At 68.4% G+C, this 55,032-nt stretch carries 54 protein-coding genes (1 of these 54 only partly in view); 31 read left to right on the top strand and 23 right to left on the bottom strand.

Annotated elements, in window-relative coordinates:
* A complete protein-coding gene (locus tag ACT54R_RS08485; RefSeq protein ID WP_168462244.1) occupies window positions 1-639 on the bottom strand; it encodes a GyrI-like domain-containing protein in 639 nt (212 codons plus the stop codon).
* Between the two features lie 165 nt (window positions 640-804).
* On the opposite strand from ACT54R_RS08485, the gene dapF reads away from it, so the two are divergent.
* The 5 genes from dapF (at window position 805) to ACT54R_RS08460 (ending at window position 5,707) form a co-directional block, all read left to right on the top strand.
* The gene (dapF, locus tag ACT54R_RS08480; RefSeq protein WP_476325342.1) at window positions 805-1,662 is read left to right on the top strand and encodes a diaminopimelate epimerase; all 858 of its coding nucleotides are present in this window, start codon (window positions 805-807) and stop codon (window positions 1,660-1,662) included.
* Window positions 1,662-2,948, top strand: coding sequence for a tRNA (N(6)-L-threonylcarbamoyladenosine(37)-C(2))-methylthiotransferase MtaB (gene mtaB, locus ACT54R_RS08475; protein WP_476325340.1), 1,287 nt, complete (start codon window positions 1,662-1,664; stop codon window positions 2,946-2,948). The genes dapF and mtaB overlap by 1 nt, the downstream gene beginning before the upstream one ends.
* 22 nt (window positions 2,949-2,970) lie before the next feature.
* Window positions 2,971-4,296 (top strand): signal recognition particle-docking protein FtsY, encoded by a 1,326-nt coding sequence (gene ftsY / locus ACT54R_RS08470; protein WP_476325338.1) that lies wholly within the window; start codon window positions 2,971-2,973, stop codon window positions 4,294-4,296.
* A 131-nt stretch (window positions 4,297-4,427) separates the two neighbouring features.
* The gene (locus tag ACT54R_RS08465; protein WP_476325336.1) at window positions 4,428-4,787 is read left to right on the top strand and encodes a hypothetical protein; all 360 of its coding nucleotides are present in this window, start codon (window positions 4,428-4,430) and stop codon (window positions 4,785-4,787) included.
* Complete coding sequence (locus ACT54R_RS08460) at window positions 4,784-5,707, top strand: SH3 domain-containing protein (protein WP_476325334.1); 924 nt, start codon at window positions 4,784-4,786, stop codon at window positions 5,705-5,707. The genes ACT54R_RS08465 and ACT54R_RS08460 overlap by 4 nt, the downstream gene beginning before the upstream one ends.
* A 4-nt stretch (window positions 5,708-5,711) precedes the next feature.
* On the opposite strand, the gene ACT54R_RS08455 is transcribed toward ACT54R_RS08460, so the two are convergent.
* The 4 genes from ACT54R_RS08455 to ACT54R_RS08440 are packed head-to-tail and all read right to left on the bottom strand — an operon-like array spanning window position 5,712 to window position 9,081.
* Window positions 5,712-6,578: an SAM-dependent methyltransferase gene (locus ACT54R_RS08455; RefSeq protein ID WP_476325332.1), complete on the bottom strand. Its 867-nt coding sequence runs from the start codon at window positions 6,576-6,578 to the stop codon at window positions 5,712-5,714.
* Window positions 6,575-7,633 carry a glycosyltransferase family 4 protein gene (locus ACT54R_RS08450; protein ID WP_476325330.1) on the bottom strand — a complete coding sequence of 353 codons (1,059 nt, stop codon included), beginning with the start codon at window positions 7,631-7,633 and terminating at the stop codon, window positions 6,575-6,577. The genes ACT54R_RS08455 and ACT54R_RS08450 overlap by 4 nt, the downstream gene beginning before the upstream one ends.
* A complete protein-coding gene (locus tag ACT54R_RS08445; protein WP_476325328.1) occupies window positions 7,630-8,040 on the bottom strand; it encodes a 6-pyruvoyl trahydropterin synthase family protein in 411 nt (136 codons plus the stop codon). The genes ACT54R_RS08450 and ACT54R_RS08445 overlap by 4 nt, the downstream gene beginning before the upstream one ends.
* Window positions 8,041-8,070: 30 nt before the next feature.
* Window positions 8,071-9,081 (bottom strand): zinc-dependent alcohol dehydrogenase, encoded by a 1,011-nt coding sequence (locus ACT54R_RS08440; RefSeq protein ID WP_476325326.1) that lies wholly within the window; start codon window positions 9,079-9,081, stop codon window positions 8,071-8,073.
* A gap of 65 nt (window positions 9,082-9,146) precedes the next feature.
* On the opposite strand from ACT54R_RS08440, the gene mdoH reads away from it, so the two are divergent.
* A complete protein-coding gene (gene mdoH, locus ACT54R_RS08435) occupies window positions 9,147-10,997 on the top strand; it encodes a glucans biosynthesis glucosyltransferase MdoH (protein WP_476325324.1) in 1,851 nt (616 codons plus the stop codon).
* Window positions 10,998-11,066: 69 nt separating this feature from the next.
* Here mdoH and ACT54R_RS08430 read toward each other — a convergent pair whose 3' ends face one another.
* Together ACT54R_RS08430 and ACT54R_RS08425 are read right to left on the bottom strand one after the other, a co-directional pair.
* Window positions 11,067-13,616 (bottom strand): carbohydrate-binding family V/XII, encoded by a 2,550-nt coding sequence (locus ACT54R_RS08430; protein WP_476325322.1) that lies wholly within the window; start codon window positions 13,614-13,616, stop codon window positions 11,067-11,069.
* A 122-nt stretch (window positions 13,617-13,738) separates the two neighbouring features.
* Entirely contained in the window at window positions 13,739-14,020 is a 282-nt protein-coding gene (locus ACT54R_RS08425; protein ID WP_476325320.1) for a hypothetical protein, read from the bottom strand.
* A gap of 408 nt (window positions 14,021-14,428) precedes the next feature.
* On the opposite strand from ACT54R_RS08425, the gene aqpZ reads away from it, so the two are divergent.
* On the top strand, window positions 14,429-15,118 hold the full coding sequence (gene aqpZ, locus ACT54R_RS08420; RefSeq protein WP_476325318.1) for an aquaporin Z: 690 nt from the start codon (window positions 14,429-14,431) through the stop codon (window positions 15,116-15,118).
* 101 nt (window positions 15,119-15,219) lie between these two features.
* Here aqpZ and ACT54R_RS08415 read toward each other — a convergent pair whose 3' ends face one another.
* Entirely contained in the window at window positions 15,220-16,725 is a 1,506-nt protein-coding gene (locus tag ACT54R_RS08415) for a catalase (RefSeq protein ID WP_476325316.1), read from the bottom strand.
* Between the two features lie 123 nt (window positions 16,726-16,848).
* Here ACT54R_RS08415 and ACT54R_RS08410 point away from each other — a divergent pair, with 123 nt between their 5' ends.
* From ACT54R_RS08410 to purN, 3 genes are read left to right on the top strand one after another with little or no spacing between them, the layout of a single operon-like run.
* Window positions 16,849-17,778: a hydrogen peroxide-inducible genes activator gene (locus tag ACT54R_RS08410; RefSeq protein WP_476325314.1), complete on the top strand. Its 930-nt coding sequence runs from the start codon at window positions 16,849-16,851 to the stop codon at window positions 17,776-17,778.
* Window positions 17,779-17,819: 41 nt separating this feature from the next.
* Complete coding sequence (purM, locus tag ACT54R_RS08405; RefSeq protein ID WP_476325312.1) at window positions 17,820-18,893, top strand: phosphoribosylformylglycinamidine cyclo-ligase; 1,074 nt, start codon at window positions 17,820-17,822, stop codon at window positions 18,891-18,893.
* The gene (purN, locus tag ACT54R_RS08400; protein WP_168462260.1) at window positions 18,890-19,549 is read left to right on the top strand and encodes a phosphoribosylglycinamide formyltransferase; all 660 of its coding nucleotides are present in this window, start codon (window positions 18,890-18,892) and stop codon (window positions 19,547-19,549) included. Before purM ends, purN begins: the two co-directional genes overlap by 4 nt.
* Window positions 19,550-19,748: 199 nt before the next feature.
* Here purN and ACT54R_RS08395 read toward each other — a convergent pair whose 3' ends face one another.
* From ACT54R_RS08395 to ACT54R_RS08375, 5 genes are all read right to left on the bottom strand, one after another.
* Window positions 19,749-21,869 carry a molybdopterin oxidoreductase family protein gene (locus ACT54R_RS08395; protein WP_476325309.1) on the bottom strand — a complete coding sequence of 707 codons (2,121 nt, stop codon included), beginning with the start codon at window positions 21,867-21,869 and terminating at the stop codon, window positions 19,749-19,751.
* A gap of 67 nt (window positions 21,870-21,936) precedes the next feature.
* Entirely contained in the window at window positions 21,937-22,680 is a 744-nt protein-coding gene (locus tag ACT54R_RS08390) for a TerC family protein (RefSeq protein WP_476325307.1), read from the bottom strand.
* 168 nt (window positions 22,681-22,848) lie between these two features.
* Window positions 22,849-23,556 carry a TerC family protein gene (locus ACT54R_RS08385; RefSeq protein ID WP_476325305.1) on the bottom strand — a complete coding sequence of 236 codons (708 nt, stop codon included), beginning with the start codon at window positions 23,554-23,556 and terminating at the stop codon, window positions 22,849-22,851.
* 180 nt (window positions 23,557-23,736) lie between these two features.
* Window positions 23,737-24,159: a nucleoside-diphosphate kinase gene (ndk, locus tag ACT54R_RS08380; RefSeq protein WP_168462265.1), complete on the bottom strand. Its 423-nt coding sequence runs from the start codon at window positions 24,157-24,159 to the stop codon at window positions 23,737-23,739.
* A gap of 115 nt (window positions 24,160-24,274) precedes the next feature.
* Entirely contained in the window at window positions 24,275-24,934 is a 660-nt protein-coding gene (locus ACT54R_RS08375) for a TetR/AcrR family transcriptional regulator (RefSeq protein ID WP_476325303.1), read from the bottom strand.
* 90 nt (window positions 24,935-25,024) lie between these two features.
* On the opposite strand from ACT54R_RS08375, the gene ACT54R_RS08370 reads away from it, so the two are divergent.
* From ACT54R_RS08370 to ACT54R_RS08360, 3 genes are all read left to right on the top strand, one after another.
* Entirely contained in the window at window positions 25,025-26,011 is a 987-nt protein-coding gene (locus ACT54R_RS08370) for an aldo/keto reductase (protein WP_476325301.1), read from the top strand.
* A gap of 171 nt (window positions 26,012-26,182) precedes the next feature.
* The gene (locus tag ACT54R_RS08365; protein ID WP_476325299.1) at window positions 26,183-27,205 is read left to right on the top strand and encodes a sulfate ABC transporter substrate-binding protein; all 1,023 of its coding nucleotides are present in this window, start codon (window positions 26,183-26,185) and stop codon (window positions 27,203-27,205) included.
* A 194-nt stretch (window positions 27,206-27,399) separates the two neighbouring features.
* On the top strand, window positions 27,400-27,753 hold the full coding sequence (locus ACT54R_RS08360) for a (2Fe-2S) ferredoxin domain-containing protein (RefSeq protein WP_168462269.1): 354 nt from the start codon (window positions 27,400-27,402) through the stop codon (window positions 27,751-27,753).
* 39 nt (window positions 27,754-27,792) lie between these two features.
* On the opposite strand, the gene ACT54R_RS08355 is transcribed toward ACT54R_RS08360, so the two are convergent.
* The 3 genes from ACT54R_RS08355 to ACT54R_RS08345 are packed head-to-tail and all read right to left on the bottom strand — an operon-like array spanning window position 27,793 to window position 30,876.
* Entirely contained in the window at window positions 27,793-28,902 is a 1,110-nt protein-coding gene (locus tag ACT54R_RS08355) for a histidine kinase dimerization/phosphoacceptor domain -containing protein (protein ID WP_476325297.1), read from the bottom strand.
* 11 nt (window positions 28,903-28,913) lie between these two features.
* Entirely contained in the window at window positions 28,914-29,351 is a 438-nt protein-coding gene (locus ACT54R_RS08350) for a response regulator (protein ID WP_168462271.1), read from the bottom strand.
* Window positions 29,344-30,876: a sensor histidine kinase gene (locus tag ACT54R_RS08345; RefSeq protein ID WP_476325294.1), complete on the bottom strand. Its 1,533-nt coding sequence runs from the start codon at window positions 30,874-30,876 to the stop codon at window positions 29,344-29,346. Before ACT54R_RS08345 ends, ACT54R_RS08350 begins: the two co-directional genes overlap by 8 nt.
* A 272-nt stretch (window positions 30,877-31,148) precedes the next feature.
* Here ACT54R_RS08345 and ACT54R_RS08340 point away from each other — a divergent pair, with 272 nt between their 5' ends.
* Window positions 31,149-32,552: a glutamine synthetase family protein gene (locus ACT54R_RS08340; protein ID WP_168462272.1), complete on the top strand. Its 1,404-nt coding sequence runs from the start codon at window positions 31,149-31,151 to the stop codon at window positions 32,550-32,552.
* A gap of 107 nt (window positions 32,553-32,659) precedes the next feature.
* A complete protein-coding gene (locus ACT54R_RS08335) occupies window positions 32,660-33,766 on the top strand; it encodes a polyamine ABC transporter substrate-binding protein (protein WP_476325292.1) in 1,107 nt (368 codons plus the stop codon).
* Between the two features lie 87 nt (window positions 33,767-33,853).
* On the opposite strand, the gene ACT54R_RS08330 is transcribed toward ACT54R_RS08335, so the two are convergent.
* The gene (locus ACT54R_RS08330; RefSeq protein WP_476325290.1) at window positions 33,854-34,999 is read right to left on the bottom strand and encodes a DegT/DnrJ/EryC1/StrS family aminotransferase; all 1,146 of its coding nucleotides are present in this window, start codon (window positions 34,997-34,999) and stop codon (window positions 33,854-33,856) included.
* A gap of 97 nt (window positions 35,000-35,096) precedes the next feature.
* Window positions 35,097-36,095 (bottom strand): Gfo/Idh/MocA family protein, encoded by a 999-nt coding sequence (locus ACT54R_RS08325; RefSeq protein ID WP_168462275.1) that lies wholly within the window; start codon window positions 36,093-36,095, stop codon window positions 35,097-35,099.
* Window positions 36,096-36,302: 207 nt separating this feature from the next.
* Here ACT54R_RS08325 and panD point away from each other — a divergent pair, with 207 nt between their 5' ends.
* A complete protein-coding gene (gene panD, locus ACT54R_RS08320) occupies window positions 36,303-36,752 on the top strand; it encodes an aspartate 1-decarboxylase (protein WP_476325287.1) in 450 nt (149 codons plus the stop codon).
* Between the two features lie 65 nt (window positions 36,753-36,817).
* Here panD and ACT54R_RS08315 read toward each other — a convergent pair whose 3' ends face one another.
* Entirely contained in the window at window positions 36,818-37,513 is a 696-nt protein-coding gene (locus ACT54R_RS08315; protein WP_476325285.1) for an outer membrane protein, read from the bottom strand.
* A 246-nt stretch (window positions 37,514-37,759) separates the two neighbouring features.
* Window positions 37,760-38,365 carry an outer membrane protein gene (locus tag ACT54R_RS08310; protein WP_476325283.1) on the bottom strand — a complete coding sequence of 202 codons (606 nt, stop codon included), beginning with the start codon at window positions 38,363-38,365 and terminating at the stop codon, window positions 37,760-37,762.
* Between the two features lie 276 nt (window positions 38,366-38,641).
* Between ACT54R_RS08310 and uvrC the strand changes: the two genes are divergently transcribed.
* From uvrC to ACT54R_RS08275, 7 genes are all read left to right on the top strand, one after another.
* On the top strand, window positions 38,642-40,915 hold the full coding sequence (uvrC, locus tag ACT54R_RS08305) for an excinuclease ABC subunit UvrC (protein WP_476325281.1): 2,274 nt from the start codon (window positions 38,642-38,644) through the stop codon (window positions 40,913-40,915).
* Between the two features lie 100 nt (window positions 40,916-41,015).
* Entirely contained in the window at window positions 41,016-41,657 is a 642-nt protein-coding gene (gene pgsA / locus ACT54R_RS08300; RefSeq protein ID WP_394029589.1) for a CDP-diacylglycerol--glycerol-3-phosphate 3-phosphatidyltransferase, read from the top strand.
* Window positions 41,654-41,905: a molybdopterin converting factor subunit 1 gene (gene moaD, locus ACT54R_RS08295; RefSeq protein WP_168462280.1), complete on the top strand. Its 252-nt coding sequence runs from the start codon at window positions 41,654-41,656 to the stop codon at window positions 41,903-41,905. Before pgsA ends, moaD begins: the two co-directional genes overlap by 4 nt.
* Before the next feature lie 5 nt (window positions 41,906-41,910).
* A complete protein-coding gene (locus tag ACT54R_RS08290; RefSeq protein WP_476325279.1) occupies window positions 41,911-42,381 on the top strand; it encodes a molybdenum cofactor biosynthesis protein MoaE in 471 nt (156 codons plus the stop codon).
* A gap of 143 nt (window positions 42,382-42,524) precedes the next feature.
* On the top strand, window positions 42,525-43,292 hold the full coding sequence (locus ACT54R_RS08285) for a glucose 1-dehydrogenase (RefSeq protein WP_476325277.1): 768 nt from the start codon (window positions 42,525-42,527) through the stop codon (window positions 43,290-43,292).
* An 88-nt stretch (window positions 43,293-43,380) separates the two neighbouring features.
* Window positions 43,381-44,094 carry a CoA transferase subunit A gene (locus ACT54R_RS08280; protein WP_476325275.1) on the top strand — a complete coding sequence of 238 codons (714 nt, stop codon included), beginning with the start codon at window positions 43,381-43,383 and terminating at the stop codon, window positions 44,092-44,094.
* Entirely contained in the window at window positions 44,094-44,738 is a 645-nt protein-coding gene (locus ACT54R_RS08275; RefSeq protein WP_476325273.1) for a CoA transferase subunit B, read from the top strand. The genes ACT54R_RS08280 and ACT54R_RS08275 overlap by 1 nt, the downstream gene beginning before the upstream one ends.
* 53 nt (window positions 44,739-44,791) lie before the next feature.
* On the opposite strand, the gene ACT54R_RS08270 is transcribed toward ACT54R_RS08275, so the two are convergent.
* Together ACT54R_RS08270 and ACT54R_RS08265 are read right to left on the bottom strand one after the other, a co-directional pair.
* On the bottom strand, window positions 44,792-45,640 hold the full coding sequence (locus tag ACT54R_RS08270) for a ChbG/HpnK family deacetylase (RefSeq protein WP_476325271.1): 849 nt from the start codon (window positions 45,638-45,640) through the stop codon (window positions 44,792-44,794).
* Entirely contained in the window at window positions 45,637-46,683 is a 1,047-nt protein-coding gene (locus ACT54R_RS08265) for a glycosyltransferase family 2 protein (protein WP_476325269.1), read from the bottom strand. The genes ACT54R_RS08270 and ACT54R_RS08265 overlap by 4 nt, the downstream gene beginning before the upstream one ends.
* A 342-nt stretch (window positions 46,684-47,025) precedes the next feature.
* On the opposite strand from ACT54R_RS08265, the gene ACT54R_RS08260 reads away from it, so the two are divergent.
* Window positions 47,026-47,856, top strand: coding sequence for a universal stress protein (locus tag ACT54R_RS08260; RefSeq protein WP_168462286.1), 831 nt, complete (start codon window positions 47,026-47,028; stop codon window positions 47,854-47,856).
* Between the two features lie 82 nt (window positions 47,857-47,938).
* Here the strand turns inward: ACT54R_RS08260 and ACT54R_RS08255 are convergent, their stop codons facing one another.
* The gene (locus ACT54R_RS08255) at window positions 47,939-48,643 is read right to left on the bottom strand and encodes a DUF1013 domain-containing protein (protein WP_476325267.1); all 705 of its coding nucleotides are present in this window, start codon (window positions 48,641-48,643) and stop codon (window positions 47,939-47,941) included.
* 253 nt (window positions 48,644-48,896) lie between these two features.
* Here ACT54R_RS08255 and ispH point away from each other — a divergent pair, with 253 nt between their 5' ends.
* The 7 genes from ispH to ACT54R_RS08220 all read left to right on the top strand — a co-directional run.
* Window positions 48,897-49,901: a 4-hydroxy-3-methylbut-2-enyl diphosphate reductase gene (gene ispH / locus ACT54R_RS08250; RefSeq protein ID WP_476325265.1), complete on the top strand. Its 1,005-nt coding sequence runs from the start codon at window positions 48,897-48,899 to the stop codon at window positions 49,899-49,901.
* Window positions 49,902-49,904: 3 nt separating this feature from the next.
* Window positions 49,905-50,870, top strand: a complete 966-nt coding sequence (locus ACT54R_RS08245; RefSeq protein WP_476325263.1) for a homoserine kinase — start codon at window positions 49,905-49,907, stop codon at window positions 50,868-50,870.
* Window positions 50,867-51,322, top strand: coding sequence for a ribonuclease HI (gene rnhA, locus ACT54R_RS08240; RefSeq protein WP_168462290.1), 456 nt, complete (start codon window positions 50,867-50,869; stop codon window positions 51,320-51,322). Before ACT54R_RS08245 ends, rnhA begins: the two co-directional genes overlap by 4 nt.
* Window positions 51,323-51,365: 43 nt before the next feature.
* Window positions 51,366-51,959, top strand: coding sequence for a Uma2 family endonuclease (locus ACT54R_RS08235; protein ID WP_476325261.1), 594 nt, complete (start codon window positions 51,366-51,368; stop codon window positions 51,957-51,959).
* Between the two features lie 105 nt (window positions 51,960-52,064).
* Window positions 52,065-53,612: a murein biosynthesis integral membrane protein MurJ gene (gene murJ, locus ACT54R_RS08230; RefSeq protein WP_476325259.1), complete on the top strand. Its 1,548-nt coding sequence runs from the start codon at window positions 52,065-52,067 to the stop codon at window positions 53,610-53,612.
* 181 nt (window positions 53,613-53,793) lie between these two features.
* The gene (locus ACT54R_RS08225; protein WP_476325257.1) at window positions 53,794-55,011 is read left to right on the top strand and encodes an efflux RND transporter periplasmic adaptor subunit; all 1,218 of its coding nucleotides are present in this window, start codon (window positions 53,794-53,796) and stop codon (window positions 55,009-55,011) included.
* 12 nt (window positions 55,012-55,023) lie between these two features.
* Window positions 55,024-55,032 carry the 5' end (the start) of a multidrug efflux RND transporter permease subunit gene (locus tag ACT54R_RS08220; protein WP_168462293.1) on the top strand. Its footprint extends 3,171 nt past the window's final position, so only the first 9 of its 3,180 coding nucleotides appear in the window; its start codon is at window positions 55,024-55,026; its stop codon lies beyond the right edge, outside the window.

The raw sequence follows: 55,032 nt of genomic DNA, 5'->3' as shown, positions 1-55,032 counted from the left end.
TCAGGGCAGGGGCACCAGGATCTCGATCTCCAGGGCCTCCGGGGAGGCGGTGAGGAGGTCGGTGCGGTAGCGCTCGATATAGAGGTCGTTCTGCTCGACGTTCTTTTCGTCGAGATAGTTGGCGATCTGCTCGTAGGTGTTGTCCATGTCGCCGAACGAGCCGGTATGGACGAACCGCAGAACCTTGCCGGCGAAGGAGCCGCCCAGCTTCATGGGCTCCGCCGGCTTCTGGGTGGTGGTGCCCGAGAACGGGACCTGCACCTCATAGTCGAACCCGCGGTCGTCGCTGGTGGTGTACATGACGAACACCTCGCCCGCCCGCGTGAGCCCGAGCCGCTTCACCTCGGCATCGGCCTTGCGGACCGCCTCGACCAGCTTGTCATAGGCCTCTTCCCACGACGACGAGCCCGAAATCGTGAGCACCGGCACCGGCGCCAGCGTCAGTTCGTCCGGCGCGAAAGTGGAGGCGCCGGGGGTGACGGGCGTCGTTTCCACCTTCTTCGGGTCCACCACCGGCGGCGGGGTGAGCGTATCCGCCCCCTTTTGCGGGGCCTGTGCGGCCGCGGGAGCCACCAGCGCCATCATCAGCCCGAAAACCGCCGCCGCCCGTCCGAGCCTCGTCCCCCAAACGCCCGTCATCGTACATCCTCCCGCGGGCCGAAGGGCCGCGACGCACTCTGTCTAGCATGTTCTCATGCCGCAGTTCGGCGCCATTGCGGCGCCTTGCAGGCGGCGCGGGGGTGGTGTGATGGACACAACGGCGCCATATAGGGCAAAGACCTTGCAGGACAGCCCCGGACGCCCGTGAACCCGCTCAGCCACCGCCCCTTCGTGAAGATGAATGGTCTCGGCAACGAGATCCTCGTCCTCGACCTGCGCGCCGATCCGGTGGACGTGCCGCCCGCCGCCGCGCGGGCGCTGGCGCGGCCGTCCGTGCTGCCGTTCGATCAGGCCATGGTGCTTTATCCCCCGCGCCGGGCGGACACCGCCGCCTTCGTGCGCATCCTCAACAACGACGGCTCCATCTCCGCCGCCTGCGGCAACGGCACACGCTGCATTGCCGCGCTGGAGGCCGGGCGCACCGGCACGCCCCATGTCCTCTTCGAGAGCGAGGCGGGGCTGCTGGACTGCACCGTGCGGCCGGACGGCCAGGTGAAGGTGGACATGGGCGCCCCCCGCCTCGGCTGGCAGGACATTCCGCTGGCGGAGGATGTGGGCGACACGGCATCGGTCCTCGTCCCCGGCTTCGAGACTCTCGGGCCGGCGGTGATGGTGAGCATGGGCAATCCCCACGCCATCTTCTTCGTTCCCGATGCCGGTGCCATGGACGTGGAAGGCCTCGGCGCCGCGCTGGAGCACCATCCGCTCTTTCCCGAGCGCGCCAACATCTCCTTCGCCAGCCTCACCGCGCCGGACCGCATCCTGCTGCATGTGTGGGAGCGTGGCGCCGGACGCACGCGGGCCTGCGGCACCGCCGCCTGCGCAACCGGCGTCGCCGCCGTCCGCACGGGCCGCACCGGCCGCGCCGTCACGGTGACGCTGCCGGGCGGGCCGCTGGAGATCGAGTGGCGCGAGAGCGATGGCCATGTGCTGATGACCGGTCCGGTCGAGCACGAATTCGCCGGCACCCTCACCCCCGCCATGCTGGGGGAGGCCGCCTGATGGCGGAGGGGCCGGGCGTGGAGCGGGCTTTGGAGGTGGTCAATTTCGGCTGCCGCCTCAATGCGCTGGAAGGCGACGGCATCGCCCGCGCCGCCGCAACCGCGGGGCTCGATCGCGCTTTTGTGGTGAACACCTGCGCAGTGACGGCCGAGGCCGTGCGGCAGGCGCGCCAGGCCATCCGCCGCGCCCGGCGGCGTGATCCGTCCCTGCGCATCATCGTCACCGGCTGCGCAGCCCAGACCGAGCCCGCCACCTTCGCCGCCATGGACGAGGTGGATCTGATTCTCGGCAACGCCGAGAAGGTTTCCGCCGCGAGCTGGGCCGGCGCCCGTACCGCCCTCGATTTCGGCGTCTCGGCCGAACAGAAGGTGCAGGTTCAGGACATCTCCGCCGTCCGCGAGGCGACGCCCCATCTCGCTGACCGCTTCGAGGGGCACACCCGCGCCTTCGTTGAGGTGCAGAACGGATGCGACCACCGCTGCACCTTCTGCATCATCCCGTTCGGCCGCGGACCCTCGCGCAGCGTGCCCATGGGCGCCGTGGTGGCGCAGGTGGCGCGGCTGGTGGAGAGCGGCCACGGCGAGGTGGTGCTCACCGGCGTCGATCTCACCGCCTATGGCGCCGACCTTCCGGGCACGCCGACCCTCGGACGGCTGGTGCGGGCGGTGCTCGCCGGCGTGCCGGAGCTGAAGCGGCTGCGCCTCTCTTCCATCGACGCCGTGGAGGCAGATGCCGAGCTGATACGCGCCCTTGCCGAGGAGGCGCGGCTGATGCCGCATCTGCACCTCTCGCTCCAGTCCGGCGATGACATCATCCTGAAGCGCATGAAGCGTCGCCACAGCCGGGCCGAGGCGCTCGCCTTCATCGCGGCGCTGCGGCGGGCACGGCCGGACGTGGTGCTGGGCGCGGACATCATCGTCGGCTTTCCCACCGAGACCGAGGCGCAGGCCCGTGCCACGCGCGACTTCGCCGAGGAAGCCGGCCTCGCCTTCCTTCACGCCTTCCCCTATTCCGCCCGGCCGGGCACGGCGGCAGCCCGCATGCCGCAACTCGCCCCGGCGCTCGTCGCCGAGCGCGCGGCGCGGCTGCGCGAGACCGGGGCGGGGCTGCTGCGCCGACATCTGTCCGCCGAAGTCGGCCGGCGCCGCACGGTGCTGGTGGAAGCCGGCGGGCGCGGACACACCGAACATTTCACCCCGGTGCGCCTCTCCGGCGCGGCGGTGCGCGGCAGCCTCGCCGATCTCAGGATCGCCGGGCACGACGGCGCGCGCCTCATCGCGGCGTGACGCATTTTCAGGGATCTTCGGCATGAGCCAGCAGGACGGCGGAAACGACAAGAAGAAGCGCGGCTTCTGGGGCTGGCTCACCGGCGAGCCGGCGGCCGAAACGCCGGTTCCGCCGCCGCCGGATGCGCCTGTTCCCGATTCGGCTGACCCCGAGCCCGCGCCTGCCGCACCGGAGACGCCGCTGCCGACCTCGGTGGAGAGCGCTGCGGCGGAGCCCGTAGCCGCGTTGCCCGTCGAAACACCTGCGCTTGAGCCCGCCGAACCCGAGCCGACGGTCGCGCCCGCGCCGCTGGCCGCTGTCGAGCCGGAGCCTGTCCCCGAGCCGGTCGAAGCCCCCGCTCCTGAGCCGATACCGGCCATTGCTCACGAAGCCCCCGCGCCCGATCTTCCTCCGCCGGCGGAGGAACCCGCCGCGCCGGCCCCGGAGCCGCGCAAGGGCTTCTGGAGCCGCCTCGCCTCGGGCCTGGCGCGCACCGCCTCCAGCCTCGGGCAGGGCATCACCGACCTCGTGTCCAAGCGCAAGCTGGATGCGGCGACGCTGGAGGAGCTGGAAGAGGTGCTGATCCGCGCCGACCTCGGTGTGGAGACCTCCATGCGCATCGTCGAGGAGGTGGGGCGCGGCCGGCACGACAAGATGATCTCGGCCGAGGAGGTGAAGAGCCTTATCGCTGCCGAGGTGGAGCGCATCCTCGCGCCGGTGGCGACGCCGCTGGTGGTGGACACCGCGCACAAGCCCTTCATCCTGCTGATGGTGGGCGTCAACGGTTCGGGCAAGACCACCACCATCGGCAAGCTCGCCTCCCAGTGGCGCGCCGAAGGCCGCAAGGTGGTGCTCGCCGCCGGCGACACCTTCCGCGCCGCCGCCATCGAGCAACTGAAGGTGTGGGGCCAGCGCACCGGCGCCACCGTCATCGCCCGCGAGCAGGGGGCCGATGCGGCGGGCGTCGCCCACGACGCCATCACCGAGGCGCGGGTCCAGAACGCCGATATCCTCATGATCGACACCGCCGGCCGCCTGCAGAACCGCGCCGAGCTGATGGCCGAGCTGGAAAAGGTCGTCCGGGTCATCCGGAAGCAGGAGCCGACCGCCCCCCACGCCGTGCTCCTCGTGCTCGACGCCACGGTGGGCCAGAACGCGCTCTCGCAGGTGGAGGCGTTCGCGCGCATCGCGGGCGTGACCGGCCTCGTCATGACCAAGCTCGACGGCACGGCGCGGGGCGGCATCCTTGTGGCCATCGCGGCGAAGCACAAGCTGCCCATCCACCTCATCGGCGTGGGGGAGGGGCAGGACGACCTCCAGCCCTTCGCGGCGCGTGATTTTGCGCGGGCCATCGCCGGGCTGGAATGAGGTCTTTTTCGCCCGCGCGGTAGCGGTTTGCCGCGCTGCTGCCGTTTCGGCACGCGGCGGTTGAAAATCCCCGCATCCTCGGGAAATGTCGGCCTTGAGCGCTGCAATGCGCCCTACCGAGGATCGCCGCAATGACCCTTCCCACTCGCCGCCTGTTCTCCCTGTCGCTGGTCGCTGGCAGCCTTCTGGTCCTTGCCGGAGCGGCCTCGGGGGCGGAGACGACGCCGCTCTTCAAGATCGTCACGGTGAAGGACGAGATCGTCGTCGGCCTCGCGCCGCAGGACGTGACTGCGCTCGGCGGCAGCGATGTCACCGCCATCGGCAAGGCGCTGAAGGGGAAGGGCGAGGTGACGCTCTGGCGCTATGCGGTGCGCAAGGGGCCCGACGGGGCGCTGGAGCAGGCGCCGGTGGCGCGTGTCAGCATCCTCGGCAACGATAGCCTGCGGATCGAGCCCTACACGACCCCGCTGAAGATCATCGCGCCCCAATGAAGCGCTTTCTCCTCCTTGCGCTTGCCTTGGGCGTGCCGGCCGGCGAGGCCCGCGCGGACGACGCGGCCTGGGTCGCTGCCGCCACGGCGCAACTGCCGAAGACGCTCGTCCCCGGCCGCGTGCTGCGCACGGGCGAACTGGGGCAGACGGCGCTGATCGCGGTCTTTCCTGCCGGCGCAGACGATCCCAGAACGCCGGGCAGCGCCTTTGCACCCGGGCAGGTGCTGGAGGTGACGCTGGCGCCGGAGGGGGATGCCCGCCGCGTCGTCTCCGCCATCGTGCGCCCCCGCACGCCTCAGGACCCGGCGGGCGATGATCCCTTTGCGGAAGAGCAGGCGGACATTCTCGCCGGTCTGTCGAAGCAGAAGGCGGAGCCGGGCGTCGAGCCTTGCCGTCTCAAGGCATGGTCCATCGACACCAGCCGCAAGGGTCTTGCCGTGCGCGCCGCACCCTCGGCGACGGCGAAGGTGGTCGGCACCCTCGCCCCGCCGCGCCATACGCCCGAGTCCGGACAGGGCGAGGACGACAGCTGGCACGTGGAATTCGAGATCACCGGCTACAAGGACGGCTGGTTCCGCATCCGCAATGCCACCCCGCCCGGTGCGCCCTACGACGATCCGCCGCCGCGCTCCTATCCGAAGACCTACAAGGGCGCCGGCTGGATTCCGGCGGACAAGGCCGGCGGCGCCTATGCCAACACGCAGATGCCGGTGATGCGCCTGCATCAGGCGCCGAGCGTCGATTCAAAGGACATCCCGCCCGGCGACGACGCGGCCGATCCCTCCGGAAATCTGCCCATCGATGGCACGCTGGAGCGCATCTATGCCTGCTCGGCCAACTGGGCTCTGACGAAGAGCCGGGACGGCAAGCGCGGCTGGTGGCGTGGCATCTGCTCCAATCAGGTTACGAACTGCAGCTGAGTTTTCAGCCGCGCGGCACCGCCAGCAGGTCCACATGGCCGATGATACAGCTCTGCGCCATCGCCCGCGCCTGATGCCAATCGGCTGCGACCTCAGCCGGGACGGGCCCGCTCTCCGCCGCCGCCTGCGCGGTGCCTTTAGCCAGCGCGGCGATCAGCTGCCGGTCGCCGGCGTCGAGCACCCACGGGCTATTCGCCGTCTCGGCGGCGTAGCCGACGGCGGCAAGCGCTGCCGCGAGGATGCCCGCGGCGTCCGCGCCTGCGGCGGGGCCGAAGCCTTTGTCCGTTGATTGATGGGCGCGGAAGGCGTCTGCGATGGCGGCATCTGCCGGATGGGGTGGCGACCACGCATCCCGGCCGTCGCAGGTGAGCGCCGCATGGAGCACGACGCCGCTGCCGGCGAACGCTGCCGCAAAGCGCCGGCACCAGTCCGCCGACACGAGGTCGTAGAACGCTGAAGCGGTGACGAGATGGGGCCGGAAGGCGAGCGGTGCGGCCGGGTCGGCGGCGATGTCGCGCAGGGCAAATTCCACCGTCACCTCCTTGCCCGTGAGGTCGAGCACCAACCGGCTGCCGTCCTCCCGCCAGCCGTCCGCGAAGCCGCGGAAGGCGATCCGGGCGGCCTCGGCGAGGGTGTCGTCGTGGTCAACCAACACCCAGTGCTGGCGTGGTCCGAGCTTCGGCGCGAGGGCCCGCAGATTCGAGCCGGAGCCGGCACCGAGATCGACGATGCGCTGCTCCGGGACGTGGGCCAGCCGGGCGGCCAGCTGCGCCTCCAGCGCCGCCGCGCGGGCACGGTGGTCGGCGGGCTCCCGCAAGGCGAGCCATCCGGCGGAGAAGGTGGCGGCGGGCGCGGGCGCAAGCTCGGTCAACGTCCAGCGACCTCCGTCAGCACCCGGCCGATGGCGGCCACGGTGTCGGGCCAGTCGGGCAAGGCGGTGCCGGCGGCGAAGGCGGCATCGGCCATGGCCCGCCGCCGCGCGGGATCGACGAGAACCGCGCGCAGCGCGGCGGCGAGGGCATCCACGTCGCCGGGCGGCACCTTGAGGCCGGCTCCGTCCGGAACGGTCTCGCCCGCCGCGCCGCCGGTGGTGCAGATCACGGGCAGGCCGCGCCGCAGCGCCTCGGCCAACACCATGCCGTAGCCCTCGTAGAAGGAGGGGTGGACGAAGATGTCGGCGGCGGCATAGGCCGCATCCAGCGCCGGCACGTCGAGTGTGCCGGCGAGGCGGATGCGGGGCCCCAGTCCGGCCGCACGCGCGGCGATCTCCCGCGCCGTCTCGGGCTCCAGATCGGGGCTGCCGACGATGGTCAGCGTCCAGTCGAGATCCTCCAGGCCGGCGAGGGCGTCGAGCAGCACCCCATAGCCCTTGCGGGGCGTCAGCGACCCCACCGCGATGAGCCGGGGCGGGTGGCCATCCGCCGGAACGCGGTGGGCGGGGGCGGTGCCGGGCAGGGCGAGGGTGATCTTCTCAGGCGGCACGCCATAGCGCTCCACCAGCATCCGCCGCGTCTCGGGACTGATGGCGATGACGGCGGCGGCGGCGGCGAGCGCCTCCGTCTCGCTCTCCAGCAGGCGGGTCGCGGCCTCCTCAGACAGGCCGGTCTCCAACGCAAGGGGATGATGCACCAGTGCGACCACAGGCCGTCCGAGCTGCCGCAGGCCCTCGCCCGGCAGGACGCCGAGGGCGAGGCCATCCGCCAGTAGCACGGTGCCGGCCGGCGTCGCGGCAAGAGCGGCAAGGGCCGCATCGGTTTCTTCGGCCGTGGGAAAAGGGAAGCCGCCCTCGAGCGAGAGCGGCATCGCATCGAAGCCCTGCGCCGTGAGCCCGGCGAGGATGCGCCGGTCATAGGCATAGCCACCGCTGGTCGTATTGATGTCGCCGGGATGGACCAGGGCCACCGCCGGCCGCGCGTGACCGGTCACGCGGCGGCTCCGATGTCGGCCTCGTACCAGGCGCGGGCGACGTGGGATTCGTGCAGCGAGACGCGGATGCGCACGATGCCGTCGCCGCCGGCGCCGAGATCGCCGGAGCGGGCAGCGGCGGCCATATGGTCGAACACGTGGCGGGCAAGCACCTCGGTGGTGGTGTTGCGGCCGGCGAAGGCGGGCACCTCGTCGAGATTCCTGTAGTTGAGCGGTCCGAGCACGGCCTTCAGCGCGTCATGGGCGCGGGCGATGTCCACCACCACGCCCTCCTCGGTCAGGTCCTCGCGATAGAAGGCCACATCCACCACGAAGGTCGCCCCGTGCAGCGCCTGCGCCGGGCCGAACAGGTCGCCCCGGAAGGAGTGGGCGATCATGATGTGGTCCCGCACTTCTACCGCATACATAGAATGTCCTTTCTGTCCGGTGGTCCGGCCTCAGCCGTAGTTGACGACGGTGGCGATCCCTTCCGCACCGGCTGCGAGGATACGCGGCATTCGGGCCGGCAGATCATTGAAGGCGACCTCCTCGGTGATGAGCGCGTCCAGCCGGTCGTCGGCGAGGAGGTCCAGCGCCTTGAGGAGGCGGCGGCGGCGGCTCCAGCGCGGGCGGCGGGCCGGGCTGACCGCGCCCACCTGCGAGGAGAGGATGGCGAGGCGCTTGTGGTGGAAGCCGCCCCCCAGCGCCACGTCCACCGGACGGTCGCCGTACCAGCTCATCTCGATCACCCGGCCCTCGTCGCCGCAGCAGGCGAGGCAGATGTTGAGGCCGGCCGAGGAGCCCGAGGTGTGGAAGACGAGATCGGCATCGAGATCGGCCGGCCCGGGGTCGGCGGGCAGGAAGCGCGCGCCGAATGTAGCGGCGACGGCGGCCCGGGCGGGGTCGGTGTCCACCACCGTCACCTCCGCGCCGGGCAGCCGGCCGCAGAGATAGGCGACGAGCAGCCCGACCAGCCCCGCGCCCACCACCACGATGCGGTCGCCGGGCCCGGCACCGCCGTCCCACACCGCATTGAGGGCCGTCTCCATGTTGGCGGCGAGGGTGGCGCGCCGCGCCGGCACGGCATCGGGCACCGGGGCCAGCATCTCGGTGAGCGCCACAAACCGCTCCTGATGGGGCGCGAGGGAGAAGACGCGGCGACCGACCAGTTCGGGCGGTCCCACCTCCACCTCGCCGACCGCGCAATAGCCGTACTTGACCGGGAAAGGGAATTCGCCCTCCTGCAACGGCGCGCGCATGCGCTTGCGGTGGACGGGATCGGTGAGCCCCGCCGCCACCAGCCGCTCGGTGCCGCGGCTGACCGCGGTGTAGAGGGTGCGCACCTGCGCCGTCGCCTCGTCCACGGCGGGCAGCACGCCCGGGCGCAGCTCACAGGCGCCGGGCGCGACGTACCAGAGGGCGCGCGCAAAGAGAGGTGCGTGGCAAGTTGACGCAGGTTGAACGGCCATGCTTTGGCTCTCGTATAGGCTTGGGGTTCCATCGCCGCGGGCCGCCGGCACCCAGGGAGCTATGCATGTCTTCAAGGTCCGGTCCACTGTCCACGCTTCCAGATAAACCCGCACCCGCGTCGGCGACGCTGACGCCGGCCTTGATCCAGCCGCTCTCAACGCTCCGGCGGCGCCGTCTGTTCATGCTGGCGGCAAATCTGGTCACGGTGGCCCTCGTCCTCGCCGGCATGGTGGCGCTGGGCGCTCATGACGGCTTCTCGCTGGTGGATGGGCTGCTGCTGGTCTGCGCCCTCGCCATCACGCCGTGGAACTCCATCGGCTTCTGGAATGCGGCGGTGGGTCTCTATTTGCTCCACGGCCGGCGCCGGGGCGTCGAGGCGGCGGCGCCCTTCCTTGCACCGCCCCTGCCCGAAGGGGCGATCAGTGCACGCACCGCCATTCTCCTCACCGTGCGGAACGAGGACCCGGCGCGGGCGCTGGCGCGGCTCAAGGCGGTGAAGGCCGACCTAGACCTCTCCGGCCATGGCGCCGCCTTCGACTTCCACATCCTCAGCGACACGTCCCGCCCCGAGATCGCAATCGCCGAGGAGGCACTTGTGGCGGCGTGGCGGGCGCAGGAGGGACCTGCCCGCATCTTCTACCGCCGCCGCGCGGACAATGCCGGCTTCAAGGCGGGCAATATCCGCGCCTTCTGCACGGACGCGGGTGATCGCTACGACTTCATGCTGCCGCTGGATGCCGACAGCCTGATGGGAGCGGACACCATCCTCTCCATGGTGCGCCTGATGGCGGCCTATCCGCGCCTCGGCATCCTGCAGAGCCTAGTCGTCGGTCTGCCGTCCCAGAGCGCGTTCGGACGCATCTTCCAGTTCGGCATGCGTCACGGCATGCGCAGCTACACCCTCGGCGCGAGCTGGTGGGCGGGGGATTGCGGCCCGTTCTGGGGGCACAATGCGGTGATCCGCGTCGCCCCCTTCCGCGATTCCTGCCACCTGCCGGAGCTGCCCGGCGGGGCCCCCTTCGGCGGACCGGTGCTCTCCCACGATCAGGTCGAAGCCGTGCTCATGCGCCGCGCCGGCTATGAGGTGCGCGTTCTGCCGGTGGAGAGCGAGAGCTATGAGGAGAACCCGCCCGCCGCCACCGATTTCGTCGGCCGCGACCTGCGCTGGTGCCTCGGCAATCTCCAGTATCTGCGCCTTCTGGCGGTGCCGGGCCTCGCGGCGAGCCTTCAGCCCATGAGCCGCTTCCAGCTCGTGTGGGCCATCCTGATGTTCGTGACGGTGCCCGCCCATCCCGCGCTTCTGGCGCTGCTGCCGCTGGCGGCGGCGGAGGCCGGGCCGGCCTATCCAAGCGGCCTCGCTCTCGCCCTCTACGGGGGGATGATGGCCATGGCGCTCCTGCCCAAGCTCGCCGGTGTCGCCGATGTGGTGCTGACGTCGGGCGGCGTCGCCCGCTACGGCGGGGCGCTGCGCTTTGCCGCGTCCGTGGCGGCGGAGCTGGTGTTCTCCTTCCTGCTCAGCGCCATCACCGCCATGGCCGTGACGCTGGAGATGGGGCGCCTGCTGCTGGGCCGGGTGCGCGCCTCCTGGGGCGCCAAGGTTTCTTGGCGGGCCCAGGCCCGCGACGGCCATGGGGTGGACGTCGCCCATGCGGCGCGGGCGTTCTGGCCGCAGACGGTGTTCGGGCTCGCGGTGCTCGTCGCGCTGCTGGCGTTGCAGCCGGTGCTTGCCCTGTGGGCGGCGCCGGTGCTGGCGGGCTATGTGCTCGCCATCCCTTTCACAATGGCCACCGCCGATCCGCGCCTCGGCCGGCTGTGCGTCCGCCTCGGCCTGTGCGCCGTGCCGGAAGAGTTTGCTCCGAGCCGGGTGCAGCGCCTGCTGGCGGGCGAGACGTTCGAGGCCCGCCGGGCGGCCTGACCATCTGACACTTGAAATGAAAAGGCCGGGCGTGAGCCCGGCCTTTCGTCTTGTCGCCTGCGAAGGAGATCAGCGGCGCCCGCCGCCGAACCCGCCACCGAAGCCGCGGCCACCGCCGCCCCAGCCGCCGCCACCGCCGAAGCGATCGCCACCGCCGAAGTCACCGCCGCGGTCACCGCCACCGAAGCCGCCGAAGCCGCGATCGAAGCCGCCCGAGCCGAAGCTGTCGCCCCGGCCGTAGGCGTCGCCGCCGAAGCCGTCGCCGCCGTAGCTCGACACGCGCTGGCTGCTGGTGGAGCGGGCCCGCTCCTCATTGTCGAGGCTGGAGGTGTCGCGGCTGGTGTTCTGCCAGCCGGAGTTGGTGTGCTGGCTCCAGCTGCCGTTGTCGTTGTGCTGGTAGACGTTGCCGTCGTGGTCCACGGCCACATGGCCGTTATCCCAGGCGACGGCATTGCCGGTCTTGGCATTGCCGGCGACGCCTCGGCTGTCGACGTTCACGTTGCCGTTCTTGTCCGTCACGCCGGTCTGGGAGGCGTGATAGGTGCCCGTGGTCGGGTTGGCGCCGGCGGATTCACGACCGGCGGCGGCATTGCCCGTATAGGCGTTGCCTTCCACCCCGGCACGGCTTTCGCCACGGGCGCCGGTGGTGGGGTTGTAGCGGCTGTTCTCCCGGCCGGCGGCATAGTTGCCGGAATAGGGATTGAACGCGGCGCCCGAGCGGCCGGCGAAGTTGGTGCCGTTGGCCGTGGTGCCATGCCAGTCGCGGCCCGACCAGTCCGTGCCATTCCAGGTGGTGCCCCACGCGTGATTGACGGTGGCGGCGCCGCCCCAGCGGCCGTAGAGGTTGGCCTGATTCAGGTTGGTGTAGCCCCAGTGGCCGCCCCAGGGTCCGTAGGGTCCATAGGGACCATAGGGATGCCAGTAGGGACCCCAGTAGGGGTACACCGCCGCGCCCCAGCCCCAGCCGGCGGCAAAGCCGAAGGCGAAGCCGGTATCGAGGCCCAGCGCGAAGCCGGCGCCGACGCCATAGGTGACGGGGCAGGAGTACCAGTCGGCGAAGCCGGCGTAGCCGACACAATTGTAGCCGGTGCCGTAGACCACCGTGCCGCCGGGGGCGACGACGACGCCCATGTAGCCGGGGGTATAGCCCACCACCACCGCGTCCGGCGTGGACCCGTAGATGCGCACGTAGGTGACGTAGTGCAGGGGCGAGGACACCGGGATGGTGTAGATCACGTCCGGCACCACATCGGCGACCCGCCACGGGCCGGCCGGATCGACCGCCACGAACCACGCGCCGTTGTTGACCGCATAGAAGCGGTCGGGCGCGAGGCGGATCACCGGCGTCGCGGTGTTCACCGCATAGGCGAGCGCAGTGCCGCTGATGGGCTCGAACTTCGGCGCGCCCTCAAAGGCGACCTTCAGTTCCACGCTGCGCTTCACCGTGGCGGTCTGCGGGATGGTGGCGGCGATTGCCGCTTCCTTGGCCTGCGGCGTGCCGGCCACCGAGACCAGCACGTTCGCCTTCGGATCGTTCGGCGAAATCTTCGAGAAGTCCCTGGGCAACGCGTTGCTGGCCACGAACGCCCACGGCCCCTTCAGGTCCGGCGCCTTGAACCAGCGGCCGGAGATCAGGACGTAATAGGTGTTGGAGGTGGTCTCCATGAACACCGCATGATCGGAATTGTTCATGGTGAGCAGGTTGGTGCCCGCCACGGGCAGCATCTGCGGCTGTCCATCGGTCTGGATCAGCTCGGTGGGCTTGGTGACGGCGATGATGGCCGGGGCCGGGTTGATCGGCTTCTTGTCGCTGCTGAGCAGCGGATCGGCCGGGCTCTCCGCACTGGCCGCCTTGCCGGCGGAGGCGAGGGCGTCCGAGACCTGGGGCGTGACGATCCAGGTGCCGCCGAGGTTCGGCGTCTCGTACCAGTGGCCGGCGGCTTCGAGGTGATAGGTGCCGGCCTCATCCTTCAGCAGCAGCGGCTGGGTGTTGATGACCCGCTGGAAGCCGCTCACGCCCTTGATCGGCCGCAGCACGGGCTCGCCGGAGATGGGGATGAGGATCGTGGTGGTGGTGGCGAACAGGATCTGCGGCGGGGTGTTGTCCACCGGCTGGGTCTGGACCTTGGCCAGTTCCTGGTTCACCGCATAGCTCGCCTGGAGCTGGTCGAGCGGAACCGTGATGCCGTCAGGCGGCAGGCGGGTCTGGAGCGCGGAGCGGATCTCGCTCGCCTTGGCCGGCTCGGTGGGCACCTGCACCCCTTCGATGGTGAAGGTGGCCAGGTGGACGAGGCCCGCCGGCTTGTCGATGGCGACGCGGGTGCTGAACTTCACCATGCCGTACGTCGGGGCGCCGGTCTTAACGCCGATGGCGACGGCGGCGCGGCCGGACATGGTGTCGCCGTTCCATGCGTCGATCTGCGGTTGATAGAGTTGCAGCACCTGGTTGTCCGGCAGGTCATAGACGCGCGGCCAGGTCGGAGGCGCGGAGGGCGAGGCCGCGGTCTGGCTCTGCGCCTGTGCTGTCGACGGGGGCTGCTGGGCGTCGGCCGTCGCGGTCCACAGCATCGCCGCTGCAACCAGCGCGGCAGCTGAGGCGCCGGTCCATAGTCGCATCATGAAGTCCCTCCCTCCCCGAAACGCCGGGGCGCGCACACCTAACATGTTCGCGGCCCAACGTCAGCGTGACCGGAAGGGCTCCCGTCCTGCGGCGCCCGACCGTGGCGCGAGGAGCATGAAGCTCAGATGGGACGCGCGCAGTTGCGCTGCCACGAGAGGCGGGGCCCCTCCCACGACATGCTGATGCTCTTGCGCGCGGGGCAGGCCCGCGTCGTGGCCTCCGCGCCGTCACGGTCCCAATAGTCGCGCCACTGGTAGGCGGCCGGGCGTGCGGCGGGCGTATCCACCTTCGCCAGGGCGGGGGCGGCATCGCTGGGGAAGGCGCGCACGAGGTCACCACCGCCCCAGGCGGCGATGGCGATGAAGGTGGTCGCGGCGGCCGCGAGCAGGGAGGAGGTCTTCATGGCACAGGTCTCGGTTCGTCGTCGCGTGGCCGGCTTAGAACGCCGGAGGGCGGCGCGTCGTCCCCTCAATGGAGGACGATTTCATCGCCCTTGTACGACGTTCACCCTGAACCCGTGCCGACACGGGCCTTTACATTCCGTTCATCTTTTCGCGAGCGCGGCAGGCGATGCTGCGCTGCCGCACGCCAAAAAGGTGGAGATGGGTGGCTTAGATTTGAGGTTGCAGTCTTGATCTCTGCCGTTGGCGGGAGTTGGCTTGAGCTGCGGTTGACCTTCGGGGGCGCCGCGAGGGAGCGGGTCCGCCCGGTCTCGTTCGGTCCGGACGGGGAATTCTGCTCCTGAACCTGATGGATGCGCGCCGGACCGCCCGGTCCCCCACCGGCCGGGGCGCGCAGGGGAGACTGGGCAATGAACAAATACGTCGCCGAGTTCATCGGAACAGCAGTTCTCGTCCTCTTCGGCTGCGGCTCGGCCGTGCTCACCGGCTACGGCTCTGCACCCATCGGAATGCTCGCCATCGCCTTCGCCTTCGGCCTCGCCGTGACCTCCATGGCCTACGGCATCGGCCATGTGTCGGGCTGCCACATCAATCCCGCCGTCACCGTCGGCGTCTGGGCCGCGGGACGCATTCCCACCTCCGAAGTGCCGAAATACTGGATTGCGCAGATTCTGGGCGGCATCGTCGGCGCCGCCATTCTGTTCATGATCGCCTCCGGCAAGCTGGCCGGCTTCGATGTGAAGACCGCCGGCCTCGGCCAGAACGGCTGGGGCGAGGGCTATATCGGCGGCTACGGCCTCGGCGCCGCGATCATCGCCGAGTTGGTCGGCACCTTCATTTTCCTCGTGGTGATCCTCGGCTCAACCTCCAAGGCCGGCATCACCCAGGCGGCGGGCCTCGCCATCGGCCTGTCGCTGGTGATGATCCACATCGTCTTCATCCCCGTCACCGGCGTGTCGGTGAACCCGGCCCGCTCCATCGGCCCCGCCCTGTTCGCGGGGGGCAAGGCCATCTCCCAGCTCTGGCTGTTCATCATCGTGCCGCTGGTGGGCGCCTATCTCGCCGGCCTCCTGTTCAAGCTGAAGGTGCTGGAGGACTGATCTTCCCTAAGGGACGGATAAAAGGGGGCGCGCCGGCAAGGCGCGCCCCCTTTCCGTTTGCCGGGTCAGGGCTCCCGGCAAACCCCCGCTCCGGGATCACGTCACTCGGCGGCGACAGGACCCGCCGGGTTCTTCTGCTGCTGCGCCGTCTCCGCCGCCTTGGCGCGGGTCTCCTGCTCCAGCGCCGCCTTCACGCCCGCCCCATACTCCGGGTGGACCTTGGTGAAGAGGGCGATCTGCCGGTCGGCGATCTCCTGCGGGATGCCGTACATGGCCGCCGCGAGGTTGCTGAAGAGCCGCTGGCGCTGGCCGGCGTCGAACAGCTCGAACAGCGCGCGCGGCTGGGAAAAGTCGTCATTGCCGATGCGGTGGCTGTAGCGCTCGGCGTCGCCCGAGATCTTCAGCGGCGGCTCGGCGTACTTGGCATCCTCGGCGGCGCCGTTGAACGAGTTGGGCTCGTAATAGGCGTCGGTATTCCCGGTCATCTGTGGGAAGAACCGCATGGCGCCGTCCTTGTGATAGTGGTGCACCGGGCACTTGGCGGCGTTCACCGGCAGGTGCTCGTAATGGGTGCCGAGGCGATAGCGGTGCGCGTCCGCGTAGGAGAAGATGCGGGCCTGCAGCATCTTGTCCGGCGAGAAGGAGATGCCGGGCACGATGTTGGACGGCGAGAAGGCCGCCTGCTCGATCTCGTTGAAATAGTTCTCCGGGTTGCGGTTCAGCTCCATGACGCCGATGTCGATGGGCGGATACTCGCCGTGCGGCCACACCTTGGTGAGGTCGAAGGGATTGTAGGAGGTCTTCTCCGCATCCAGCTCCGGCATCACCTGCACCTGCACCTTCCACTTGGGGAATTCGCCGCGCTCGATGGCGGTGAACAGGTCCTCCTGCGTGGATTCGCGGGTCCGGCCGACCACCTCGGTAGCCTCTCCATTGGTCCAGTGCTTGTGGCCCTGCAGGGTCTTGAAGTGGAACTTCACCCAGAAGCGCTCGCCCGCCTCGTTGATGAAGGAATAGGTGTGCGAGCCGTAGCCGTTCATGTTCCGGACGCCCACGGGCAGGCCGCGGTCGGAGAACAGGATCGTCACCTGGTGCAGGCTCTCCGGCGAGAGGGACCAGAAGTCCCACATGGCGGTGGGCGAACGCAGGTTGGTCTTGGGGTGGCGCTTCTGGGTGTGGATGAAGTCCGGGAACTTGTAGGGGTCGCGGACGAAGAACACGGGCGTGTTGTTGCCCACGAGGTCCCAGTTGCCCTCGGGCGTATAGAACTTGAGCGCGAAACCGCGCACGTCGCGCTCGGCATCCGCCGCGCCCAGCTCGCCGGCCACCGTGGAGAAGCGCGCGATCATGGGCGTCTGGGCGCCGGGCTGGAGCGCCTTGGCCTTGGTGTATTTCGAGATGTCGCCGGTGATGGTGAGGGTGCCGTGCGCGCCCCAGCCCTTGGCGTGGACCACGCGCTCGGGAATGCGCTCGCGGTTCTGGTGGGCGAGCTTCTCGATGAGCTGATAGTCCTGCATCAGCACCGGGCCGCGCGGCCCGGCGGTGAGCGAATTCTGGTTGTCGGAAATCGGGTTTCCGGCCGTGGTGGTGAGGGTGGGTCGCGTCATGAAGGGCTCCCTGCTTGGTTTCGCGCCGTGACGGCTGCGGATCAACCGGGGCGCAGCATGGCCGTGAGTTGGAATAAGGACAAATCAGATTGCATTGAGTTTTCGATAAGGTAATCTTATCGAGTGCTCTCCACCCGTCAGCTCCGCTACTTCGACGCCCTCGCCCGCCACCGCCATTTCGGCCGCGCGGCGGAGGAATGTGCCGTCACCCAGCCGGCTCTCTCCATGCAGATCCGCGAGATGGAGGAAGCCCTCGGCGTCCGCCTCGTGGAGCGGGGGCGGAGTGGCGTGCGGCTGACGCCGGTGGGCGAGGAGGCGGCGTCCCGCGCCCGCGGCGTGCTCGCCGCCCTTGCCGACATGGAACGCACCATCCGCGATCGCGGGCGGTTGCTGGAAGGGCGGATGCGGCTCGGCGTCATCCCCTCCATCGCGCCCTATCTCCTGCCCCGCCTGCTGCCGGAGATGGCGGCCCGCTGGCCGGGCGTCGAGATCGCGCTGCGCGAAAGCCAGACCGAGCAACTGGTGAACGACCTCGCCCATGGCGATCTCGACCTCGTCATCCTCTCCCTGCCGGTGGATCACCCGGCGCTGGAGGCAAAGGCGCTGTTCGAGGACCCGTTCCTGCTGGCCGTTCCCGAAGGCGCGGCGGACTTTCGGGGCGAGACCGCCGCCGCCGAGGACATCCTCGCCGCCGATCTCCTGCTGCTGGAGGACGGCCATTGCTTCCGCGATCAGGCGCTCAACGTCTGCCGCAAGGTGGATGCACGCCAGCTGCGCCGTTTCGGCGCCTCCAGCCTGTCGACGCTGGCCCAGCTCGTCGCCAACGGGCAGGGGGTGACGCTGCTGCCGCAGATGTTCGTCGCCTCCGAGGGCGGGCACATCCCCCGCGTGCGCCTGCTGCGCTTTCCCGATCCGGCGCCGTCGCGGACCATCGGCCTCGTCTGGCGGCGGACCCTGCCGTTCCGGGACGATGTGGAGCAGGTCGCCGCCATGGTGCGGGCCTGCCGCCCCGCTGTGCAAGACGGCGAAGAACGGCACTCTGCCTTGCTTTGACCCGCGTTCGCGGCTAAGCCCCGCGCAAAGACGGGGATCCTATGGCTCAGGACGGACTTTCCTACCGCGACGCGGGCGTGGACATCGATGCGGGCAACCGGCTCGTCGATCTCATCAAGCCGCTGGTGAAGGCCACCGCCCGGCCGGGGGCCGACGCGGACATCGGCGGCTTCGGCGGCGTGTTCGACCTGAAGGCGGCGGGATTTGCCGATCCCCTCCTCATCGCCACCACCGACGGGGTGGGCACCAAGCTCAAGATCGCCATCGATACCGGCGTCCATGACACCATCGGCATCGACCTCGTGGCCATGTGCGTCAACGATCTGGTCGTTCAGGGCGCCGAGCCGCTGCTGTTCCTCGATTATTTCGCCACCGGCCGCCTCGCGCCGGAGGTGGGCGCCCATATCGTCGCGGGCATCGCGCGGGCCTGCAAGGCTGCCGGATGCGCCCTCATCGGCGGCGAGACGGCCGAGATGCCGGGCATGTACCGCGACGGCGACTACGATCTCGCCGGCTTCTCCCTCGGCGCCGTCGAGCGCACCGAGCTGCTGCCGAAGAAGGACGTGGGGCCGGGCGACGTGATCCTCGGCCTCGCCTCGGACGGCGTGCATTCCAACGGCTATTCGCTGGTGCGCCGCATCGTCGAGCGCTCCGGCCTCGCCTGGACCGACGAGGCGCCCTTCCATAAGGGCAAGAACCTCGGCACCGCGCTGCTCACGCCCACCCGGCTCTATGTGAAGAGCGTGCTGTCGGTCATCCGCTCGACCGGCGCGGTGAAGGCGCTCGCCCATGTCACCGGCGGCGGCATCACCGAGAACCTGCCGCGCGTGCTGCCGGCGGGCACCATCGCCCGCATCGACCTCTCCAACCTCATCGTCCCTCCGGTCTTCCGCTGGCTCGCCAGCGTTGGCGCGGTGGTGCCGGAGGAGATGCTGCGCGCCTTCAACTGCGGCGTCGGCATGGCCGTGGTGGTGCCGGTGGAGCGCGAGGAGGAGGTGGCGGACGCCTTCGCCGCCGCGGGCGAGACGGTCATCCGCCTCGGCGTCATCGAGCCCGGCACCGGCGCGGCTCATGTGGTCTATGACGGGGCCGCCGACTTCGGGTTCGCGTCATGAGCGAGGCGGCGCCGAAACGCACCGCGATCCTGATCTCCGGCCGCGGCTCCAACATGGCGGCGCTGGTGAAGGCGGCCGAGGCGCCGGACTTCCCGGCCGAGATCGCGCTGGTCCTCTCCAACCGGGAGGATGCCGCCGGCCTCGACTTCGCCAAGGATCATGGCGTGCCGACCCTCGTGCTCTCGCACAAGGGCTATAGCGACCGCCTCGCCTTCGATGCGGCGCTGGACGCGTACCTCAAGGCCGAGGGCATCGAGATCGTCTGCCTCGCCGGCTTCATGCGCCTGCTCACCCCCTGGCTGGTGGAGCGCTGGCGCAACCGCATGATCAACGTCCATCCTTCGCTCCTGCCGAGCTTCAAGGGCCTGCACACCCATGAGCGGGCGCTGGAGGCCGGCGTGCGCCTGCACGGCTGCACGGTGCATTTCGTGCGCGCCGAGATGGACGAGGGGCCGATCATTCTCCAGGCCGCCGTGGGCGTGGAGGCCGATGACACGCCGGACGTCCTCGCCGCCCGCGTGCTGGCGCAGGAGCACGTGATCTATCCCAAGGGGCTGGAGCTTCTGGCCGCCGGCCGCCTGAAGGTCGCCGACGAACGGGTGGAGATCACTGGAGCCAAGGGCGGCCTGCCGCCGCTGGTTTCGCCGGGGGTGTGAGGGCAAGCCTCGTGCTCCGGACGCATTGAGCGTTAGCGGAATGCGAGCCGGAGCCCAGCGCAGAAGACCGCTGCAGGCGCTTCGTGAGGTGCGATACCTAGGTACTGCCCGCTGCGCGGAACTCTTGCGCTGGCCCCCGAATCAGCGCTCCGGCTGTGACGTCGCTTGTCCGGCGAACAGTCCGCCGGGCGTGGGAGCCTCACGACCCGATCTTCACCACCCGCACCTTGTTGTCGTGAAACGCGGCGCCGCCTACCGGCGCCACGGGGTCGGCCCCCGTCAGCGTGTTGATCCCCCGCCCGCCGCGATGGGCGCCGGCCGGATGGATCTGTTCCGAGACCACGACGCCGCGCCGGAGCCCGTCGAACAGCCGTACGCGCAGTTCCACCCGCCCGCGCGGGTTCTCCACGGCCACCAGTTCGTCTTCTGCAACACCCAGCGCAGTCGCATCCTCGGGATGGACCAGCAGCGAGGGCGCCCCCTCCTTCTCCTGCGAGGTGGGCGTCTCGGTGAAGGAGGAATTGAGGAAGTTGCGGGCCGGCGCCGTCACGAGGCGGAAGGGATGGTCCGCATCCGCCTCCTCGATGACCGCCCAATGGTCGGGTAGGGCCGGCATGTCCGCCACCGGGCCGAACTTGCCCGGCGCGGGGAAGGAGAGGTTGGCCCAGTCCACCGCGAAGTGGAAGCGCTTGTCGCGATGGGCGAAGCCGTCGAGGAAATGGGCGGCGCGGAACTCCTGCGCCACATCCATGAAGCGCGCCTCCTCCAGCGCCTCGACCGGGCCGCGGCCGCTCTCGCGCAGGGTCCAGTCGATCAGCTCGCGCGCGGTCATGGCGAAGCCGGGATGCTCGGCGCCGAGACGCGAGGCCAAAGCGCAGATCACGTCGTGGTTGGTGCGGCACTCGCCCGGCGGCTCGACGATCTTGGTGCCGATCTGGATGTGCGGATGCCCGCCCGCGCCATAGATGTCGTCATGCTCGGTGAACATGGTGGCGGGAAGAACGATGTCCGCCATCTTCGCGGTATCGGTCATGAACTGCTCGTGGACCGCAACGAACAGGTCGTCCCGCGCGAAGCCGCGCTTCACCTTCTCCTGCTCGGGGGCGACGGCGACCGGATTGGTGTTCTGGATGAACAGTGCCGCCACCTTGCCGCCACCCGCCAGCGCATCCTCCTCGCCCACCAGGATGGGGCCGATGCGGGACTGGTCGAGGGCGCGCACGGTGGGATCGAGATTGTCCAGCCCCTCGATCATCTTCTTGCGCCAGCCATAGGTGCCCGACATGGAATGGAGCGCGCCGCCGCCCAAGTGCTGCCAACTGCCGGCGACCACGGGGATGGACGCCACGGAGTGCATGTTCACCGCCCCGTTGCGGCTGCGGGAGAAGCCGTAGCCGATGCGGAAGTAAGAGGCCGGCGTTGTGCCCACGAGCCGCGCATAGGCCTCGATCTCCGCTACCGCCAGGCCGCAGAGCGCGGAGGCCCACTCCGGCGTGCGGGTGGAAAGGTGCGCCTCCAGCGCGGCGGCGTCGCGGGCGTAGCGCTCCAGATAGGCGCGGTCGGCGAGGCCGTCGCGGAAGAGGATATGCATCACCGCGCAGGCCAGCGCCCCATCGGTGCCGGGGCGGATGAGGAGAGGGATGTCCGCCTGCTCCATGGTGGGCGTGCGATAGACATCCACCACCGCGATCTTGGCACCGTGCTTCTTCCGGGCATGGATGGCATGCGTCATCACATTGACCTGCGTGGACACCGCATTGGTGCCCCAGAGCGTGATAAGGCCGGACGAGGCCATCTCGCGCGGGTCCACGCCGGCGATGCGGCCGGCGCCGGCCATGTAGCCGCTCCAGGCGGGATTGACGCAGATGGAGGAGAAGAAGCGCGAATAGCGCTTCACATGGGTCAGCCGGTTGATGCCGTCGCGCATCACGAGGCCCATGGTGCCGGCATAATAATAGGGCCAGACGGACTCCGCCCCGTGCTCCCGCTCGGCCTTCAGCAGACCGTCGGCGACGCGATCCAGCGCCTCGTCCCACGAAATGCGGGTGAACTGGCCGGAGCCCTTCGGGCCGGTGCGCAGCAGGGGATGGGTCAGGCGGTCCGGGTGGTTCGCCCGTTCGGCATAGCGCGCGACCTTCGCGCAGATGACGCCAGCGGTATAGGGCTGGTCCTTGGAGCCATGCACCCGGCCGATGCGGCCGTCGGCCATCACGTCCACCTTCAGGGCGCAGACGGACGGGCAGTCATGGGGACAGACGGACGGGTGGGTCGCAACCGGGCTGTGGGCGGTGTGCGAAACGGTCGGGGCATGGACGTTCATGGCCCCGAGACAATAAAGGGGGCGACGCGCGCCGTCGCCCCCTTTTCAGATAACGGCCGGGTGAGGCTCAGGCGCCGTGGCCGGCCTCGGCGGCCCGGTCGCGCCCACGATTGCGCAGCACGTAGCCGAGCCCCAGCACGAAGAGCGCGCCGATGGTGCTGGCCACATAATGGGGGAGCGCGGCCGGATGCAGTCCGTCCTCGGCCACCTTCACCAGCGCCGGGTTGAGGTGCTGCAGGTAGCTGAGCGCCATCACGTCGCCCACCAGCATCTCGCCGGCGATCCAGCCGAGCAGAGCCGCGCCGGCCCAGATGAGGATGGGGAAGCGGGTGAGCAGCGAGAGCAGCAGCTGCGAGCCGAAGATGATGAGCGGGATGGTGAGCAGCAGGCCGAACACGAACAATTCCCAGTGCCCGCGCGCCGCCGCGGCGATGGCCACCACATTGTCGAGGCTCATGACCGCATCGGCGATGGCGATGGTGCGCACCGCCTTCCACAGGCTGTCGGAAGCGGCGACCTCGTGGGAATCGCCGCCATTGTCGGTGACGAGCTTGATGGCGATCCAGAACAGCAGCAGACCGCCCACCACCTTCAGGAACGGCACGCCGAGAAGGTAGGACACCGCCAGCGCGAACAGGATGCGCAGGCCCACCGCCGCGCCAGCCCCGAGCAGGATGCCCCATTTGCGCTGCTTGGCCGGCAGAGAGCGACAGGCCAGCGCGATCACCACCGCATTGTCGCCGGACAGCAGCAGGTCGATCCAGATGATCTGCAGGAGGGCAACCCAGAAGGTCGGGGCGGTGAAATCCATCGTCCACTCCATGTGGTGAGGCTGGGGATGCGGGTAAGGTCGGATCAGGCTCCGGCACGCCGCAGTTATTATTACGTAGCGTCATGTTGATGACGCGCCGAAACTTCCGTTACGTCAATCAAGGGGCAGAAAAAAGGGGCCGATGCGGCCCCTTTCGTCTTGATCGTCTCAGGCTGGGAGGTCGTCGTGGGCGTGGGCGCGCCGACCCTTGTGCCAGCGCAGGGCCAGCGCGAGGCCGACCACAAGGGCGGCACCGGCGGCGGAGACGATGCGGTGGAGGTGATGCGTGGTTTCCTCGCCCAGCCGCTCGATGATGGCCACGTCGCCGAGGAGCATGTCGCCGGCCACCCAGCCCAGCAGGGCGGCGCCGGCCCAGACCAGCAGCGGGAAGCGATTGATGAGCGCCATCACCAGCGAGGAGCCGGCGATGATGAGCGGAATGGAGATGGCGAGGCCGAAAATAAGCAGGAACCAGTTGCCGTCGGCAATGGCGGCCACGGCCACCACATTGTCGAGGCTCATGACGATGTCCGCCACCGCCACCGTGCCCACGGCCTTCCACAGATTGTCGCTGGATTGAATGGCCTCTTCGCCGCCCTCGTCGGGACTGGCGAGATCCACCGCGATCCACATGAGCGCGAGCGAGCCCACGAGCTTCAGCCACGGCAGCGCCAGAAGCGTCGCGACGATGCCGGTGAACACGATGCGGAGGGCGACGGCCACGCCGGCGCCGAGGATGATCCCGGTACGGCGGACCTTCTCCGGCAACGAGCGGCAGGCGAGGGCGATCACCACCGCATTGTCACCGGACAACAGAACGTTGATCCAGATGATCTGCAGCAGTGCCAGCCAGAGCACTGGAGAGTCGAGCGACATAGTCCCTACCCCGGGCCATTTGAGCGTCAGCGTCACCGCGAGATTGTATTCTGCGTCTGGTGCGCCGTATTCTGGATTTTGACGCTACGTTAATGTGCCCAAGCGGAACCCTCAACAAAAACCGGATACCGCGGCGCACAAATTCGATCGCGCGCCGCAGTATCTTAATCCAATACCTGTTCAGCCGACAATTTCATTGCCGGAGAAGAACTGGGCGATCTCCGCCTTGGCATTGTCGGTGCTGTCGGAGCCGTGGGCGGAATTCGCCTCGATGGACTCGGCGAACAGCTTGCGGATGGTGCCCTCGGCGGCGTTCGCCGGGTTGGTGGCGCCCATCACGTCGCGGTACTTGGCGACGGCGTTCTCGCCTTCGAGCACCTGCACCACCACGGGGCCGGAGGTCATGAAGGCCACGAGGTCGCCGAAGAAGGGGCGCTCCTTGTGGACGGCGTAGAAGGTCTCGGCCTCCTCGCGCGTCATGCGGATGCGCTTCTGGGCCACGATCTTGAGGCCCGCGTTCTCGATGACGGCATTGATGGCGCCGGTGAGGTTCCGACGCGTGGCGTCGGGCTTGATGATCGAGAAGGTGCGCTCGATCGCCATGGGGGACCGTCCTGTCTGTTCTTGGAAGAGGAATGCCGCGAGCATCCCGCGGATGGCGCGGCTCTTAGCAGGGGGGCGGCCAAGGGGCAAGGCGAGGGGGCGAAATGCCCCGCCTTCAGCGGCCCTTCAGCACCCCGTCGATGGCCCGCTCCACGGCGGCGGAGGCATCGAAGGCCACCGGCACGCCGAGCACCCGCGGCCAGAACAGGGGCTCCTTGATGGCCCCGAGGAATTGGGCCGCCGCCAGCTGCGGATCGTCCGTCGCGAGGCGCCCCTCCGCCGCGAGGGCGGCGAAATAGGCGCCGAGGCCTTTCAGCGCCGGCTCCTTGCCGACGGCGAAATAGGCCTGCGACAGCTCGGGAAAGCGCGGTGCCTCGGCGATGACCAGACGCAGCAGCGGCACCACGTCCGGTCGCTCCCAATGCTCGGTCAGGCGCCCCACATAGGCGCGCAGCACGGCGCGCGGGTCGCCAGCCGTGTCCTCGGGTAGGATGGGCGCGCGGGTGAAGTGGGACCATGCGTCATCGATGACGGCGGCGAACAGCTCCGCCTTGCCGGGAAAGTGCTGGTAGAGCGTGCGCTTGGAGACGGGGGCGGCCGCCGCCACTGCATCCATGGATGTGCCCTCATAGCCACGCTCCAGAAACAGCCGGCGCGCAGCTGCGCGGATGCGCGGCACAGTCGTGCGGCGGTCGCGCCCGGGATTGCCATCAGCCTGCGCGGCATCGGTCGCGCGGCTGGACTGCGGGGGAGGGGAAGGGATGTCGCTTGACATAAGTACACTATACGGTGTAGTTTACATTCATGGCCAGCGCGGATCCGCCTGGCTGTACGTCCCCAAACTCCCCTTCATATGAGGTCCCCCATGGACCATCGCTCCCTCGGTCGCTCGGGCCTGTCCGTGTCCGCCATCGGTCTCGGCTGCATGGGCATGTCCGAATTCTACGGACCGAGCGACGACGAACAGTCGCTCGCGACCCTAGCAGCCGCTCTCGACCTCGGCATAAATTTCTTCGACACGGCCGACATGTACGGCGTCGGCCACAACGAGCGCCTGCTCGGCCGCTTCCTGAAAGGGCGCCGCGATCAGGTCATCCTTGCCACCAAGTTCGGCAATGTGCGGGGCCCGAATGGCGAGCGCCTCGGCATTTCCGGTACGCCGGACTATGTGCGCTCCGCCTGCGATGCCAGCCTGGAGCGGCTCGGCATCGATACCATCGATCTCTATTACCAGCACCGCGTGGATCCGAAGACGCCCATCGAGGAAACGGTGGGCGCCATGAAGGGGCTGGTGGAGGCCGGCAAGGTGCGTTTCCTCGGCCTCTCCGAATGCTCGGTGGCGACGCTGCGCAAGGCCCATGCGGTGCATCCCATCACCGCGGTGCAGATCGAGTATTCCCTGTGGAGCCGTGAGCCGGAAGACGAGATGCTGGCGGCCTGCCGCGAGTTGGGCGTCGCCTTCGTCGCCTATTCCCCCCTCGGCCGGTCCTTCCTGACCGGGGCGGTGAGCGGGCCGGAGAGCCTCGCCGCCGGAGACTTCCGGCGGGATAATCCCCGCTTCAGCGGCGATGCCCTCAAGACCAACCTCGCGCTGGTGGAAGCCCTGAAGGACTTCGCCGCATCAAAGGGCGCGACCAGCGCGCAGATCGCTCTCGCCTGGATTCTCGCCAAGGACGACAACATCGTCCCCATCCCCGGCACGCGGCGGCAGAAGTATCTGGAGGAGAATGTGGCGGCCACCCGCATCCACCTCTCGCCGGAGGAGGTCGCCGCGCTCGATGCGCTCTTCGTACCGGATGCGGTGGCCGGCACCCGCTATCAGGCGGCCGCCATGGCGCTGCTGAACCTCTGACCCGATCGCATCAAGGCCCGCGGCGCTGTCGCGGGTCTTTTCTTCCCAAACGTAAGTTTCGGTGGAGCGGGCCCCCTGCGTGGTTCACAGCCCCCATTTCACATGCTAGGAACGGTACATGTGAAAACCACATTTCAACTTATGTGAAATGTGAAATCGGGAGCAGGTTCCATGATTACCCGCCGCGCCCTCCTCGCCGCGACCCTTGCCGGCGCGGCCTTTGCCCCGCTTGGCGCCGTGCCGTCGCTGGCCCAGCAGGGGCCGAACACGCTGCTGAATGTCTCCTACGACATCTCCCGCGAGCTGTTCACGGCCATCAATGCGGAGTTCATCCCCTTCTGGAAGTCGAAGACCGGCCAGGAACTGACGGTCAACCAGAGCCACGCCGGCTCCTCCCGCCAGGCCCGCGCGGTCATCGAGGGGCTGGAGGCGGATGTGGTCACCTTCAACCAGGTGATCGACGTGGATACCCTCGCCAAGGCCGGCTATGTGGCGAAGGACTGGGCCAAGAAGTTCCCCAATTCGGCCTCGCCCTATTATTCCTTCCCGGCCTTCCTCGTGCGCGCCGGTAACCCGAAGAACATCAAGGACTGGTCCGACCTCGTCCGCGACGACGTGAAGGTCATCTTCCCGAACCCCAAGACCTCGGGCAACGCGCGCTACACCTATCTGGCCGCCTACGCCTATGCGCTGGAGCAGAACAACGGCGACGCCGCCAAGGCGGACGCCTTCGTGAAGAAGCTGCTTTCCAACGTGCCGGTGTTCGACACCGGCGGCCGCGCCGCCACCACCACCTTCGTGGAGCGCGACACCGGCGACGTGCTGGTGACTTTCGAGGCCGAGACACGCACCATCGAGGGGCTCTATCCCGACAAGAAGCTCCTCACCGTCGTGCCGTCCGTGAGCCTCCTCGCCGAGTTCCCGGTGGCGGTGGTGGACAAGGTGGTGGACAAGCGCGGCTCCCGCGCCTCGGCCACGGCCTATCTCGAATTCCTCTATTCCCCCGCCGGCCAGACGGTGGCGGCCAAGGCCTTCCATCGCGTGGTGGACCCCAAGGTGGCGGCTGAGTTCAAGGACCAGTTCCCGCCGATCCGCCTCGTGAAGGTGGAGGACGTGTTCGGCGGCTGGGAGAAGGTGCAGGCCACCCACTTCGCTTCCGGCGGCAAGCTGGACAGCCTGTTCGTGGGCAAATGACCTTGTGATGCGGCGGGCGCAGTCGCTGCGCCGTGTCGCATTCCCGCCAGTGTCGCGACCCGCGCCGGCGTCCCCTCGGGGCGCCGGCGTTTTCATTGGCCTATGGCTCTGGACTGAAACGGCTTTCGGCGAACGACGCGCGGCGGCATGCAATTTGAATGGCTTCAGGAAACCTCACCGAGCCGCGAGCCGTCATGTCCGAAGCCGCCGAAGCCGAAGTCCTCGAAATCCCGCAGGTCTACACCCACCACGTCTTCTGCTGCTTCACCCAGCGGCCGCCCATGCACCCGCGCGGTTCCTGCGGGGCCAACGGCGCGCAGCCCTTGTGGGAGCGTCTGGGCAAGAAGCTGGAGGCCTCCGGCCGCCGCGACATCGCCATGACCTCCTCCGGGTGCCTGAGCTTCTGTCAGGCCGGGCCCATCATGGTCGTCTATCCGCAGGGCATCTGGTACACGCCGAAGACCCCCGAGGACATCGACGAGATCGTCACCGAGCATCTGCTCGGCGGCAAGCCGGTGGAACGGCTCATCATCGTCCCGCGCATCTGAGCCAAGCCCGCGCGGCGCCGGGGAACCCGCGCCGACCTCTCACGCCTTGCCGGGACCGACGAGGCGGAAGGTGAGACGCACGCAGGTGCCGCGCGCGCGGGGGTCGAAGGTCGGCTCGCAACCGAGCTTCATGGACATGGCCTTGACGATGCGGTTGCCGAGGCCGGTGGACGTCGCCGGCTTTTCCGGCGAAATGCCGGCGCCGTCGTCCTCCACCGTGAAGTCGAGCCGTTCGCCCACGCGCCTGAGCATCACCCGCACCGGCCCCTCGCCGTCGGGATAGGCGTATTTCATGGCGTTGATGACGAGTTCGGTGGCGATGATGCCCAGGGCGACGCCGCGATCGGGATCGATGTGGATCGGGTCGGCATCATAGGTGAGAGTGATGCCGCCGTGCTCGCGGTGCGCCGACACCTGCAGGTCGTCCAGCAGCGAGCCGATATACTGGTCCAGCGCCACCGTCGCGATCTGGTCGGAGGTGTAGAGACGGCGGTGGACCTGCGCGACCGCCGAAACGCGGTTGCGGGCTGAATTCAGCGCTTCCTTCACCCGCGGATCGTCGGTGGCGCCGGCCTGCACGTTCAGCAGCGAGACGATGATCTGCAGCGAATTGCCGACGCGATGGTTCATCTCGCGCAGCAGCAGCGCCCGCTCGGCGGCCAGCGCCTCGAACCGGTCGCGGGCCGCGCGGATTTCCGCTTCCGCCGCCTCGTGGGCCCGGCGCATGCGCACCTGCTCCACCGCCGCGACAAAGGCGGCGCGCAGAAGCTCGATGAAGTCGGCCTGCACCTCCTTCACCACATAATCCGCTGCACCGGCCTTGAGCGCGGCGACCGCGAGGCGCCCGTCCTGTGCGCCGGTGACGTAGACGACAGGCGGCGCGTTCTCGAGGGCGCGGATGGCCCGCAGCGTGCTCATGCCGTCCTGGCCCGGCATGTAGTGGTCGAGGGCGACCACATCGAACCGTTCGGCGTCGAGCCGCGCCAGTCCGTCCTCGCCCGACAGCGCCGGCACCACCTCGAAGCCGAGGCGGCCGAGCTGTCGCTGCACCAGCCGGCCAAGGGCCGGATCGTCGTCCACGTAGAGCACGCGCAGCGGCGGCGGCGGGGCGGTTGCCGCGTCCTGTTGGGATGCCAGAGGGTCGGACACGGCGCATTCCATCAATCGGTCTCCGGCACCTGGATGACGGAAAAGAACAGGCCAAGCTGCCGGATCGCGTTGGCGAAATTCTCGTAATTGACCGGCTTCGTCACATAGACGTTGGCGCCGAGGTCATAGCAGCGCTGGATTTCCACCTTGTCGTCGGTGGTGGTGAGCACCACCACGGGCGAGCGCTTGAGATGCTCGTTCTGCTTGATGCGGCCGAGAATCTCGACGCCGGTCATGTCCGGCAAATTGAGGTCGAGCAGCACGAGAAGCGCGCGCCCGCTGCTTTCCCGCCCGCTGCCATCGGCGCCGAACAGGAAATTGACGGCGCTGGTGCCATCCTTGAAGGCAACGATGTCGTTGCTGACGCCGGCACGCCGGATGTTCTTCTCGATGAGGCGCGCGTGGCCCTCGTCGTCCTCGATCATGATGATGGTGACGTGCTCAACCATGGTCCTTCTTTCCGGTTTCCGTGGGCAGCCGGCGCGGCACCGTCACCTTGAAGGTGGAGCCTTCGCCCAGCTTGGAATCGAGGGAGATGAGGCCGCCCATGCGCCGCACCAGCGCGCGCACATGGGCGAGGCCAATGCCTTCGCCGGGACGGTCCTGGCGGCCCGAGCGGCGGAACAGCTCGAACACCCGGCCGCGATCCTTGGGATCGATGCCGCGGCCGTTGTCCTCGACGATGAAGGTGACGAAGCCGGGCGTCTCCACCGCGCTGACCTCGACGCGGAGCGGCACCTCGTCCCGGCGGTACTTGAAGGCGTTGTCGAGGAGGTTGGTGAAGATCTGCTCCAGCGCCAGCCGGTCCGACTGGATCGTCGGCAGGCGCTTGATGACGATCTCCCCGCCGGCGTCGTGCAGCTGGTGGGTCATGCTGTCGCGCAGCGAGGCGATCAGCTGGCCCACGTCCACGTCCACCGGCATGAACTCCTTCCGCCCCTCGCGCGACAAGGCGAGGATGGCGTGGATGAGCCGGTCCATGCGGGTGATGGAGGTCTTGATGAAGCCGAGGGCTTCCTCGAAATCGGCGGCGATCTGCGCGTCGGCCTCGGGCGGCTCGTCGGCCTTTGCCCTCAACTGGGCGAGACGCTCGAACAGGTCGCCGCGCATGGCCTCGATCTCGCTCGTGAAGCCCATGATGTTGACGAGGGGCGAGCGCAGGTCGTGGCTGACGATGTAGGCGAAGCTCTGGATCTCGTCGTTGGCTTCCTTGAGGTCGGCGGTGCGCTCGGCGACGCGCTTCTCCAGCCCCTGGTTGGCGGCCTCCAGCTCGCGTTGTGCCGATTGCAGCGCATTGATGTTGCGGCGGTTGAGGGTGAGGGCGAGGGCGCCGAGCGCCAGCACCACGCCGAGCCCGGCGATGGTGACGGCGGTCAGCCATACCGTGCTGTCCCGGGAGGCGCCGTAGCGCTCCTCCAGCAGCTTGTTCTCCTCCGCCTTCATCTCCACAAGCAGCGTGCCGAGGCGGGTCATGGCGCCTTCGGTGCGGTCGGCGCGAATGTCTGCGAAGGCGCCCTCCACGTCGCCCGCCGCCCTGAGCGCCATGGAGCGCTCGTAGGAGGCGAGCCGTTCGGCGATCAGGGTGCGGGCCTCCGCCACGCGCCGCTGCTGCTCGGGATTGTCGGCAGTGAGGGTGGCGATCTCATCCAGCGTCGGGCCGCTCTGCGCCTTCGAGGTCCCGTAGAACCGGGCGAATCCCTCGCGGCCGGTGATGAGATACCCGCGTTCTGCACTTTCGGTGCGGCGGATGAGGACCTGAAGCTGGGAAACGGCGTTCATCACCTGCAGCGTATGGGCGACGCTTTCCGCATCCGACCGCGCCCGGTGGACCAGGGTGATCGAGGATGCACTTATGGCGACGAGGATGGCGAAGCCGAGCAGCAGGAACAGCGTCGGACCGGGAGTGGCAAGCCGGTGCCGCCACGCGCCTGGAGCGGACTGGGTGAAGGTCGCCGTCATGATGGCGACAGACATGGTGTGCAGAAATCCCACGCGCGGCATTGCCAGCGCAGGCCGAAGGCCATCGCGCGGCCCGGTTTCCTGCCGCTCGCGGAAGCCGCCTCGCCGAGGGGGCGAACCGCCCATCGTCCCATCTCGTCCCGCCTCTCCGGCGGCGCGGTAAAAAGAAACCTCTCCGGGGTCAATCCGCGCCCGCTTCAGGGGTGATAAGTGCGGACGCGCTTGAAGGTTCCACGCCTTCGCGCTTGGATGCGGCTTGAACGTCGCTTTTTTGAAGACGGAGTATCATGCCGGTCACACTCCCCGGCCGCCGACCCGACGAGGCCTCTGCCACGGCAGAGCCTCAAGACGAGGTTGCGGCCTATCTTTCCACCTACGGCGAGCCGGAGGTGGTGGAAGTTCTTCTGCCCGACACGTCCGCGGTTCTGCGCGGAAAATGGATTCCCGGGCGGTCCATCACCAAGATCTGGAAGGACGGGGTGGCCATCCCCCTTTCCATCTTCGGCCTCGATATCTGGGGCTGCGAGGTGGAAGCGACCGAGATCCACCTCGAGACCGGCGACAAGGACGGCCTGTGCTGGCCGGTGGCGGGAACGCTCAAGCCTGTGCCCTGGGCACCGCGGCCCACCGCGCAGGTGCTCATCACCATGCATGAGCCGGACGGCTCGGCCAAAGGCGCGCCGTGGAAGCTCGATCCGCGCCAGCAGCTCGCCGGCATCGTGGACCGCTTCACCGCCCGGGGTCTCGCCCCCTGCGTCGCCTTCGAGCTGGAGTTCTATCTGCTGAAGCCGTCGGACGTGCCCGGCGCGCCGCCGGAGCCGGTGTTCCCGGCCACCGGGCAGGCGCGGCAGAACATGTATTCCATGTCCGACCTTGATGCCTTTGCGCCGGTGCTGCACGACATGCGCGCGGCCTGCGAGCAGCAGGGCCTGCCTGCGGACACGGTGATTTCCGAGGCCGCACCCGGCCAGTTCGAGGTCAATCTCTACCATCGCGTGGACGCGCTGGCGGCAGCCGACGACGCCATATTGCTGCGTCGGCTCATCGACGGCGTGGCCCGTCGGCACGGCCTGCGCGCCAGCTTCATGGCCAAGCCCCTGGTGGATTTCGCCGGCAACGGCATGCACGTCCACGTCAGCCTGATGGAAACGTCGGGTGGAAACCTCTTCGCCAAGCCCGACGGCATCGGCGACCGGGCGTTGCGCCATGCCGCCGGAGGGCTGCTCGCCACCATGGCGGAGTCCACGCTGCTGTTCGTGCCGAGCTATAATGGCTACCGCCGCCTCGTGCCGGGCTCCTATGCTCCGGTGTCCATCAGCTGGGGCTACGACAACCGCTCGGTGGCCGTGCGCGTGCCGAACGGGCCGCCCGCCGCCCGCCGGCTGGAGCACCGCATCGCCGGGGCCGAGGCCCATCCCCACCTCGTGCTGGCCGGCATTCTCGCCGGCATGCTGGAGGGGCTGGAGCGGGAGATCGAGCCGCCGGCGCCGCTTTCCGGCAATGCCTATGAGCACGCGGCGGAGCGCCTTTCGCCCTCCATGGAGGAAGCGGTGCGTCGGTTCTTTACCTCCGACTTCATCGCCCGTGCCTTCGGCGAGGACTATCGGCGCATCTACGGTGTGATGAAGCGGGAGGAGTTGGCCGCCTTCACCCGGCAGATCCTGCCCCTCGAATACGACACTTACCTGTAAGCGCTGCGGCGTGGCCGTTTCCTGTTGAGCGGTGTGCCGCAACGCAATAGCCTTCCACCACCGGGGACGGCAGGATAAGCCCGCCCCGCGCAAGAGGAGAACGGCGGATGCTTCGCCAAACGCTAGCTGCAGTGGTCGTGGCCACGCTGGGCCTTACCGGCGTGGCGACGGCCCAGGACAAGGTCGTCAACGTCTTCAACTGGTCGGACTATATCGATCCGACCGTGCTGGAAGACTTCACCAAGGAAACCGGTATCAAGGTCCGCTACGACGTCTTCGACAGCAACGAGGTGCTGGAGACGAAGCTGCTCGCGGGCAAGACCGGCTACGACGTGGTGGTGCCGTCGGGCTCGTTCCTGCAGCGGCAGATCAAGGCGGGCGTGTTCATCCCCCTCGACAAGTCCAAGATCCCGAACCTGCAGTACGCCTGGCCCGAGGTGACGCAGCGCCTCGCCGTGTACGATCCCGGCAACGCCCACGCGGTCAACTACATGTGGGGCACCACCGGCATCGGCTACAACGTGGACAAGGTGAAGGAGCGCCTCGGCGACATCCCGCTCAACACCTGGGACATCATGTTCAAGCCGGAGATCCTCGCGAAGCTGAAGGACTGCGGTGTCTACGTGCTCGACGGTCCCGAGGAAGTCATCCCCACCGCGATGAAGTATTTGGGCCTTGATCCCAATTCCAAGAATCCGGACGACATCGCCAAGGCCGGCGCTCTGCTGATGACCATCCGGCCTTATATCAAGAAGTTCGATTCCTCGGGCTACATCAATGCCCTCGCGCGTGGCGACATCTGTATCGCCCTCGGCTGGTCGGGTGACGTCTACCAGGCCAAGGCGCGCGCGCAGGAAGCTGCGAAGAAGACCAAGAAGAAGCCGGTGAATGTGGACTACGTGCTGCCCAAGGAAGGCGCGCTGATGTGGTTCGACAATTTCGCCATCCCGAAGGACGCGAAGAACATCGACAACGCTCTCGCCTTCATCAACTACATGATGAAGCCCGAGGTGGCGGCCAAGAACTCGAACTTCATCTCCTATGCGAACGGCAACCTCGCCTCGCAGAAGTTCATCGACAAGGAGATCATGGACAACCCGTCCATCTATCCGACGAAGGAGGTCTTCGACCGCCTCTTCATCGTCACCACCAACGAACCGCCGGTGCAGCGGGTCATCACCAAGACCTGGAACACCTTCAAGCGCGGGAAGTGAGGAGAGCTCGGTACATTCTGGCCTGAAATGACAAGGGCCGCGGGAAACATCTCCCGCGGCCCTTCTTATTGATGGTGACCCGCCTTCTCAGCCCTTGAGTGCCCGCTTCACCGCATCCACGATGCGGTCCTGGGTCGCCTCGTCCAGATAGGCGTGCATGGGCAGGGAGATGACCTCCTCGGCCAGCGCCTCGCACACCGGCAGGATGGCGCCGGCCGAGGGGTAGTGGCGATAGGCCGGCTGGAGGTGCATGGGCAGGCGATAATAGACGGCGGTAGGCACGCCCTCGACCTTCAGCTTCTCCGCGAGGCCGTCGCGGACGCCGGGGGCGAGCTTGATGGTGTATTGCGCCCACACCGACGTCGCGCGCGGATCGACCACCGGCACGCCGGCCACGTCCTTGAGAAGTTCGTTGTAGCGCCGCGCCACCTTCTCGCGGGCCGCGATCTCTTCCTCGAAGATGGCGAGCTTTTCGAGCAGCACCGCCGCCTGGATGGTGTCGAGGCGCGCGGTCATGCCGATGCGCACGTTCTGGTACTTGTCCACGCCCTGGCCATGCTCGCGCAGGCTCTTGAGGATCGCCACCAGTTCCTCATTGTCGGTGAGGATGGCGCCGCCGTCGCCATAGGCGCCGAGCGGTTTGGCGGGGAAGAAGGAGGTGGCGGTGGCGTCGCCGATGGAGCCGGTGCGCCGGTTGTTCCAGGTGCCGCCGAAGCCCTGCGCCGTATCGCACAGAACCTTCATGCCGTACTTCTCGGCGATGGGCAGGATGGCATCATAGTCCGCCGGCTGGCCGAACAGATCCACCGGGATCACCACGCGCGGGTCGAGCCCCTGCTCGATGGCCACCTGGATGGCCTGCTCCAGGCTCTCCGGGTCCATGTTGAAGGTGTCCGCCTTCACGTCCACGAACACCGGGGTGGCGCCCACCCACGGCACCACCTCGGCGGTGGCGCAGAAGGTGAAGGCCGGGCAGAACACGGCATCGCCCGCCTTCACGCCCCAGGCCATGAGCAGCAGCGCCAGCGCATCCGTGCCGCTGGAGCAGGAGACGGCGTATTTCGCCCCGGCGAAGGCGGCGAGCTTCTGCTCGAACTCGGTCACTTCCGGGCCGTTGATGAAGCGGCAGGAGGCGAGCACCGCCTGCACCGCGTCATCCACGCGCCGGCCGATGCGGGCGCGCTGGGCGGCAAGGTCGATGAAGGCGATGGGGGCCGTCGCGGGAGCGGTCATCTCATGTCCGTTTTGAAAGGCCCGGTGGCCGGGCATCTGGCGTGCGCGTACCCGCCCGCCGGCGCGAGGCCGGCGCGGCACGCGTTCAGCGGCAGGCTCAGCCCACCGCGCGGCGCTTGGAGGCCTGTGCCGGGGGCGCGCCGGGCAGGCACGAGATGGCGATCTCGAGGCTCGCCACGCCCTCGTCGCCGGTCACTTCCGGCGGCCGGCCCGTGCGCACGGCGGCGAGGAAGTTCTCAAGCTCGGCGCGCAGCGGCTCGGCATAGGCCACCGGCAGATGGCGGGTGGAATAGGAGCCGTCCGGCCGATAGTCGAAATGCTCCGTCACCTGGCGGGTGAGCAGATCGCCGATCACGTATTTCTTGGAGGTGGCGACGTGGACCGTGCGCGCCTTGAAGGGCGTCAGCCAGTTGGTGTTGATATGCGCCAGCGCCCCGTTGGCGGTACGGAACTGGAGGAGGGCGATGTCCTCCCGCTCGGCGATGGCGGCGCGGGTCTGCGGCTGCACTTCCAGGATGTCCGAGCCGGTGAACCAGCGGATCAGGTCGATGTCGTGCACCGCGAGATCGATCACCACGCCGACATTGGACATGCGCGGCGGGAAGGGGCCGACGCGGGTAATGGCGATGGAGAGGAGGTTCTCATCGCGGATGGCGTCCTTGATGGCGCGCACCGCCGGATTGAACCGCTCCACATGGCCGATCATGAGGGTGACGCCCTTGTCGCGGGCGGCGGCCACGATCTCGCGGCCTTCCTCGGTGGTGGAGGCGACGGGCTTCTCCACCAGCACCGAGCAGCCGGCGGCGATCACGTCGAGGGCGATGGGGTGATGCAGGTGGGTGGGAGCTGCCACCACCACGGCGTCGAGACCGAGGGCGAGGAGATCGCGATGGTCGCCCACCGCCTTGCAGCCGAGAAAATTAGCGACCCGCTGGGCCTGGGCCTGATCGGGATCCGCCACCGCGACCAGTTCCGCGCCGGGGAGTTCGGCCAGCACGCGGGCGTGATTCGATCCCATGATGCCGATGCCCGTGACGCCGATGCGTACCGGACGGTTCGAGGCGCGCTCCTGAGCGGGCGCTGCCGGATGAGCCATTTCAGCCCTCTTCTGCCGTTCAACGATTGCGCGCTCTAGCACGATCATAGTTGAGAAGGCGAGGCAGTGGGTCAAATCCGGCCCCTGGCCCCGTTCAAGAATTGCATCCCCGTGTTACCGGACGCGGATGGCCGCCTCCTATTTCCTCCGGCGACGCGGCGGCCTATCACCCGCAGCAACCAGATCGCGGGAGGAGGGGACAGAGCCATGCGCAAGATCGTCGCCGGCAAGTTGCACGGGCTGACCGTGACCGGGGCCGACCTCAATTATCACGGCTCCATCACGCTTGATCCCGAACACTGCGAAGAGGCCGGCATTCTGCCACTGGAATTCGTGGAGATCTGGAACCGCAATTCCGGCGCCCGTATCTCCACCTACGTCATCCTGGGCGAACGCGGCTCTCGCTGCTGTGTCCTCAATGGCGCGGCGGCCCGCACCTGCCAGCCGGGCGATGAGGTCATCATCTGCAATTCGGTCTACGTACCGGAAGGGGAGATCGTGGCGCTGCGGCCGAAGGTGCTGACCTTCGACAGGGAGAACCGCATCACCGGCCGTCTCACCTATGAGGTCACCCGGGACAGCCACGGCGCGTACCGATTCGCGGTGCGCGACGAAAGCGGCTCTGAGAAGAAGGTGCCGCTTCGGGCGGATGTCTGAATGGACCGCCCAAAGCAAAAGGCCCCCGGCAATGCCGGGGGCCCAATGCAAGGGGGTGCTTCGGATCAGAACTTGTAGTTCACACCGAGGCGGGCGGTCTGGATGTTGCTGCCGACGGACAGCTGATCGCCGTTGGTGTAGTTGGTCTTGCTGTTGTCGAAGCCGAGGTACAGGTACTCGGCCTTGATCGTCCAGTTGTTGGTGATGGCGTACTCGACACCGGCGCCGGCGGTCCAGCCCCACTTCAGGTTGCTGTCGGAGAAGCCGAAGGGGTCGGTGTACTTGGTGTTGGCATAGGCCGCGCCGCCGGTGATGTACGGCAGGAAGCGGTCAACCGCGTAGCCGAGGCGGGCGCGGATGGTGCCGAAGTAGTCGACCTTCTGGGCGATGACGGTGCCGCCGATGGGGCCACCGAACACCACGCTGTTGGTGCTGATGTCGGCCCAGTTGATGTCGGTCTCGACGCCGAGCACGACGTTGTTGGCGAACTGGTAGTTGTAGCCCAGCTGCAGACCGCCGGTGAAGCCGTTGGAGGTGCCGGGGCTGTAGCTGTAGGTGGGCGAGGCGAAGGGGGTGTAGTCGTAGGTGTTGTTCGCCCAACCCCAGCCCACGTTGCCGCCGATGTAGAAACCGGTCCAGGAGAAGACCTGCACGGGGATCGGGGCGGCCTTCACCGGATAGCGGGTGGCCAGGTCGGCCGCGGAGGCGGTGCCGGCGAGGAGAACCAGGGCGGTGGCGCCCAGAAGTGCACGCTTCAACATGAGTATCTACCTTTGTGGTTTCGCCGGCCCCTCCCGGAGGAGGTCGCCGTCGGGTGGTTCTTTCTTACAGCCCCTGCCGGGTGCCGTCTGTAGCGATCGGGCCACACCAGGAAAATCAAACCGGGCAGAGATGTGGCCTTTTCCTAACTTTTCTTAATCTCCGCGACACAATGGCGCGTAAACGCGGCAGATTTAGGATTGTTCCCATGTTTTGCCGCATTTCTTTTCCTTGCGTTACGTCCCCCGCTAGAAACGATAATTCACGCCAGCCCGAAGAATATTGGCGTCCAAGCCAGTAGTAACCGGGCCGACTGCAGTTGGGAACGTGGCGCTGCCCAAGTCTACATAAAGATATTCGAGCTTCGCGGACCAGTTCCGGTCAAATCCTACCTCCGCGCCGAGGCCCAAAGTCCATCCGGTCTGGGTCGAGGAGGAGGTGAGACTGAAGAAATTCGCGCTCCCCTGGCCATAGGCGAAGCCGCCGGTGCCATAGACCAGCACGCGGTCGAAGGAATAGCCGAGGCGGGCACGCACGGTGCCGAGATTGTTGAGGCTGTAAGCCCCGGCCGACATGCCGGCGAAGTCGAAATCGGTCTCGACGCCGAGCACGAAGGGGCTACCGAACTGGAAATTGTATCCGGCCTGGAAGCCGCCGAGAAAACCGCTGGGGCTGCTGAACGACGAGGAGCCCCAGCCATAGCCGGCATTCGCGCCGAGATAGAAGCCGGTCCAGGTGAAGGCGGCCACCGGCTGCACGTAGGGTGCCGGATACCCAAGGTCGGCCGCCTGCGCCGGCGCGGCGAGAGCAAAGCCCGCCAATGCAGCGGCGGAAGCGAGCAGACGGATACGCATGGATCATCCTCCGAGGGGCGGGCCGGCTGTCGTCCGGCGTTTGACGCACCCTGGCAGGGGAAACTTGCCCAATTCTCAGCGGTTGCTCCGGCTCGCGCCTATGGTTGATGGCGCATTAACCATCCATGCTGTTGCACGGACTATGGATTTTCATCCTTGCGCGAAGCTGGCGCACGGCGTGGCTCAAGGTCCGATGCAGCTATGGTTGATGCGGCGTGAATTCGGGCCGCCGGCTCCGCCGTTCCCTCCGGGCGCCGGGCGCATTACATACGGCCCATGACCCGCCGCCGGCCCACCGATCCGCCCGAGATTGCCATTGCCCGTCCTGACGGCGACGCGTCACGCGAAGCCTTGCCGCCCGGCACGGGGGAGGGGCTGGAGGAGGCCGAGGAGGGCGTCCTTCTCGAGATGGAGCCCGCAGACGAAACCCTGCCGGGCGAGGAAAGCCTCGCGACGGGGCGCGCCGCCATCATCCGCGCGGTGAAGCACGCGCCCGGCGGGCCCGGCGTCTACCGCATGATCGCGGCGGACGGCACCGTGCTCTATGTGGGCAAGGCCAAGAGCATCAAGAAGCGCGTGCTCAGCTACACGCGCCCGGTCGGCCACACCAACCGCATCGCCCGCATGATCGCAGCGACGGCGCAGATGGAGTTCGTCTCCACCCGCACCGAGCCGGAAGCGCTGCTGCTGGAAGCCAACCTCATCAAGCAGTTGAAGCCGCGCTTCAACGTGCTGCTGCGGGACGACAAGTCTTTCCCCTACATCCTCATCACCGCCGATCACGTCTCGCCGCAGATCGCCAAGCACCGCGGCGCGCGCAATCGGCCGGGCGACTATTACGGCCCGTTCGCCAGCGTGTGGGCCGTGGACCGCACCATCAACGCGCTGGAGCGGGCCTTCCTGCTGCGCTCCTGCTCCGACAGCTATTACGAGAATCGCACGCGGCCGTGTCTCCTCTTCCAGATCAAGCGCTGCGCCGGCCCCTGCACCGGTGAGGTGAACCACCAGGATTATGCCGAGCTGGTGCGTGAGGCCCGCGCGTTCCTTTCCGGCCGCTCCCGCGCCATCAAGGAAGAGCTGGCGAAGGAGATGGAGCAGGCGGCCGAGGAACTGGAGTTCGAGCGCGCCGCCCGCCTGCGGGATCGCCTTGCCGCGCTCTCGGCCGTGCAGGGGTCGCAGGGCATCAATCCGCGTGGGGTGGAGGAGGCGGACGTGTTCGCCTGCCACCAGCAGGGGGGCGCGACCTGCGTGGAGGTGTTCTTCTTCCGCACCGGCCAGAACTGGGGCAACCGCGCCTATTACCCCCGCGCCGACCGCTCCCTGAGCGAGGCCGAGGTGCTGGGCGCCTTCCTCGCCCAGTTCTACGAGGACAAGCCCTGCCCGCGCCTTCTCCTCCTCTCCCACAAGGTGGAGGAGCAGGAACTGCTGTCGCAGGCCCTGTCGGAAAAGGCCGGCTACAAGGTCGAGATCGCAGTGCCCCAGCGCGGCGAGAAGCGCGACCTTGTCGATCACGCCTTGCAGAACGCGCGGGAGGCGCTGGCTCGCACCCTCGCCGAAAGCGCGACGCAGGCGAAGCTGCTGGAGGGTGTCGCCGCTACCTTCGGCCTCAAGGCGCCGCCGCAGCGCATCGAGGTCTATGACAATTCCCACATCATGGGCACCAATGCGGTGGGCGGCATGATCGTGGCCGGGCCGGAGGGGTTCCGGAAGTCGCAATACCGCAAGTTCAACATCAAGTCGGCCGACCTCGTGCCCGGCGACGACTTCGGCATGATGCGGGAGGTGCTGACCCGCCGTTTCGCGCGCCTGCTGAAGGAGGCGCCGCGGGAGAGTGTTCCGGTTCTCGAGACCGCGCCCCCCTCACCCCCGCCCTCTCCCGCGAGGGGAGAGGGAGTTCCGGCGGTTATGGACGGGGGCATCGAGGAGAACACGACGCTGGCGGCTGAAACTCCAGTGGTCGAAGAACCGCTCGTGCCCCCTCTCCCCTCGGGGGAGAGGGAGGGGGTGAGGGGTGAGTTCGCCCCCGCCGAACCGCCCCCCGAGGATGATGCCGAAGAGCCCGACGCCCTCCCCGACGCCACCGGCGCCTCGCCTTGGCCGGACCTCGTGCTGATCGACGGCGGCCTCGGCCAGCTCAACGCCGCGCGACAGGTTCTGGAGGAACTGGGCATCACCGACGTGCCACTGGTGGGCATCGCCAAGGGGCTCGACCGCGAGGCGGGGCGTGAGCAGTTCTTCCTGCCCGGCCGCAGCCCCTTCCGCATGGAGCCGCGCGATCCGGTCCTCTATTACATCCAGCGGCTGCGCGACGAGGCGCACCGCTTCGCCATCGGCTCGCACCGGGCGCGACGGAAGAAGGACATCACGGAAGCCGGCCTTCAGGCCATTCCGGGAGTGGGGCCGACGCGAAAGCGCGCGTTGCTGCGCCATTTCGGCACGCTCAAGGCCATCGAGCGCGCCTCGCTGGCGGATCTGGAGCAGGTGGCGGGCATCAACGCCGCTACGGCCAAGGCGGTGTACGATTATTTCCACGAGCGACCATCATCATGAGAAGCCCACAAGGCTTTCGCCTGCCGCCCGCCCGGCCTAAATAGGGGTGATGGCCCGCGCGATGCGCTCCATCGCGGCCGTGCTTTTTCAAGTGGTGCTCATGTCCGACGCAGCGACACGATCCGATGCCCCGCCCGCGACCGAGCGGCGTTCCCGCGGGCATGCCCTGTCGCTGCCGAACATCCTCACCTATTCGCGCTGCGTGGCGGTGCCGCTGGTGGCGGCGAGCCTGTTCTGGTCGGACATCCTCGCCGGCGGAGTGTGGCTGCGCTGGGTCGCCTTGTTCATCTATGTGGCGGCGGCCATCACGGATTTCTTCGACGGCTATCTCGCCCGCGCCTGGTCCCAGCAATCGGCCATCGGCCGGATGCTCGATCCCATCGCCGACAAGCTGCTGGTCTCCACCTGCCTGCTGATGCTGGCGTCCGACGGCACCATTCGGGGCTGGTCGCTGTGGGCGGCCATCGTGATCCTGTGCCGGGAGATCCTGGTCTCCGGCCTGCGCGAATTCCTGGCCGAGCTTCGGGTGTCCGTGCCGGTCTCGCGTCTCGCCAAGTGGAAGACGACTCTGCAGCTCGTCGCCGTGGGCGTGCTCATCACTGGCACGGCGGGAGAGGCGGTGCTGCCGGGGGTGACTCTGGTGGGCCTGACGCTCCTGTGGATCTCGGCCGTGCTCACGCTCTACACCGGCTACGACTATTTCCGCGCCGGTGCCCGCCATCTGGTGGAGGACGAGCGGTGAAGGTGCTCTATTTCGCCTGGCTGCGCGAGCGCGTGGGCCTCGCCGAGGAGGAGGTGGCGCCACCCGCCGAGGTTGCCACCGTCGCCGACCTCGCCCGCTGGCTGGCCGCGCGGGACGAGGCCCATGCCCACGCCTTCGACAATCCCGCCATCGTGCGCGCCGCCATCGACCGTCGCCACGTGAAGCCCGACGCCGCCATCGCCGGCGCGCGGGAAGTGGCGTTCTTCCCGCCCATGACGGGGGGCTGAGGCCCATGTTCGCCGTCCGCATCCAGGCTGAGCCGTTCGACGCCGTGGCCGAAAGCGCGGCGCTGGCGGCCGGGCGGACGGACGTGGGCGCCATCGTGACCTTCACCGGCCTCTGCCGCGCCGATGTCGGCCCGGAGGGCGCGGGTCTCGCCGCCCTCACGCTGGAGCATTATCCCGGCATGGCCGAAGAGGAGATCGAGCGCCATGTGGACGAGGCCCGCCGCCGTTGGCCGCTCACCGGCGCCATCGTGGTGCATCGTCATGGGCGGCTGGAGCCGGGCGATCCCATCGTGTTCGTCGCCACCGCCTCATCCCACCGCGCCGCCGCCTTCGAGGCCGCCGAATTCCTGATGGACTGGCTCAAGACCAGCGCCCCCTTCTGGAAGAAGGAAGAGCCGGCCGACGCCGCCCGCCCTGGCGGCTGGGTCGAGGCCAAGGCCAGCGACGACGCGGCGGCGGATCGCTGGCGGGACTAGGCCCGGCCCCAACTCCGCGCTCCTTCTGCACTGCGACACTTGCGCCGCGGCATCGGCCGCGTCTATGAAAACGGACGCTCGCTTTTCAAGAACCGGCAAACGGTCCCCGCGCAGGTGAGAGAAACGTTACCGGGAAGAACTTCATGGATTTCCGCGTCTCGCTGGACGGGCGCTCCGCGTTGGTGACGGGAGCGTCCGGCGGTCTTGGTGCGTATTTCGCCGGCCGTCTGGCGGCTTCGGGCGCGAAGGTCGCGCTGGCGGCGCGTCGGGCCGACGCCTGCGCTGCCCTCGCCGACGAGATCAACGCCTCCGGGGGCAAGGCCATCGCCGTCGCGCTCGACGTGACCGATCCCGCCTCCGCCGCCGCGGCGGTTGCCGCCACCGTCGAGGCCTTCGGCGGGCTCGACATCCTCGTCAACAATGCCGGCGTCACCGGCACCACGCCGCTGATGGATGAGACGGCGGAGGATTTCGGCCGCATCATCGACACCAACCTCAAGGGCTCCTTCCTCGTCGCCCAGGCGGCGGCGCGGGTCATGGCCGAGGCCAAAAAGGGCGGCTCCATCATCAACGTGGCCTCCATCCTCGGGCTGCGCGTGGCAGGGCAGGTGGCGGCCTATGCGGCGTCCAAGGCGGCGCTGGTGCAACTCACCCGGTCCATGGCGCTGGAATGGGCGCGCCATTCCATTCGCGCCAACGCCTTGTGCCCGGGCTATGTGGAAACCGACCTCAACCGCGACTTCTTCGCCACCGAGGCGGGGCAGGCGCTGGTGCGGCGCATTCCCACCCGGCGGCTTGGCGCGCTGGCCGATCTGGAAGGGCCACTGATGTTCCTCAGTTCCGATGCCTCCGCCTACGTGACGGGCACGACGCTCGCGGTCGACGGCGGCCACCTCGTCTCTTCGCTCTGATTGCGCTGCGGACCCGCTTCCGCTTCGCCCCATGTCCCAATAAGTTCATCTCGATGCCAGCGCCCCAGGGAGCGCCCAGGAGGAAGTGATGCGACACAAGGTGTATCCGGACGCAAAGAGTGCCCTGGAGGGCATCGTTTCGGACGGCATGACGATCATGGCGGGCGGCTTCGGCCTGTGCGGCATTGCCGAGAACCTGATCTCGGCGCTGCGCGATCTCGGCCCGAAGCAGCTCACCGTGGTGTCCAACAATTGCGGCGTGGACGATTTCGGCCTCGGCATCCTGCTCGCCAACGGCCAGATCAAGAAGATGATTTCGTCCTACGTGGGTGAGAACAAGCTGTTCGAGCAGCTCTATCTCGCCGGCGATCTGGAGCTGGAATTCAACCCGCAGGGCACGCTGGCCGAGCGCATCCGCGCCGGCGGCGCCGGCATCGCCGGCTTCTACACCAAGACCGGCTACGGCACGATCATCGCCGAGGGCAAGCCGACCCGGGAGTTCAACGGCCAGCATTATGTGCTGGAGACCGGCCTCGTCGCCGACCTCTCGATCATCAAGGCGTGGAAGGCCGACAAGGAAGGCAACCTCGTCTACCGGAAGACCGCGCGGAACTTCAATCCGATGATGGCCACCGCCGGCAAGATCACCGTCGTCGAGGTGGAGGAACTGGTGGAGATCGGCGAGCTCGATCCCGAGAACATCCACACTCCCGGCATCTATGTGGACCGCATCGTGGTCGAGGTCGGCGCCGAGAAGCGCATCGAGAAGGTGACCACCCGCAAGCGCGAAGAGGTGAAGTGATGGCCTGGACCCGTGAGCAGATGGCGGCCCGCGCCGCCCAGCAGATCCGCGACGGCTTCTACGTGAACCTCGGCATCGGCATCCCCACCCTCGTCGCCAACGCGCTGCCGCCCGGCATGACCGTGAGCTTCCAGAGCGAGAACGGCATGCTCGGCATCGGCCCCTTCCCCTATGAGGGCGAGGAGGACCCCGACCTCATCAACGCCGGCAAGCAGACCGTGACGGAGGTGCCGGACACCTCCTATTTCTCCTCGTCCGACTCGTTCGCCATGATCCGCGGCGGGCATATGGACCTCTCCATCCTCGGCTCCATGCAGGTGTCCGAAGAGGGCGACATCGCCAACTGGATGGTCCCGGGCAAGATGGTGAAGGGCATGGGCGGCGCCATGGACCTCGTGGCCGGCGCCAAGGAAGTCATCGTGCTCATGGAGCACGTGGAGAAGTCCGGCGCGCCCAAGCTGGTCACGCGCTGCACGCTGCCCCTCACCGGCACCCACGTGACCGACTTCGTGATCACCGACCTCGCCGTGTTCGAGTTCACCAAGCGCGGCGGCACGCTTGTGCTGAAGGAACTGGCGCCGGGTGTCACCCTCGACGAGATCAAGGCCAAGACCGAGGCGAAGTTCGAGATCGGGCTCGCCTGATCCGCTTTACAGGGTCGGTTCGGAAAGGCGCCCTTCACGGGCGCCTTTTTCGTTCAGGCGGCCGCTTTCGCCGGGCCAAGATCGGGCAGCGCGAGGCTCACATCGGCGGCGTCGAGGATGTCGCGCCAGCGCGGTCCGCGCAGGACGCCGTATTCCACTTCCCGCTGGTGGGTGAGGGGATCGCGGGCGACGAGCGGGTCGTCCACCCGGCCGGGATGCACCATCACCAGCCCGCCATCAGGGACGCCGGCGAGGAAATGGCCGAGCAGCGTCGCGAAATCATGGTCGCCGGAGAAATCGTAGGCGCCGCCGAAGCCCCGGTTGGTGGTAAGCCCCACGCGTGCCGCATCCCGGGCGAAGCCGGCGGAGAAGGCGCCGATCAGCCGGCCCTTGATGTCGAGGCCGTTGAGCGCGCCGCGGGCGGGAGTCACGTCCCGCAGGAAGGCGCGGGGGGCATGGCGCGCGGTGGCGGCGATGACCGCCGTGCGGATCACCGGCAGCACATGCACGTGCTGGTGGCCGTCCACATGGTCCGGCGGCCGGCCAAAGGCGTCCTGGAAGGCGGCGAACTGCGCCTCCACCTCTGCCGCAATGGCCTTGGCATCAAGCCGGCGCGAAAGGGCCGACAGCAGAAGCCGGGGCAAGGCGGGGAGGGTACCTGACGCCTCGGCCATGCCGGGGGTCAGCGGCGCGAAGGCACCGGTGAGGGTGACGTGGAGGCCGATGCTGGCGCCGGTGTCGGCCGCCGCATCGTCCAGCGCCCGCGCGGCGGGGCCGAGGCCGTCGAAGACGGTCATTACCGAGGTGGCGTTGATGCGCCGGTCGGCGATCAGTGTCGCGATGGCCTCGGAAACGCCGGGGGAGATGGCGTAGTCGTCGGCGCAGAGGATGACGCGCTTCACTGGTCGCCCCGCGAGGCGAGCACCGCCGGATGGGAGATGACCTGGGCGTGTCCGTGGGCCTGTCCGTGCGCCGGCAGGTCCAGCGCTGCCTCGGGCGCGCGGTTGAAGACGTGATCGGCCACGTAATAGACCGGGCGCGCCTTGATCTCGGAGAGGATGCGGGCGATGTACTCGCCCATCAGCCCCATCACCAGCAATTGCGTGCCGCCGATCACCATCAGGCCCACGACGATGGACGGGTAGCCGGGCAGGGGGATGCCCCAGACGAGGCGTTCCACCACGATCCAGCTGCCATAAAGCAACGCGAGGCCCGCGAGCGCCGCGCCGAACAGGGCGGCCAGCCGGAGCGGGGCCGGCGAGAAGGAGGTGAGCGCCTCCATAGACAGCCCGAGCAGCCGCAGGAAGTTGAACGATGTGGAGCCGTGGGCCCGGGGCGCCGGGCGATAGGGCACGGCCACCTGCCGGAAGCCGATCCAGCTCGTCAGGCCCTTGAAGAAGCGGTTGCGCTCGGGCATCCGCCGCAGGGCGGCAGCCGCGCGCGGGGAGAGGATGCGGAAATCGGCGGCGTCCTCGGGAATGCGGGCCGTGGCCCCGAAATTCAGCAGCTTGTAGAAGGTGCGCACGAAGATGCGCCGGCTCGTCGCCTCGTCGGAGCGATCGGCCTTCACCGCATAGGCCACGTCCCAGCCCTCGTCCTTCCACAAGCCGATGAAGGTCGGGATCATCTCGGGCGGGTGCTGGCCGTCGCCGTCCATGAACATCACGGCGTCGCCGCGGGCATGGTCGTGGCCGGCCATCAGCGCAGCTTCCTTGCCATAGTTGCGGCTCAGCGCCACCACCTGAACGTCCGTCCGTTCATGCGGGAGGGACGCCGCCACGGCGGCTGAACCGTCGCGGCTGCCATCGTCCACATAGACGATTTCCACCCGCATCCCGCGTCGCTCCGCCTCCGCCGAGGCAATGGCCGTCACGCGATCGTGGAAATCGGGCAGGCCGGCGGCTTCGTTGTATAGCGGTATTACGATGCTCAGGTCAGGTGTCATGATACTACCGTCGATCCCGCGCCGGGGATGGAGACCGCATCTAGCCGGGGCTGGCGGGAATTGCGCAAAAATTTTTCGAGGACGATGGAACCGATCGGCGGAACTCGCGTTCTCCAGTCAGCGCGATCATCCCCCCCAAGTGATCGTGCCATTGGCGCGGCCGCCTTCCCCCAGGGCGGCCGCGTCGTCATTTCTAAGGGGTGTTCCGGCATCTGGTCGATTCTCGCCGCCTTCGCGCGGCCCCGGAGACCGGAGCCATTTGCTCCACATCAAGACCCGAGACTTTGGGCGAGTTTAGGGTAAGGTCGCGTCGTTCAAACGGCCGAACGGGGGCCTTCCCACATGATTCGCGACATTCTGGTCAATCTCGCCCAAGGGGTCGAGACGGACGTCGCCTGCGACTATGCGGCGAGCCTTGCCGCCAGCTTCGGTGCCCATCTCACGGGCCTGTCGGTGGCTTATGAGATCGACGTGCCGCCCTTCTACATGGGCGCCCTGCCCACCGACTTCATCGATGCCCAGGTGCTGGAGAACCAGGCCGCCGCCGAAAAGGCCGCCGCGCGCTTCTCCGCCTCTGCTGCGGCCGCTGGGCTGTCGCACGAGGTGCGCAGCCTCTCCGCCTCGCTCGGCGTCGCGGCCAACAGCTTCGCCGAACTGGCGCGGCTCTATGACCTCACGGTCGTCGCCCAGCCCGATCCCGACCGGCCGGGCCCGGAAGAGGTGATTTCCGAGACGGTGCTGATGGAGTCCGGCCGCGCCGTGCTCATCGTGCCCTACGTGCAGACCAAGCCGTTCACCGCCGAGCGCGCGGTGGTGGCCTGGGACGGCAGCCGTCCGGCCGCGCGCGCTTTGGCGGAGGCCCTGCCTCTGCTGCATCGCACCAAGGTGGTGGAGATCTTCCGGGTGGTCACCCACCCCGATGACGAAGACACGGCCGGCGCCGAGGTGGCCCGCCATCTGTCGCGCCACGGCCTGTCCGCCACCGTGCGCAAGCTTCCGGTGGGCTCGGGAGAGTCGGTGGCCTCGGCCATCCTCAACGAGGTGTCCGACCAGGGCGCCGACCTGGTGGTGATGGGCGGCTACAATCATTCCCGTCTGCGCGAGATGATCGTCGGCGGCGTCACTCGCGAAATCCTGAACACCATGACGGTGCCGGTGCTGATGGCCCATTGAGGGCGGCACGTCCCACACGGCCCTGAAACAAAAATGCCCCGGCCGAGCCGGGGCATTTTCATTTCCAGCGGTGCGGGAGGCCTCAGTCCTCGTCGTCCTCGGCCTCGTTCTTCTTCGAGCCGCCGAGCTTGGCGAACACGGTTTCGAGGTCGAGGCTCTCGCGCCCCTTGCGCGGCTCCTCCTCGGGCTCCTCGTGGCCGGTGGTCACATCGGCGGGCAGCAGGGTGGCGCCACGGTCCTCATGGCCGGCGGTGGCCGGGCGGTCCTTGGCGGCGCGCTGGACTTCCAGGTCGAGGTCAATCTGGCTGCACAGGCCGAGCGTCACCGGGTCCATGGGGGAGAGCTGGGGCGAGTTCCAGTGGGTCCGGTCGCGGATGGACTGGATCGTCGCCTTGGTGGTGCCCACCAGGCGGATGATCTGGGCGTCCTTCAGCTCGGCATGGTTGCGCAGCAGCCACAGGATGGCGTTGGGCCGGTCATGGCGGCGCGACACCGGGGTGTAGCGCGGGCCGCGGCGCTTCTTCTGCTCGGGCAGGCGCACCTTGGGGTCGAGCAGGCGCAGCCGGCGGTTGGGGTCCTTCTCGGCGATGGTGATCTCGTCGCGGGAGAGCTGACCGGTGGAGATGGGGTCGAGCCCCTTGATCCCCTGCGCGACCTCGCCGTCGGCGATGCCCTTCACCTCAAGGGGGTGCAGCTTGCAGAAGTCGCCGATCTGCTCGAAGGAGAGCGCCGTATTGTCCACGAGCCAGACGGCGGTGGCCTTGGGCATCAAAGGTACGTTCGACATGACGGCCTCTTCGGCTTGTTGGTCTATCGGGCCCGTCGGGTGGGACGCGCCGGTCATGAGAAGAATGTGGCGGGCATATGCGTCTTCGCCTGGCCACCCCACCTTTCGGGGCGGACCGCGGAATGCATCGCATGTGTCCGGGATGCCGCCAACATAAGCGGGCGGGGCACAAGTTGCAATTCCCACGGCGCTGTCGGCCCCGAAATCGCCCCAGAAGCTTGACACCGGCCCAAGGAGGCCGCCAATTCGCGCCATGTCCGACACCCCGATCGTGCCCGACCGTGCCCTAGCGCCCGCCGCAAGGCCGGCGCTGAAAGTCCTCCTTGCGGCGCCGCGCGGCTTCTGCGCCGGCGTCGTGCGCGCCATCGACGCCGTGGAGCAGGCGCTCAAGCTCTACGGCGCGCCCGTCTACGTGCGGCACGAGATCGTGCACAACAAGTATGTGGTGGAAGACCTGAAGCGGAAGGGTGCCATTTTCGTCGAGGAGCTGGACGAGGTGCCGGATACCACCGCGCCGGTCATCTTCTCCGCCCATGGCGTGCCCAAGTCGGTGCCCGAGGCGGCCGCCGGCCGCAACCTCTTCGCCATCGATGCCACCTGCCCGCTGGTCACCAAGGTGCATCGCGAGGCGCAGGTTCATTTCAAGCGCGGCCGCCACATCCTCCTCATCGGCCACAAGGGCCATCCCGAGGTGGTGGGCACCATCGGCCAATTGCCGGATGGCGCCTTCACCCTGATCGAGACGGCCGAGGAGGCCGAGCGGGTGACGCCGCCGGACCCAGACAATCTCGCCTATGTGACGCAGACCACCCTGGCGCTGGACGACACGGCGGAGATGGTCGCCATTCTGCGCCGGCGCTTCCCCAAGCTCTCCGAGCCGCACAAGGAAGACATCTGCTACGCCACCACCAACCGGCAGGAGGCCGTGAAGGTCATCGCGCCCAAGGTGGACGCGGTGATCGTGGTGGGCGCGCCCAATTCGTCCAATTCCCAGCGCCTGCGCGAGGCGGCGGAACGGGCCGGATGCCCGCGCGCGGCTCTGGTGCAGCGGGCGGCGGACATCGACTGGTCGGTGTTCTCAGGTCTTTCCAGCCTCGGCGTCACCGCTGGAGCCTCGGCCCCGGAAGTGCTGGTGGAGGAGATCATCGACGCCTTCGCGACACGGTATGACGTGAGCGTGGAGACCGTGACCTCCACGGAAGAGGACGTCTTTTTCCCCTTGCCGCGCGTGCTGCGGCCGGATGCGGCGGCGGAGTAGAGCGTGGCTGTCTATACGGATGTGGCGCCGGCCGAGCTGGAAGCGTTCCTGGCCAGCTACGACATCGGCACCCTCACTTCCTTCCACGGCATCGCCGAGGGTGTGGAGAATTCCAACTTCCTGGTCCAGACCACGACGGGAGGCTACATCCTCACCCTCTACGAGAAGCGGGTGCGGCGCGAAGACCTGCCCTTCTTCGTCGGCCTTATGCAGCACCTCGCCGCGCGCGGGCTCTCCTGTCCCGAGCCGGTGGCGGCGCGCTCCGGCGCCATTCTCGCGGAAATCGCGGGGCGGCCGGCGGCCATGGTCACCTTCCTGCCCGGCGTCTCGGTGCGCAGGCCCACGGCCCACCATTGCGCCGAGCTTGGCCGTGGCCTTGCCCAGCTGCATCTCGCCGGAGCGGATTTTGCGCTGAAGCGGACCAATGCGCTCTCCGTCGCCGGCTGGCGGCCGCTGTTCGAGGCGGCCGGAGCGGCGGCCGATACGGTGGCGCCGGGCCTGTCGGAGACCGTCGCGGCCGAGCTTGGCGTGCTGGAGGCGAACTGGCCGCAGGGTCTGTCCTCCGGCGTCATTCATGCCGACCTCTTCCCGGACAATGCCTTCTTCCTCGACGACCAGCTCTCTGGAATCATCGACTTCTATTTCGCCTGCACGGACTTCCTCGCCTACGACGTGGCCATCTGCCTGAACGCGTGGTGCTTCGAGGCGGACGGCGCCTACAACGTCACCAAGGGGCGGGCCTTGCTCGCGGGATACGAGGCCGTGCGGCCCCTCTCCGAGGATGAGAAGGCGGCGCTGCCGCGCCTCGCCCGCGGCGCCGCCCTGCGCTTCCTGTTGACCCGCCTCGTGGACTGGCTGAACGTGCCGGAGGGGGCGCTGGTGCGGCCCAAGGACCCGCTTGAATATCTGAAGAAGCTGCGCTTCCACCAGGCGGTGGAGCGGGCGCAGGATTACGGTCTCGCCGCATGAAGGCCGTGGAGATTTTCACCGACGGGGCCTGCTCCGGCAATCCCGGCCCCGGCGGCTGGGGCGCGCTTTTGCGCTTCGGCGCCCACGAGAAACCACTCTGCGGCGGCGAGGGGCTGACCACCAACAACCGCATGGAACTGATGGGCGCCATCTCGGCCCTTGAGGCGCTCAAGGAGCCGTGCGCGGTCGATCTGCACACCGACAGCGAATATCTGAAGAACGGCGTCACCAAGTGGATGCACGGCTGGAAGCGCAACGGCTGGCGCACCGCCGACAAGAAGCCGGTGAAGAACCAGGATTTGTGGGAGCGGCTCGACGAGGCGCTGAAGCGCCACGAGATTCGCTGGCACTGGGTGAAGGGCCACGCTGGCCACCCCGAGAACGAGCGCGCCGACGAGCTCGCTCGCGAGGGCATGGCCCCGTTCAAGCTGAAGGCCCGCCTCGGCGGGTGAGGGGCGGGCGCTTTCGTGCTAGGCTGCGGGCGGGAGCTTCATGATGTCGAACCGCGCGCGCGCCTTCCAGCCCATGAGCATCGCCGAATTCTTCGCCTATCGCGGCGAGGAGGGCGTGCGCTACGAACTGGTGGACGGGGCTCTCGTGCGGGCGATGACGGGCGCGAGCCAGCGGCACGACCTCGTGCTCGTCAACATTCTCGCGAGTCTCCATTCCAAGCTCCGCGGCTCGCCCTGCCGCGCGTCCACCGATGACCTCGCCATCGTCGTCCCCAACGGGAACGTGCGGCGGCCGGACGTGAGTGTCAGTTGCGGGAAGCTCGACGACCGTGCGCAGCAGCTTTCCGACCCCCGCATGGTCGTGGAAGTCCTCTCTCCCTCCACGCGCGGCATCGACCTCGTGCGCAAGCTCGAGGAATACAAATCTGTCCCCGGTCTCGCCTGCATCCTGCTCGTGGAACCGGAGGTGCCCCACGCCCTGCTCTGGCGGCGCGGAGCCGCAGGCTGGGAGCTTGAGGAGGTGCAGGGGCTCGACGGCGGCTTCGACCTGCCGGAGATCGCGGCGAGCCTCACCATGGCCGAACTTTACGACCGGCTCACCTTTCCCGCCGAGAGCGAGGCGGTGGCGGCGGGCTGAGGCTTTTCTTGCCGCGTCGCGGCTGCGGTGTAGGACTTTCCTTGCCGCGCGCGGGCCATTAGGGTCCGGCCACCCTTTCGCCAGAGCGCCGGCCGCCCGCATCCCATGTTCCGCAACATCCTCTCCGTCGGCGGCCTGACGCTGCTCTCGCGCCTCGCCGGCTTCATCCGCGACGTGGTGATGGCGGCGGTGCTCGGCGCCGGGCCGGTGGCCGACGCCTTCCTCATCGCCTTCCGCCTGCCGAACCATTTCCGCGCCATCTTCGCGGAAGGGGCGTTCAACGCCGCCTTCGTGCCCACCTACGCCCGGCTCCGGGAGCAGGACGGGGTGCCGGTGGCGCGGGGGTTCGCCGACGAAATCCTTACCGCCATGACGCTGGTGCATGCGGTGCTGCTGGCGCTGGCGCTGGGCTTCACGCCGCAGTTCGTCTCACTGCTGGCGCCCGGCCTCGCGGAGGACGGCCAACGCTTCGACCTCGCGGTCACGCTCACCCGCATTACCTTTCCCTATCTGGCGCTCATCTCCATCGCGACGCTGGTGACGGGCGCGCTCAATGCCTCCGACCGCTTCGCCGTGGCCGCCGCCGCGCCCATCCTGCTCAATGTGTGCATGGTGAGCACCCTGCTCGGTGCAGCGCTGTTCCCCACGGCCGGCCATGCGGCGGCCTGGGGCGTGCTGATTTCGGGCGTGGCGCAGCTGTTCGTCGTCGGGATCGACGCCGAGCGGCACGGCATCGGGCTGCGCTTCGCGCGGCCGAAGCTCGATCCCGGCACGCGGCAGTTCCTCAAGGCGCTGGGGCCGGCCATCATTGGCTCGGCCGGGGTGCAGATCGCCCTCTTCGCCGACACCATCATCGCCACCTTCCTGCCGGTGGGTGCGCTCTCGGCGCTCTATTATGCGGACCGCATCAACCAGCTGCCCATCGGCGTGGTCGGCATCGCGGTCGGTACCGTGCTGTTGCCGGAGATGTCCCGGCGCCTCGCCGCCAAGGACGATGCGGGTGCGGCCCACGCCCAGGCGCGCTCCATCGAGCTGGCGGCGCTGCTCGCCATCCCGTTCGTTGCCGCTGCCCTTCTCGTGCCGGACCTGACCATGCGGGCGCTGTTCGCCCGCGGCGCCTTCACGGTCGCGGATGCGGCGGATGCCGCGGCGACGCTCAGAGCCTATGGCGTCGGCCTCCTCGCCTTCGTGGTGGTGCGCGCCTTCATCGCCCCGTTCCACGCGCGGGGCGACACCAAGACGCCCATGATCGCCTCGCTCAGCGCGGTGGCGCTCAACGTGGCGCTCAAGTTCGCGCTCATGGGCAGCCTCGCCCAGGTGGGCCTCGCCTTCGCCACAGCAGTGGGCGGCTGGATCAATGTGGGCTTGCTCGTGCTGTTCGCCGTCCGCCGGGGTTATCCCGTGGGCGATGCGGCGCTCGGCGGGCACCTGGTGCGCCTCGCGGCGCTGTTGGTCGTGGTGGGTGCGGCGCTGGTTGGGGTTCAGTCGGCGGCATCGGCGGCGCTGCCTGTCGGCATGTGGGCGCGCGAGGAAGTCATGCTTGCGCTGGTGGTGACGGGGGGCGGCGCCGCCTATCTTGCGGGGCTGTGGCTGCTTCTCGGCCGCGGGTTCATCGCGGGTGTGATCGGCCGCCGGGCACCGCGCGCCGGCTGAGCCGCCGCATGGCGGGCCGGTATGAAAGTCCGCAGACGGGAAATCTGCCCTTTTGCATCGCACGCCCGCTGTGCTATCGATCCGACGATTTTCCGGTCTCGGCTCATCGGTTGCGGGAGGTGCCGAACCTTCTCCGAAATAATTATGCGCGGACACCCGTCCGTCCAGGAGCCGGATGCCCATGTCGCCTGCCCCGCGTCTTTCGGTCCCCAGCCATTTCACTTCTGCCGCTGCGGCCCTTCCCGTCCTGGCTCTCGCGCTGGCGCTTGCCGGCTGCGGCCAGCCTGCGGCGCAGCAGCAGGGTGCGCCTCCGCCGCCCCAGGTGACCGTGGCATCTCCCACGCCTGCGTCGGTCACCGATACCGACGAATATGTCGGCCGCTTCATCGCCATCGATGAAGTGAACCTGCGCGCCCGCGTTTCCGGCTATCTGGACAAGATCCATTTCACCGACGGCCAGCTGGTGAAGGAGGGCGACGTCCTCTTCACCATCGACCAGCGCCCGTTCAAGATCGCGGTGGATCAGGCCCAGGCGAACCTCGCCCAGGCCAAGGCCAACCTCGACTTCACCAAGGCGGACCTTGAGCGCGCCCGCACGCTGCTGGAGGACAGGACCTCCAACGCCATCTCCAAGCAGACCTTCGACCAGCGCACCCAGGCCGAGCGCACCGCCGCCGCCATCGTGCAGTCGCAGGAGGCGCAGGTGCGCTCCGCCCAGCTCGACCTCGGCTTCACCGAGGTGAAGGCGCCGGTGTCGGGCCAGATCGGCGACCGGCGGGTGTCGGTCGGCAACTATGTCACTGGCGGCACGGGCGCTACGCCCACGCTGCTCGCCGTGATCGTCTCCACCGACCCGATCCGCTTCGAGTTCACCATCGACGAAGCCTCGCTGCTGCGCCTCACCCGCCGCAAGGGCGGCACGGACTTCAAGGGCGAGCCGGTGACGCTCCGGCTCATCGACGACAAGGACTTCGTCCACAAGGGCAAGCTCGACTTCCTGAACAACGTCGTCGACCGCGAGACCGGCACGATCCGCGGCCGCGCGGTGTTCGACAACAAGGACGGCCTGTTCCGCCCCGGCATGTTCGCGCGCCTGCGGCTCCAGTCTTCCGATCCCTACCAGGCGCTGGTGGTGCCGGATGTCGCCATCGGCACCGAGCAGGTGAAGAAGTTCGTCTACGTGGTCGGCCCCGAGAACAAGGTCTCCCAGAAGTTCGTCACCCTCGGCCCGCTGCAGGGCGACATGCGGGTGATCCGCGAGGGCCTTTCGCCGGACGACAAGGTGGTGGTCAACGGCCTGATGCGGGTGCGGCCCGGCGTGACCGTGACCCCGCAGGCGGCCGGAGCCCAGCCCGCTGCCGGTGCGCCGGCCGGTGCCGCCAACACCGCCGCCAAGTAAGGAGAAGCCCGCATGCGCTTC

This window comes from Xanthobacter sp. DMC47, from assembly GCF_056313845.1.
This window is presented reverse-complemented; position numbering and strand designations above follow the sequence as displayed.

Excerpts from the sequence above, each read along its gene's own strand:
- ACT54R_RS08290 (WP_476325279.1), top strand. The coding sequence starts at position 41,911 with ATGTTCGCCGTCCGCATCCAGGCTGAGCCGTTCGACGCCGTGGCCGAA.
- purN (WP_168462260.1), top strand. The coding sequence starts at position 18,890 with ATGAGCGAGGCGGCGCCGAAACGCACCGCGATCCTGATCTCCGGCCGC.
- ftsY (WP_476325338.1), top strand. The coding sequence starts at position 2,971 with ATGAGCCAGCAGGACGGCGGAAACGACAAGAAGAAGCGCGGCTTCTGG.
- ACT54R_RS08395 (WP_476325309.1), bottom strand. The coding sequence starts at position 21,869 with ATGAACGTCCATGCCCCGACCGTTTCGCACACCGCCCACAGCCCGGTT.
- ACT54R_RS08390 (WP_476325307.1), bottom strand. The coding sequence starts at position 22,680 with ATGGATTTCACCGCCCCGACCTTCTGGGTTGCCCTCCTGCAGATCATC.
- ACT54R_RS08345 (WP_476325294.1), bottom strand. The coding sequence starts at position 30,876 with ATGTCTGTCGCCATCATGACGGCGACCTTCACCCAGTCCGCTCCAGGC.
- ACT54R_RS08260 (WP_168462286.1), top strand. The coding sequence starts at position 47,026 with ATGATTCGCGACATTCTGGTCAATCTCGCCCAAGGGGTCGAGACGGAC.
- ACT54R_RS08460 (WP_476325334.1), top strand. The coding sequence starts at position 4,784 with ATGAAGCGCTTTCTCCTCCTTGCGCTTGCCTTGGGCGTGCCGGCCGGC.
- mtaB (WP_476325340.1), top strand. The coding sequence starts at position 1,662 with ATGGCGGAGGGGCCGGGCGTGGAGCGGGCTTTGGAGGTGGTCAATTTC.
- ACT54R_RS08425 (WP_476325320.1), bottom strand. The coding sequence starts at position 14,020 with ATGAAGACCTCCTCCCTGCTCGCGGCCGCCGCGACCACCTTCATCGCC.
- uvrC (WP_476325281.1), top strand. The coding sequence starts at position 38,642 with ATGACCCGCCGCCGGCCCACCGATCCGCCCGAGATTGCCATTGCCCGT.
- ACT54R_RS08315 (WP_476325285.1), bottom strand. The coding sequence starts at position 37,513 with ATGTTGAAGCGTGCACTTCTGGGCGCCACCGCCCTGGTTCTCCTCGCC.
- ACT54R_RS08335 (WP_476325292.1), top strand. The coding sequence starts at position 32,660 with ATGCTTCGCCAAACGCTAGCTGCAGTGGTCGTGGCCACGCTGGGCCTT.
- purM (WP_476325312.1), top strand. The coding sequence starts at position 17,820 with ATGGCTCAGGACGGACTTTCCTACCGCGACGCGGGCGTGGACATCGAT.
- ndk (WP_168462265.1), bottom strand. The coding sequence starts at position 24,159 with ATGGCGATCGAGCGCACCTTCTCGATCATCAAGCCCGACGCCACGCGT.
- ACT54R_RS08440 (WP_476325326.1), bottom strand. The coding sequence starts at position 9,081 with ATGGCCGTTCAACCTGCGTCAACTTGCCACGCACCTCTCTTTGCGCGC.
- ACT54R_RS08375 (WP_476325303.1), bottom strand. The coding sequence starts at position 24,934 with ATGTCAAGCGACATCCCTTCCCCTCCCCCGCAGTCCAGCCGCGCGACC.
- ACT54R_RS08350 (WP_168462271.1), bottom strand. The coding sequence starts at position 29,351 with ATGGTTGAGCACGTCACCATCATCATGATCGAGGACGACGAGGGCCAC.
- ACT54R_RS08465 (WP_476325336.1), top strand. The coding sequence starts at position 4,428 with ATGACCCTTCCCACTCGCCGCCTGTTCTCCCTGTCGCTGGTCGCTGGC.
- ACT54R_RS08370 (WP_476325301.1), top strand. The coding sequence starts at position 25,025 with ATGGACCATCGCTCCCTCGGTCGCTCGGGCCTGTCCGTGTCCGCCATC.
- pgsA (WP_394029589.1), top strand. The coding sequence starts at position 41,016 with ATGTCCGACGCAGCGACACGATCCGATGCCCCGCCCGCGACCGAGCGG.
- ispH (WP_476325265.1), top strand. The coding sequence starts at position 48,897 with ATGTCCGACACCCCGATCGTGCCCGACCGTGCCCTAGCGCCCGCCGCA.
- rnhA (WP_168462290.1), top strand. The coding sequence starts at position 50,867 with ATGAAGGCCGTGGAGATTTTCACCGACGGGGCCTGCTCCGGCAATCCC.
- ACT54R_RS08485 (WP_168462244.1), bottom strand. The coding sequence starts at position 639 with ATGACGGGCGTTTGGGGGACGAGGCTCGGACGGGCGGCGGCGGTTTTC.
- ACT54R_RS08275 (WP_476325273.1), top strand. The coding sequence starts at position 44,094 with ATGGCCTGGACCCGTGAGCAGATGGCGGCCCGCGCCGCCCAGCAGATC.
- ACT54R_RS08325 (WP_168462275.1), bottom strand. The coding sequence starts at position 36,095 with ATGGCTCATCCGGCAGCGCCCGCTCAGGAGCGCGCCTCGAACCGTCCG.
- ACT54R_RS08365 (WP_476325299.1), top strand. The coding sequence starts at position 26,183 with ATGATTACCCGCCGCGCCCTCCTCGCCGCGACCCTTGCCGGCGCGGCC.
- ACT54R_RS08445 (WP_476325328.1), bottom strand. The coding sequence starts at position 8,040 with ATGTATGCGGTAGAAGTGCGGGACCACATCATGATCGCCCACTCCTTC.
- ACT54R_RS08225 (WP_476325257.1), top strand. The coding sequence starts at position 53,794 with ATGTCGCCTGCCCCGCGTCTTTCGGTCCCCAGCCATTTCACTTCTGCC.
- panD (WP_476325287.1), top strand. The coding sequence starts at position 36,303 with ATGCGCAAGATCGTCGCCGGCAAGTTGCACGGGCTGACCGTGACCGGG.
- ACT54R_RS08280 (WP_476325275.1), top strand. The coding sequence starts at position 43,381 with ATGCGACACAAGGTGTATCCGGACGCAAAGAGTGCCCTGGAGGGCATC.
- ACT54R_RS08255 (WP_476325267.1), bottom strand. The coding sequence starts at position 48,643 with ATGTCGAACGTACCTTTGATGCCCAAGGCCACCGCCGTCTGGCTCGTG.
- ACT54R_RS08265 (WP_476325269.1), bottom strand. The coding sequence starts at position 46,683 with ATGACACCTGACCTGAGCATCGTAATACCGCTATACAACGAAGCCGCC.
- ACT54R_RS08360 (WP_168462269.1), top strand. The coding sequence starts at position 27,400 with ATGTCCGAAGCCGCCGAAGCCGAAGTCCTCGAAATCCCGCAGGTCTAC.
- ACT54R_RS08285 (WP_476325277.1), top strand. The coding sequence starts at position 42,525 with ATGGATTTCCGCGTCTCGCTGGACGGGCGCTCCGCGTTGGTGACGGGA.
- ACT54R_RS08310 (WP_476325283.1), bottom strand. The coding sequence starts at position 38,365 with ATGCGTATCCGTCTGCTCGCTTCCGCCGCTGCATTGGCGGGCTTTGCT.
- ACT54R_RS08340 (WP_168462272.1), top strand. The coding sequence starts at position 31,149 with ATGCCGGTCACACTCCCCGGCCGCCGACCCGACGAGGCCTCTGCCACG.
- ACT54R_RS08430 (WP_476325322.1), bottom strand. The coding sequence starts at position 13,616 with ATGATGCGACTATGGACCGGCGCCTCAGCTGCCGCGCTGGTTGCAGCG.
- aqpZ (WP_476325318.1), top strand. The coding sequence starts at position 14,429 with ATGAACAAATACGTCGCCGAGTTCATCGGAACAGCAGTTCTCGTCCTC.
- ACT54R_RS08235 (WP_476325261.1), top strand. The coding sequence starts at position 51,366 with ATGTCGAACCGCGCGCGCGCCTTCCAGCCCATGAGCATCGCCGAATTC.
- murJ (WP_476325259.1), top strand. The coding sequence starts at position 52,065 with ATGTTCCGCAACATCCTCTCCGTCGGCGGCCTGACGCTGCTCTCGCGC.
- ACT54R_RS08385 (WP_476325305.1), bottom strand. The coding sequence starts at position 23,556 with ATGTCGCTCGACTCTCCAGTGCTCTGGCTGGCACTGCTGCAGATCATC.
- mdoH (WP_476325324.1), top strand. The coding sequence starts at position 9,147 with ATGTCTTCAAGGTCCGGTCCACTGTCCACGCTTCCAGATAAACCCGCA.
- ACT54R_RS08330 (WP_476325290.1), bottom strand. The coding sequence starts at position 34,999 with ATGACCGCTCCCGCGACGGCCCCCATCGCCTTCATCGACCTTGCCGCC.
- ACT54R_RS08415 (WP_476325316.1), bottom strand. The coding sequence starts at position 16,725 with ATGACGCGACCCACCCTCACCACCACGGCCGGAAACCCGATTTCCGAC.